This window comes from Roseateles sp. YR242 (genome assembly GCF_900109745.1).
Classification (GTDB): Bacteria; Pseudomonadota; Gammaproteobacteria; order Burkholderiales; family Burkholderiaceae_C; genus Roseateles.
On record NZ_FOAV01000002.1, the window covers coordinates 172,594 to 230,264 of the forward strand.

General features: G+C 66.6%; 44 protein-coding genes (1 of these 44 running past the window's edge). 18 read left to right on the top strand and 26 right to left on the bottom strand.

Annotated elements, in window-relative coordinates; genetic code table 11:
• The 3 genes from BMY53_RS04435 to BMY53_RS04445 form a co-directional block, all read right to left on the bottom strand.
• Positions 1-2,633: the 5' portion of a TonB-dependent receptor gene (locus tag BMY53_RS04435; protein ID WP_092944086.1), read on the bottom strand. Its footprint begins 67 nt before the window's first position; only the first 2,633 of its 2,700 coding nucleotides appear in the window; its start codon is at positions 2,631-2,633; its stop codon lies off the left edge, out of view.
• Positions 2,634-2,966: 333 nt separating this feature from the next.
• The gene (locus BMY53_RS04440) at positions 2,967-3,926 is read right to left on the bottom strand and encodes a helix-turn-helix domain-containing protein (RefSeq protein WP_143073923.1); all 960 of its coding nucleotides are present in this window, start codon (positions 3,924-3,926) and stop codon (positions 2,967-2,969) included.
• 236 nt (positions 3,927-4,162) lie between these two features.
• Positions 4,163-5,047 carry a hypothetical protein gene (locus BMY53_RS04445; RefSeq protein WP_092944090.1) on the bottom strand — a complete coding sequence of 295 codons (885 nt, stop codon included), beginning with the start codon at positions 5,045-5,047 and terminating at the stop codon, positions 4,163-4,165.
• Between the two features lie 193 nt (positions 5,048-5,240).
• Here BMY53_RS04445 and BMY53_RS04450 point away from each other — a divergent pair, with 193 nt between their 5' ends.
• Positions 5,241-6,428 (top strand): acyltransferase family protein, encoded by a 1,188-nt coding sequence (locus BMY53_RS04450; RefSeq protein ID WP_092944092.1) that lies wholly within the window; start codon positions 5,241-5,243, stop codon positions 6,426-6,428.
• A gap of 937 nt (positions 6,429-7,365) precedes the next feature.
• Entirely contained in the window at positions 7,366-9,522 is a 2,157-nt protein-coding gene (locus BMY53_RS04455) for a TonB-dependent receptor plug domain-containing protein (protein WP_177200713.1), read from the top strand.
• Between the two features lie 174 nt (positions 9,523-9,696).
• Here BMY53_RS04455 and BMY53_RS04460 read toward each other — a convergent pair whose 3' ends face one another.
• The 7 genes from BMY53_RS04460 to BMY53_RS04490 form a co-directional block, all read right to left on the bottom strand.
• Positions 9,697-10,095 (bottom strand): cold-shock protein, encoded by a 399-nt coding sequence (locus tag BMY53_RS04460; protein WP_177200714.1) that lies wholly within the window; start codon positions 10,093-10,095, stop codon positions 9,697-9,699.
• A gap of 135 nt (positions 10,096-10,230) precedes the next feature.
• Positions 10,231-11,385: a BMP family ABC transporter substrate-binding protein gene (locus tag BMY53_RS04465; protein WP_092945097.1), complete on the bottom strand. Its 1,155-nt coding sequence runs from the start codon at positions 11,383-11,385 to the stop codon at positions 10,231-10,233.
• Between the two features lie 109 nt (positions 11,386-11,494).
• On the bottom strand, positions 11,495-12,415 hold the full coding sequence (locus BMY53_RS04470) for an ABC transporter permease (protein WP_092944098.1): 921 nt from the start codon (positions 12,413-12,415) through the stop codon (positions 11,495-11,497).
• Positions 12,415-13,530: an ABC transporter permease gene (locus tag BMY53_RS04475; protein WP_092944100.1), complete on the bottom strand. Its 1,116-nt coding sequence runs from the start codon at positions 13,528-13,530 to the stop codon at positions 12,415-12,417. The genes BMY53_RS04470 and BMY53_RS04475 overlap by 1 nt, the downstream gene beginning before the upstream one ends.
• Positions 13,517-15,061: an ABC transporter ATP-binding protein gene (locus tag BMY53_RS04480; protein ID WP_092944102.1), complete on the bottom strand. Its 1,545-nt coding sequence runs from the start codon at positions 15,059-15,061 to the stop codon at positions 13,517-13,519. Before BMY53_RS04480 ends, BMY53_RS04475 begins: the two co-directional genes overlap by 14 nt.
• 15 nt (positions 15,062-15,076) lie before the next feature.
• Positions 15,077-16,390 (bottom strand): guanine deaminase, encoded by a 1,314-nt coding sequence (gene guaD / locus BMY53_RS04485; RefSeq protein WP_092944104.1) that lies wholly within the window; start codon positions 16,388-16,390, stop codon positions 15,077-15,079.
• Between the two features lie 78 nt (positions 16,391-16,468).
• Entirely contained in the window at positions 16,469-17,422 is a 954-nt protein-coding gene (locus tag BMY53_RS04490) for a LysR family transcriptional regulator (RefSeq protein WP_092944106.1), read from the bottom strand.
• Between the two features lie 93 nt (positions 17,423-17,515).
• On the opposite strand from BMY53_RS04490, the gene xdhA reads away from it, so the two are divergent.
• Both xdhA and xdhB read left to right on the top strand, forming a co-directional pair.
• Positions 17,516-19,135 carry a xanthine dehydrogenase small subunit gene (gene xdhA, locus BMY53_RS04495; RefSeq protein WP_092944108.1) on the top strand — a complete coding sequence of 540 codons (1,620 nt, stop codon included), beginning with the start codon at positions 17,516-17,518 and terminating at the stop codon, positions 19,133-19,135.
• Complete coding sequence (xdhB, locus tag BMY53_RS04500; protein WP_092944110.1) at positions 19,132-21,462, top strand: xanthine dehydrogenase molybdopterin binding subunit; 2,331 nt, start codon at positions 19,132-19,134, stop codon at positions 21,460-21,462. Before xdhA ends, xdhB begins: the two co-directional genes overlap by 4 nt.
• Before the next feature lie 183 nt (positions 21,463-21,645).
• Here the strand turns inward: xdhB and BMY53_RS04505 are convergent, their stop codons facing one another.
• From BMY53_RS04505 to BMY53_RS04550, 10 genes are all read right to left on the bottom strand, one after another.
• Positions 21,646-22,482: an HDOD domain-containing protein gene (locus BMY53_RS04505; RefSeq protein ID WP_092944112.1), complete on the bottom strand. Its 837-nt coding sequence runs from the start codon at positions 22,480-22,482 to the stop codon at positions 21,646-21,648.
• Positions 22,483-22,684: 202 nt separating this feature from the next.
• Positions 22,685-23,671 carry a Crp/Fnr family transcriptional regulator gene (locus BMY53_RS04510; protein WP_177200716.1) on the bottom strand — a complete coding sequence of 329 codons (987 nt, stop codon included), beginning with the start codon at positions 23,669-23,671 and terminating at the stop codon, positions 22,685-22,687.
• 247 nt (positions 23,672-23,918) lie between these two features.
• Positions 23,919-25,220, bottom strand: a complete 1,302-nt coding sequence (locus tag BMY53_RS04515) for a glycerate kinase type-2 family protein (protein ID WP_092944116.1) — start codon at positions 25,218-25,220, stop codon at positions 23,919-23,921.
• 445 nt (positions 25,221-25,665) lie between these two features.
• Entirely contained in the window at positions 25,666-26,550 is an 885-nt protein-coding gene (glxR, locus tag BMY53_RS04520; RefSeq protein WP_092944118.1) for a 2-hydroxy-3-oxopropionate reductase, read from the bottom strand.
• A gap of 27 nt (positions 26,551-26,577) precedes the next feature.
• Entirely contained in the window at positions 26,578-27,360 is a 783-nt protein-coding gene (gene garL, locus BMY53_RS04525; RefSeq protein ID WP_092944120.1) for a 2-dehydro-3-deoxyglucarate aldolase, read from the bottom strand.
• A 49-nt stretch (positions 27,361-27,409) separates the two neighbouring features.
• Positions 27,410-28,381 carry a Bug family tripartite tricarboxylate transporter substrate binding protein gene (locus BMY53_RS04530; protein WP_092945098.1) on the bottom strand — a complete coding sequence of 324 codons (972 nt, stop codon included), beginning with the start codon at positions 28,379-28,381 and terminating at the stop codon, positions 27,410-27,412.
• A gap of 132 nt (positions 28,382-28,513) precedes the next feature.
• The gene (locus BMY53_RS04535; protein WP_092944122.1) at positions 28,514-29,848 is read right to left on the bottom strand and encodes an enolase C-terminal domain-like protein; all 1,335 of its coding nucleotides are present in this window, start codon (positions 29,846-29,848) and stop codon (positions 28,514-28,516) included.
• Positions 29,849-29,878: 30 nt separating this feature from the next.
• Positions 29,879-30,886, bottom strand: coding sequence for a Bug family tripartite tricarboxylate transporter substrate binding protein (locus BMY53_RS04540; RefSeq protein WP_092944124.1), 1,008 nt, complete (start codon positions 30,884-30,886; stop codon positions 29,879-29,881).
• A gap of 198 nt (positions 30,887-31,084) precedes the next feature.
• A complete protein-coding gene (locus BMY53_RS04545; protein ID WP_092944126.1) occupies positions 31,085-31,834 on the bottom strand; it encodes a FadR/GntR family transcriptional regulator in 750 nt (249 codons plus the stop codon).
• Between the two features lie 103 nt (positions 31,835-31,937).
• The gene (locus BMY53_RS04550) at positions 31,938-35,861 is read right to left on the bottom strand and encodes a DUF3683 domain-containing protein (RefSeq protein ID WP_177200717.1); all 3,924 of its coding nucleotides are present in this window, start codon (positions 35,859-35,861) and stop codon (positions 31,938-31,940) included.
• A gap of 678 nt (positions 35,862-36,539) precedes the next feature.
• Between BMY53_RS04550 and ugpB the strand changes: the two genes are divergently transcribed.
• From ugpB to ugpQ, 5 genes are read left to right on the top strand one after another with little or no spacing between them, the layout of a single operon-like run.
• A complete protein-coding gene (ugpB, locus tag BMY53_RS04555; protein ID WP_092944127.1) occupies positions 36,540-37,865 on the top strand; it encodes a sn-glycerol-3-phosphate ABC transporter substrate-binding protein UgpB in 1,326 nt (441 codons plus the stop codon).
• A 56-nt stretch (positions 37,866-37,921) separates the two neighbouring features.
• The gene (ugpA, locus tag BMY53_RS04560; protein WP_092944128.1) at positions 37,922-38,809 is read left to right on the top strand and encodes a sn-glycerol-3-phosphate ABC transporter permease UgpA; all 888 of its coding nucleotides are present in this window, start codon (positions 37,922-37,924) and stop codon (positions 38,807-38,809) included.
• 33 nt (positions 38,810-38,842) lie between these two features.
• Complete coding sequence (gene ugpE / locus BMY53_RS04565) at positions 38,843-39,694, top strand: sn-glycerol-3-phosphate ABC transporter permease UgpE (protein WP_092944130.1); 852 nt, start codon at positions 38,843-38,845, stop codon at positions 39,692-39,694.
• Positions 39,695-39,696: 2 nt separating this feature from the next.
• Positions 39,697-40,836 (top strand): sn-glycerol-3-phosphate import ATP-binding protein UgpC, encoded by a 1,140-nt coding sequence (locus BMY53_RS04570; RefSeq protein ID WP_092944132.1) that lies wholly within the window; start codon positions 39,697-39,699, stop codon positions 40,834-40,836.
• 3 nt (positions 40,837-40,839) lie between these two features.
• Positions 40,840-41,592, top strand: a complete 753-nt coding sequence (gene ugpQ / locus BMY53_RS04575) for a glycerophosphodiester phosphodiesterase (RefSeq protein ID WP_092944134.1) — start codon at positions 40,840-40,842, stop codon at positions 41,590-41,592.
• A gap of 11 nt (positions 41,593-41,603) precedes the next feature.
• On the opposite strand, the gene BMY53_RS04580 is transcribed toward ugpQ, so the two are convergent.
• From BMY53_RS04580 to BMY53_RS04590, 3 genes are all read right to left on the bottom strand, one after another.
• Positions 41,604-42,242: a GNAT family N-acetyltransferase gene (locus BMY53_RS04580; RefSeq protein WP_092944136.1), complete on the bottom strand. Its 639-nt coding sequence runs from the start codon at positions 42,240-42,242 to the stop codon at positions 41,604-41,606.
• 32 nt (positions 42,243-42,274) lie between these two features.
• Positions 42,275-43,639: an MFS transporter gene (locus BMY53_RS04585; protein ID WP_092944138.1), complete on the bottom strand. Its 1,365-nt coding sequence runs from the start codon at positions 43,637-43,639 to the stop codon at positions 42,275-42,277.
• A 563-nt stretch (positions 43,640-44,202) separates the two neighbouring features.
• The gene (locus tag BMY53_RS04590) at positions 44,203-45,828 is read right to left on the bottom strand and encodes a gamma-glutamyltransferase family protein (RefSeq protein WP_092944140.1); all 1,626 of its coding nucleotides are present in this window, start codon (positions 45,826-45,828) and stop codon (positions 44,203-44,205) included.
• 240 nt (positions 45,829-46,068) lie between these two features.
• Here BMY53_RS04590 and BMY53_RS04595 point away from each other — a divergent pair, with 240 nt between their 5' ends.
• Positions 46,069-46,335, top strand: coding sequence for a hypothetical protein (locus BMY53_RS04595; RefSeq protein WP_092944142.1), 267 nt, complete (start codon positions 46,069-46,071; stop codon positions 46,333-46,335).
• A 347-nt stretch (positions 46,336-46,682) separates the two neighbouring features.
• Here BMY53_RS04595 and BMY53_RS04600 read toward each other — a convergent pair whose 3' ends face one another.
• Together BMY53_RS04600 and bfr are read right to left on the bottom strand one after the other, a co-directional pair.
• Positions 46,683-46,928 carry a (2Fe-2S)-binding protein gene (locus BMY53_RS04600; RefSeq protein ID WP_092944144.1) on the bottom strand — a complete coding sequence of 82 codons (246 nt, stop codon included), beginning with the start codon at positions 46,926-46,928 and terminating at the stop codon, positions 46,683-46,685.
• 255 nt (positions 46,929-47,183) lie between these two features.
• Positions 47,184-47,666, bottom strand: a complete 483-nt coding sequence (gene bfr / locus BMY53_RS04605; RefSeq protein ID WP_092944146.1) for a bacterioferritin — start codon at positions 47,664-47,666, stop codon at positions 47,184-47,186.
• A 296-nt stretch (positions 47,667-47,962) separates the two neighbouring features.
• Between bfr and hemP the strand changes: the two genes are divergently transcribed.
• From hemP to BMY53_RS04645, 8 genes are all read left to right on the top strand, one after another.
• A complete protein-coding gene (gene hemP / locus BMY53_RS04610) occupies positions 47,963-48,196 on the top strand; it encodes a hemin uptake protein HemP (RefSeq protein WP_092944148.1) in 234 nt (77 codons plus the stop codon).
• 136 nt (positions 48,197-48,332) lie between these two features.
• Positions 48,333-50,516 (top strand): TonB-dependent hemoglobin/transferrin/lactoferrin family receptor, encoded by a 2,184-nt coding sequence (locus tag BMY53_RS04615; RefSeq protein WP_092944150.1) that lies wholly within the window; start codon positions 48,333-48,335, stop codon positions 50,514-50,516.
• Positions 50,517-50,548: 32 nt separating this feature from the next.
• Positions 50,549-51,646, top strand: coding sequence for a hemin-degrading factor (locus BMY53_RS04620; protein ID WP_092944152.1), 1,098 nt, complete (start codon positions 50,549-50,551; stop codon positions 51,644-51,646).
• Positions 51,640-52,521 carry a heme/hemin ABC transporter substrate-binding protein gene (locus BMY53_RS04625; RefSeq protein WP_092944154.1) on the top strand — a complete coding sequence of 294 codons (882 nt, stop codon included), beginning with the start codon at positions 51,640-51,642 and terminating at the stop codon, positions 52,519-52,521. Before BMY53_RS04620 ends, BMY53_RS04625 begins: the two co-directional genes overlap by 7 nt.
• 22 nt (positions 52,522-52,543) lie before the next feature.
• Positions 52,544-53,611 (top strand): FecCD family ABC transporter permease, encoded by a 1,068-nt coding sequence (locus BMY53_RS04630; protein ID WP_255370032.1) that lies wholly within the window; start codon positions 52,544-52,546, stop codon positions 53,609-53,611.
• A complete protein-coding gene (locus BMY53_RS04635) occupies positions 53,611-54,390 on the top strand; it encodes an ATP-binding cassette domain-containing protein (RefSeq protein WP_092944158.1) in 780 nt (259 codons plus the stop codon). Before BMY53_RS04630 ends, BMY53_RS04635 begins: the two co-directional genes overlap by 1 nt.
• A complete protein-coding gene (locus tag BMY53_RS04640) occupies positions 54,387-55,121 on the top strand; it encodes an energy transducer TonB (protein ID WP_092944160.1) in 735 nt (244 codons plus the stop codon). Before BMY53_RS04635 ends, BMY53_RS04640 begins: the two co-directional genes overlap by 4 nt.
• Positions 55,122-55,171: 50 nt before the next feature.
• Positions 55,172-56,530: a DUF2325 domain-containing protein gene (locus tag BMY53_RS04645; protein WP_092944162.1), complete on the top strand. Its 1,359-nt coding sequence runs from the start codon at positions 55,172-55,174 to the stop codon at positions 56,528-56,530.
• A gap of 220 nt (positions 56,531-56,750) precedes the next feature.
• Here BMY53_RS04645 and BMY53_RS04650 read toward each other — a convergent pair whose 3' ends face one another.
• Positions 56,751-57,539 carry a hypothetical protein gene (locus BMY53_RS04650; protein WP_092944164.1) on the bottom strand — a complete coding sequence of 263 codons (789 nt, stop codon included), beginning with the start codon at positions 57,537-57,539 and terminating at the stop codon, positions 56,751-56,753.
• Positions 57,540-57,671 lie beyond the last annotated feature (132 nt).

The following is a 57,671-nucleotide window of genomic DNA, read 5'->3' on the forward strand; positions in this document are numbered from 1 at the left end:
CCCACCGAGTAATACGACGAGGAATACACGTCGGTCGGCGGTGCCTTGTCGAACAGGTTGGTGATGATGCCGGTCAGCTTCCAGCCCGCGAAGCCGCTATAGCTGCCGCTCAGATTCACCGTGGTGAAGGCGCTCAGTTGGCACAGGTCATAACGGCCAGCGGTGGTCGCCGTGACGCTGCAGGTGCCGCCTGCGTCATAACTCTTCATCTTGCCGGTGTAGTTCACGCGCAGATTGGCATTCCAGGGTCCGTGCGCCCAGTTCACGCTGGTGGTCATGCGCAGCAGCGGCACGCCGTAGTAGCCCTTCTTCTCGACGTCCTCACCACCGGCCTCGGTCTGCTCCTTCTGGCTCAGCACGCGGGTGCCTGTAAAGGTGAAGCGAAGGTCATGGCCTTCCGCCACGCGCCAGCGGAGGTTGCTGTCCCATTCCACACCGGTGGCGGAGTTGCGCGACATATTGCGGTACTGGCGGATCACCTGCGTGATCTGGCCATCCGCATTGCGGATCACGGCGCCGGGGAACTCGCTTTCACGGTCCACCACTTCCTGGGCGCTCAAACGGTCCACGACATTGCGGCGTGTAATGGAATAGCCGTCCAGTGTCATGTCCAGCCAGGACGTGGGGTTGAAGATCAACCCGGCGGTCAGGGAATTGGATTGTTCCGGCTTCAGATCCGAATTGGCCGAAATGACGCTGGAGATCGACTCCGTGCAATGCGTATTGGAGCTGCTCACCACCGGACACAGCGAGGGGTCCTGCACGGTCGTGAACGCAAACACCTTGGACGGCGAGATTTGCGACAGCGACGGCGCACGGAAGCCGTTGGAGTAGGTCGCACGCACCGCCAGCGATTGCGCCACCTTGTACTTGGCGCCGACCTTGCCGGTCAGCGCAGAGCCAAAGTCGTTGTAGTTTTCAATGCGCACGCCGGTCTGCGTTTCCAGGTCCTTCAACAGCGGCGCCTGCAGTTCGGCAAAGGCCGCTGCTGCGGTGCGCGAGCCATTGGCCTGCGAAATACCCAGCCCGATGATGTCGCCAGAGCCGATGCGATCATCGGCGCCGACCTTGAAGCTCTCATAACGCAGCTCCGTGCCCACACCCAGCATCACGGCGCCGCCGGACAGCGTCCCCACCTGGCGGGAACCCCGCAGATCCACCGAGGTGGTGGTGGCGGTGCCGGTGTTCTGCAGCTTGGGCGACACGGACGCAATCACGGATGCGCTGTTGGTGCCTCCAAAGCGGTAGCTCTGGTCAGCGATTGCGGCGGTCAGGCCGGAGACGCTGATGAAGCCATAACGGTCTTCGGTCTTGTCCTGCCAGTGGTGCAGGAAACCGGCATCCCAGTCCCAGCCACCCCATTCAAACTGGGCGCCCACGACCAGGCGCAGATTGTCCGTGGTGTTGACGGTGTAGCGAGGAATGTCGGTGAAGCGATAACGCAGGCCCAGGGCCGTTGGCGCGGTGTACCCGAACACCGGGTTGGCGGCGGTCGCCACCGAGGTCGGGTTGTCCGGGTGGTCCGCCGGCAGCACCAGCCCGCTGTAGCTCACGGAGTTGCCCGCAGCATCGCCCCAGGTGGTGGTGGCTTCGCTGATGGTGGCCGACGCGCTGTTGTAGCGGCTCTCGGTGCGCGAGGCCAGCAGCTCCGCCGTGATCTGCGCGCCATTGTCCAGGTTCATGCTGCCGCGCAGCAGGCCGGAGGCACGCTTCTGGCCGTTCACGTAGTACAGGTCCTTGCCATAGGACGCATAACGGCAATAGGTGGAGGTGCCGGAGGTGTACTGGCTGTCCGTCGGGCAGTCATTGCCCATGCCCTTGAACGTACCGGCCAGGCCATTGCGGTAGGTGTAGAAGTTGCCCGGGCTGGAGTAGTTGCTGTTGAGCGTGTTGCGGGTGAAGAGAGAACCCAGGGTGTCCTGGTCCACAAGGTCCAGCTTCTCGGTGATGGCCACGGCGTCGCGCTGGTACAGGTCCAGCACGCCGAAGATGTTGAAGCCGTCCTTCGCCAGGTCACCACGGCCCCAGGCCACGTTGCCGCTGGTCGTCTTGAACAGGCCGTCTCCGCGCTGGCTGGCGGACACTTCCACGGCCTGGCCGGTGTAGTCGCGGCGCAGGATGATGTTGATCACCCCGGCCAGTGCGTCAGAGCCGTACAGTGAAGAGGCACCGTCCTTCAGGATTTCGACCCGCTCGATCGCCGACAGCGGAATGGAGCTGACGTTGAACATGGTGCCCTGACCCGTGTTCGGGTCAATGGCGGCCGCTGGGGCCATGCGCCGTCCATTGAGCAGGGTCAGCGTGGCTGCGGAGCCCATGCCGCGCAGCGAGATGGACGAGGTGCCCGAGGCCCAGCCATTGCCTGAACTCAGATCCTGCTGGCCATCGCCGGTCACCGAGGTATTCATGCGCAGCAGTTGCTCGACCGAGGTCGCGCCGCTTCGCTCGATGTCCTGACGGGTGATGATGGCGACGGGGGCTGGCGTTTCCTTGTCCGTGCGCTTGATCATCGAGCCGGTGATCTCGACTCGCTCCAGCTTCTGACTATCCGCCTCGGTGCTGGCAGTCTGGGCATAGAGGGGAACCATGGGCACCAGCATGGCAAGTGCGGTCGCTCGACGACGAAGTCGCATGAAAACTCCTGGACGGGAAAAAGAGGGGATGGAGGAAACAGACAGATGGCTGGATCACAGCCGCCTGTAAAAATTCTGTAATCCACCCCTCTTTTGCGCCCGGAGAAAACTGCGGGGTTTGTAGAAAGCCGCTTTGACCCCAGGCGTTTGCAGGGAAACCACCAAGCGCCACGGACACAAGCTGTTGGTTGTTGGCTGCACTCTGCCCCGTCGATGTACTGATTTCCGCGCCGCCAGCAGGCGTGACAACGCGCCGGCGCTCGCCGGTCCATTCGCTGATCTATGCGCCGGTCCGCTCGCCGGTCTTCCCGCCGAGGAGGTGGATCTGCGCGCTTATTCGCTGAGTGCGGAGGCGCCGGTGTGGCGGTGGTGTCGGCGGAATCGGGTCGGTGTCACACCGAAGCGATTCGAGAACAGGCGCGAGAAATGGCTCGCGTCGGTGAAGCCGAGATTGAAGGCGATGTCACCGATACGTTCGTCCGTCCCGCTCAGGGCCCGGCGCGCCTCGTCCAGCCGATGGGTCAGCAGGTATTGATGCGGCGGCATACCGACGGCACGCTTGAACTCCCGCGAGAAGTGGGATTCGCTCATGCCCGTCATGGCCGCAAGTTCGGTGACATAGAGATCCCGGCCCGCCTGCCGATGGATGTGGGCCAGCACTTGGCGCAGTGGCTGGCCGCGCAAGGCGCTGACCGGCCGTGCATCCTCGGTCTCGCCGTAATGCTCCAGCAAATAGGCCAGCAAGGCGGTCATGAGGCCGTCGCAGTAGTGCAGCGCCAGATCCCCACGCATGGCGGTGGCGTCCAGCATCTGCAGCGTCAGGTCGGCCACGCGGCGGTCCTGCGTGTATTGCTGCACCTGTGGCCAGTGCGCCCCGTTCTCAGCGCCACTGCGCCCCTGTGCGCGGCCGGCCAGCGCCACATATCGGCGCACCGTGTCCAGGGGAATGAACACGTTGGCGATGTTGCAGCGGCTCAACTGCGTCCAGCGGCCCCGCTCGTCTGGCCCACACACGCGGAAGTGATGGGCACCGATGATGCCGCCCCACACCGGCTGATCGTTCTTCCAGACCTGGGACTCCAGCGGCTCCAGCATCACCGCCACCCGCAGGAAGTTGGGGTGCGGCAGGATCTCCCGCGGCTGCTCATCGAACTCGTGGCTGGACCACTGCGCCACATAGGCGCCGGTAGACGGCAGCGGGCCGATGCAGGCACGCAACTGCGGCACCTCCACACCGTTGTGGAGATACCAGGACTTCAAACATGCAGAAGAGCGGATTTCGATCGCGGACACGAATGCTGGGCTCTGAATGCAAAAGGGGACAGACGGCCCGAAAGCCACCTGTCCCCTTCTGTTGTTGTGCGGTCTTCGTCGTCATGAAGCCCGTGACAACTCAGGATAACGTAACGTGAACACCATCCTCACTTTGTGTCGGCGACTTTTACGCATTGTTTTCCTGCTTTCATACATTAGCGATCGGGAATTTTCAGTTGCGTGTTGGCCGACATATTCCGCCACTCATTTCGTCGTCATTCGGAAGGGCGTAGCTCCGCCGTATAAGGCAGCAATGCCTTCGCCGCATCGATCCGCAGCGGCAGCGCCACGCGCTCGTCGTTCATGACCTGCAGCAGGAAGCTGCGCGGGTCCTGCAGGAGATTGGTGCTCGCCGACGTTTCGAGCGGTGCCAGCACGCCCGACACCGCGGGCAGTGGCGCCCCGGCGGGTACCACCGCCGCCTCATTCAACCCGTGCACCGCAGGCCAGACAGCCGCATGGCCGCTGGCCGCCACGCTCAGTCGCTTGTTGGCATCGAGCCAGGCGGCTTCCGGAACACTCTCCAGACCCCGCAGCAGATCCGCCTGCCCTTCTTCGTTGGGCGGGAAGTCCAGCCACGGCGTTTGCGCAAAGACGGGTGCCAGCCCAGGCGCTACGAAGGCGGACCACTGGTCTGCGCTCACCAGCGACGGCACTGCAGGGGCATGCAGCCAGGCCGCACCGCGCTCTGTCCCGGCACCTGCATCTGTGCCTGCACCGGCACCGGCCGGCGCGTCCTCGCCGGGGTGCGGGAAGACCCACACGCGCGCCGCTGCCAGCTCAGACAGATAGCGGCGACGCAGCGCCTCCAGGAAGGTGTGGCCCTCCCGCGCCGACACCGCCTTTGCCAGCGAGAACCACAACTGAAAACCCTGCGTCCCGGAAATGGCGATGGCCGGTGCCGGCCACGCAAGATCCTCCTGTACCGCGCGCCAAACCGGGCCGACCAGTTCCCAGTTCACAGGCCGGCCAATGTCCAGCACCAGCGCCCGAACCTCGCCACCGGGTCCCACCAGGTTCAAAGCCTGGCCGGTGGCGCCAGGACGCTCTGCCACCAGCGGTGCATAAAGACGGTCGAACTCGGCTTGCAGACGGGTCATGGCGGATCTATGGGGATGAAGCAGCCCTCACTCTACTGGACACCGCCCACCGCCACCGCCGTCCCCGCCTGTCAATCCTGCACATCCCATCCCACTCACCTGAGGGTCCGTACCCGCCCAAAGATGTCGGGTTTGTGTACTGTCGCAGGTCCGTGACCAACACAAATGCCGAGGCGGCGGCGGGGAGCGAGAGATGAACCCAACCGACGGTTGGCCGGCGCTGGTCGCGCTGGCGCTGGCGCTGCTGACTTCGCATCTGGTCGCCGGCCGGGGCCATCTGCATGAGGAAGCCTCACGCTTTCGCAGCATTGACGGGCTGCGCGGCTACCTCGCTTTCGGGGTCTTCCTTCACCATGCAGCGATCTGGCAGGGATACCGCACCACCGGCCAATGGGCCCCCTTGAATTCAGCGTTCTACATGAACGCGGGCAAGGGCAGCGTGGCGCTGTTTTTCATGATCACCGCCTTCTTGTTCTACAGCCGGCTGCTGGATGCGCGGCACAAGCCGATGGACTGGACACGGTTGTTTGCCGGCCGTTTATTCCGCCTCACGCCGGCCTACCTGGTGATGCTGGCCCTGCTGCTCGCCGTGGTGACGGTGGAAACCGGCGGCCGCTTGCAGGTGGCGTTTCCAGCGCTGCTGCGCCAGTTGGCAGACTGGCTGCTGTTCACCTTTCCCGGCAAGTCCGACATCAACGGCCTGCTCGAGACCCAGGTGATCGTGTCGGGGGTCACCTGGTCCCTGCCCTTTGAATGGATGTTCTACGCGGCACTTCCCGTGCTGGTGCTGCTCACGGGGCGACGACCTTCCCTGGGCGCCCTGGCCGTCACCGCGAGCTTCTGCCTGATGTTCCTCTGCTGGAAGCCCAGCCTGAACAACTTCCTGCCGTTTGGCGTGGGCATGGTGGCCGCCTATTCTTCCCGCTGGCAGTGGCTCCGGAACTGGGCCCATGGCCCGGTTGCATCGGCCCTCGTCCTGCTGTGCCTGCTCGGCGGCTACGGGTTGGCCATGAAAACCTATTCGCCGCTGCCGCAGCTGCTGCAGGCGGGGGCATTCGTGTTGATTGCCGCCGGCAACGACCTGTTCGGCGTGCTGTCCTGCCGCGTGTCCCGCACCTTCGGCGAACCCACCTACAGCCTCTACCTGCTGCACGGCCTGGTGCTGTACATCGGCTTCAAATGGCTGATCGGGCCCGCTGCCGTGCAGATGACCAGCACGCAGCACTGGCTGGCCGTGTGGGCCATGACGCCGGTGATCGTGCTGTTCAGCCACCTGTGCCACCGCTATGTGGAGATGCCGGGCATGGCACTGACGGGGTTGACCTTGCGGCGGCTGCGAGTGGGCCGCGCCGCGGCGCCGGCAGCGATGTCGGGCGCCTGATCGGCCGTCACCCACCTCTTTTTGTCATTCGAGGTCTGACCAACCAGAACCCTGCTTTTCGTCAAATCAGCGTCACAGACGCCGGGCACAATGCAAGGCATCCGAGACAAATAACCGGCTGCAACATTGGGCAGAGAGCTGGAACCCGTCACCAGCGTCCGGATACCTATTCCGAATCAAGCCATCGCATCGCCAGATGCGGTGGCTTTTTCATTTCTGTGTTGCTTGTTCATTGCTCGGTGAGCAAGCGCTTCCTGTCGTGCGTGTACGTTAAGGGCGCCGTCGCGCGAAGCCATCAGCGCGTGTAAAGAACCATGAAACCCCAATGGCGGGAATGGGCGCCCACCGTACGCCGTGCGATCCTTCGGCCTCATTTCCACTTTGACACGAAGTACGCCGCGTCCCGCGTCCCAGCCATCGCCAAGTCCGGACCACGTTGCATCGCCGTTGCTCGCTTGCCTGCCCGATGACACGCACCTGCCCCGCCTTGCACCCGCTCGCCCTTGGCCTCCTGATCGGCTTTGGCGCAATGCCCTCCACGCCCTTGTGGGCACAGACCTCGGACAACCGGATCGATAACCGGACCGATAACCGGACTGATCCCCGGACAGACACCCGGGCGGCCCCTCGAACGGATTCCGGAACTGGTGCCACCAGTCCTAACGCCGGGACCTCCACCAGCACCTCCGCTGGCACCTCCGCTGGCAACTCGACCGCGGCGGCTGCAGCACCGGCCACCGCCGCCAGTGCACCGGAACGCCGCGGCCCGCCAGAGCGCCCCTCGGGCCGCCCCACACCCCCGCCCGGGGGCGACAAGGCCGGCCCCAGATCCGCAGGCCGGCCAGACGCAAAGCCCGACGCCAGTCCTGATCGTCGCTCACCGTCCGACACGGCGCGGCCACCAGCGGGTGATCCCCAGCAGCTCAACCGCGTTGAAGTGCAGGGCACCTCCACAGACGAGGCCCAACGTCGGTCCTCCACCGCCTCCAAGATCATCATCGGCCGCGAGGAGATCGAACGGTATGGCGACAGCACCATCGGCGAGGTGCTCAAGCGCCTGCCGGGCGTGACCACGGGCGGACGGCCTGGCCGTGGGGGTGAGGTCCGCATGCGTGGCATGGGCAGTGGCTACACGCAGATCCTGGTCAACGGCGAGCGCATGCCGCCGGGCTTCTCGCTGGATGAGCTGCCACCCGACCAGATCGAGCGCATCGAGGTCATGCGCGCACCCACGGCGGAATACGGCGCGCGCGCCGTGGCGGGCACCATCAACGTCGTGCTGCGCGAGGCCCTGCAGCGGCGTCTCAATGAAGTCCGCGTGGCACTCGCCTCCGAGAACGACCAGGTCCGACCGCATCTCAGCTGGACCCGCAACGACAAGCTGGACGACAAGGGCAGCGCCTACAACTTCACCGTCAATGCCATGCAGAACCGGCAGCAGGACGACGTGAACAGCCGCTCCGTGACGCTGGTGCCGGACACGGGGGCGCAGACCGTTCTGCAGACGCTGGGCCACACCAGCAACAGCCGCAAGTCCCTCAACATGACGGGCCGGTTGCAGTTCCGTCTCGAGGATGGCGACACGCTGGCGTTGCAGCCGTTTGTGGTGGTCAACAGCGGCCGCAGCTTCAACCAGTTCGACCAGACGCAGACCCCCGAGGTGGAAGAAGGGCCGGACCACTTCAACTTCAACCACGTGGACACCAACGGCGACAACCACTCGGTGATGGCCCGCCTGAATGCCCAGTGGACCAAGCGTCTCAGCGATGTGAGCCGGCTGGAGGTGCGCGCAGGGGTGGGCCGCATGTCCATGACCACCAATGCCCATCGCGACGAATACGAGGATGCGGCCCTCACCCGCACCCAGGACGACCAAACCAAGAGCCGGGACACCTCCTGGAGCTTCAACGGCAAATACACCCATCAGCTGGAGAACGAGCACAACCTCGTGGCGGGCCTGGAAGGTGAAGGCACCGGCCGCCAGCAGACGCGGGACTGCCTGCAGAACGGCAGCCGCTGCGACTACCTGCTGGACTTCGGCGACGACGTGGACGCCTCCACCCGCCGGGTGGCTGCCTATGCGCAGGACGAGTGGAGTGTTGGCAAGCTGTGGGGCTTTTATGCCGGGCTGCGCTGGGAAGGCATCCAGACCGACAGCACGGCCACCAACTACAACGTCAGCAACAGTTCAAGCGTCTGGACACCTTTGCTGCATGCGGTCTACAAGCTTGACGACAAGAACCGCGAGCAGATCCGGGCCAGCCTGACCCGCAGCTACCGTTCTCCGCAGCTCAACGACCTCATTGCCAAGCCCAGCGTGAATTCACAGTACCCCTGTCTCACGGTGGACTGCGGCACCAACGCGATCAACTACCCGGACCGCATGGGCAACCCGGCGCTCAGGCCGGAAATGGCCACGGGCGTGGAGCTGGGCTGGGAGAAGTACCTCACCAAGGGGGGGCTGCTCAGCGCCAATCTCTTCTACCGCCACATCAGCGACCTGATCCGCACCGTCACTGCGCTGGAAGATGTGAGCTGGTCCAGCGACCAGCGCTGGGTCTCCAAGCCCCGCAACATCGGCTCGGCGCAGACCTATGGGGTAGAGCTGGAGGCCAAGTTCCGGCTGGACGAGTACCTGGAGCAGGCGCTGCCGGTGAACATCCGCAGCAACCTGTCACTCTTCCACTCCGAGGTGCAGGACATTCAGGGGCCCAACAACAAGCTGGACCAGCAGCCGCGCTACACCGCCAACCTGGGGGCGGACTATCGGCTGCGCAGCCTGCCGCTGACCTTGGGGGGCTCCATGAACTACACGCCGTCCAACACCATCCAGCAGACCACACTCACCCAGGTCAGCAGCGACAAGAAGCGCGTCTTCGACCTCTTCGCGATGTGGAGCTTCTCGCCCAACACGGCGATGCGTGTCTCCGCCACCAATCTGGCGCCGCTCAGTTATGGCACGGGCAGTGTCTCGGTGGTTCCGGCCCGCTACGGCACGGATGGCGCCTTGCTCAGCCCGGCCAAGATCATCACCGGCGAAAGCACCGGCCGCAGCTTCACGCTCTGGCAGGTGCGCCTGGAAATGAAGATCTGAACGCACCGCGTCGCTCCCGCGAGGCGGCCACAAAAAAGGCCACCCAAGGGGTGGCCTGAAAGACGGATGCCGAGGGCGGCGCCCGCCTGGGCGACGGGACCAACAGCGTTGGTCCCCCACGAGAATCGTCACGGGGCGGCGGGGCGGGGCAACCATCCCCGGCCGCGAATCGCTTTATCGGTTGACGGCGGTGGTGCGCTGCTTGGCCATGGCAGTGCCAGCAGGCGCCCACAGCGTGGCGCTCAGGCCCAGCACCATCACGCCCATCACCATCCACATCAGTGGGGTGACACGACGGCGGCGACCGATCGGCCGAGGGCGCGAAGATGTGCGAGCTGCGCGCAATTGGACGGGTACCTTGAACGGCGACAGGCGTTGCAAGCGGACGGCTTGTTTGCTGCCGTCACTTCTGGACACAACCTCGAAGCTCACGCGCTCACCTTCCTGAGGCGCCTGGCCATCCAACGGGAAGGCAGAGACATGCACGAACAGGGATTCACCCCCTTGTTCAGGCACGACCAGGCCGTGGCCTCGCTCCCCATACCAACTGTTCAAAGTACCTTCAAATCGCATGATCACGTTCCCCCTCACAAGGACAAGACAGCCCGGGTGTCTCACGTCCGGGTTCACGGAACGCATACTGCCCAGACTGCAAGGACCCGGCGCAACAGGCTGTAAGCGCTGCAACGTCGGGCCACGTCCCCTTCCCTACTTCCCGGTCGGTACCTGACCCTCCACGCCCTGGACATAAAACTTCACCCCCTGCAGAAACCGGTCGTCCGCCACCTGGTCCTTCGCCAGGACCTCTTTTCCGTCCTGCCCCAGCAAAGGCCCCTTCCAGATCACGAAGCTTCCGTCCTTCAGCCCGGCCTTCACCTTCTCCACCCTCGCCCGCACTTCCGCGGGCACCACCGTATTGATCGAGACCAGGTCAATGGCCCCCTCCTTCACGCCCCACCAGCTGTGCTTGCCCGTGCCGGCCGCCCAGGTGCCGTCCAGCGCGGCCTTGATGCTCGCGCTGTAATACGGCGCCCAGTTCACCACCGCCGAGGCCAGATGCGCCTTCGGCCCGTAGCTGCTCATATCCGAATCCCAGCCGAACGCGTACTTGCCGTTCTTCTCTGCGGTCTGCAGCACCGCGCTCGAATCCGTGTTCTGCATCAACACATCCGCGCCTGCATTGATCAGCGTCTGCGCGGCATTGGTCTCCTGCGGGGGGTTGAACCACTCGTTCACCCACACCACCTTCACCGTCACCTTCGGGTTCATCGATCGGGCGCCGAGGGTGAAGCTGTTGATGTTGCGGATCACCTCCGGGATGGGGATGGACCCCACCACGCCCAGCGCGTTCGTCTTGGTCATGGCCCCTGCCAGCACGCCAGCCAGGTAAGCGCCTTCATACGTCCTTGAGTCGTAGGTCCGCATGTTGGCCGCCTGCTTGTAGCCGGTAGCGTGCTCGAACTTGACGGTCGGGCTGTCTGCGGCCACTTTCAGCATCGACTCCATGTAGCCGAAGGTCGTGCCGAACACCAGCGTGTTGCCCTGCTGCACCAGGTCGCGGAACACCCGTTCCGCATCCGCGCCTTCAGGCACCTTTTCCACGAAGCTCGTCTTGATGCGGTCTCCGAATTCCTTCTCCACCGCCTTGCGCGCGTTGTCGTGCGCAAATGTCCAACCCCCATCCCCCACCGGGCCGACATAGGCAAAAGCCACCTGCAGCGGCGCACTCGCGCCCGCCGCCGGGCCGGACGCAGCGCCGGGGCTGCTGGCGGCAGCCGGTGTCTCTTCCTTCTTGCCGCACGCGGCCAGCATCACCACGGCCGCAGCAGCCACCAGCAGCGGGCGTCGCTGCAACGAACGCATGGCGCAAGGCTGCCGTTTGGCGCCACGCTCCGCAAGGATCGGGATCAGGGAAGACAGGGACATGGAGGCTCCACGGTGAACCGGACAAGGACCGGATGAAGGCCGGGGACTACGACCCCGGATGGAAGGGTTTGCCCAGCGCGGCAGGCATGTTGGCGCGAATGAAGCTCTCGTTGCGCGAGATCAGCACCAGCACCAGGATGGTTGCCAGGTAGGGCAGCATGCTCAGGAATTGACTCGCCACTTGCACCCCCTGCCCTTGCAGGTGGAACTGCAGCATGGTCACGCCGCCGAACAGGTAGGCACCGAGCAAGACCCGTGCCGGCCGCCAGGTGGCGAAGCTCGTCAGCGCCAGGGCAATCCACCCCTTGCCGGCAATCATGCCCTCTACCCATAGCGGCGTGTAGACGACCGAGCAGTAGGCGCCCGCCAGCCCGCACAGCGCGCCACCGGCCATCACCGCCAGCAGCCGGATGCGGCGCACCGGGTAGCCCAGCGCGTGCGCCGCCTCGGGCGACTCGCCCACGGCACGCAGCACCAACCCGGCGCGTGAGCGCGCCAGCCACCAGGCCAGCACGGCGGCCAGGGCGGCCGTCCCGAGCACCAACGGATGCTGGCGGAACAGCGCCGGGCCGATCCAGGGCAGGTCGGCAAGACCTGGCACCGCAAAGGACGGCCGAGGCGCCAGCGTGGCCTGGGTGTAGCCCTGGCCCACAAAGGCGGAGCACCCCGCACCAAACAGGCTGAGCGCCAGACCGGTGGCGTACTGGTTGGTATTGAGCATCACCACCAGCAAGCCAAACGCCAGCGCCATCACGGCCCCCGCGCCCATGCCGGCGAGCAGGCCCACCACATCGCTGCCGCTGTGCACGGTCGCGGCAAAACCGGCGATGGCGGCCATCAGCATCATGCCTTCGGCACCCAGATTCACCACGCCCGCGCGCTCGTTGATCAACAGGCCCAGCGCGGCGAGGGCCACGAGGGTGCCCGCGTTCAGCGTGGCGGCGATCAGCAAGGCCCAGGCTTCCATCAGCGGACCTCCTCAGGGGGCGTGCCGACCGGCCGTGAGTTCGGCGCCAAGGGCGCTTGCGAACGCACCCGTCTCACGCGGTAATGGATGAAGGTGTCGCAGGCCAGCAGGCAAAACAGCAGCAGGCCCTGGAACACGCCGGTGATGGCCTTGGGCAGACCCAGGCGCGACTGTGCCAGCTCGCCGCCGATGTAGAACATGCTCATCAAGATGCCGGACAGCACGATGCCCACCGGATGCAGCCGCCCGACAAAGGCCACGATGATGGCGGCGAAGCCGTAGCCCATCGGCACATACGGCGTCAGCTGGCCCAGCGGCCCCGCCACCTCCAGCCCACCGGCCAGGCCCGCCAGGCCGCCCGACAGGGCCAGCACGCCCCACAAGGCGCCGCGCGACGAGAACCCCGCGTATCGCGCCGCCGCAGGCGCCAGCCCCCCCACCTGCCAGGCGAACCCGGCCATCGACCGGAACAACAGCCACCAGACGCCCACCACCGATGCCAACGCGATCCACACGCCCACATGCAGCCGCGTGCCGGGGAACAGGCGGGGCACCTGGGTTACCGGCAAGAAGGTGATGCTCTGGGGAAAGTTGTAGCCCGCCGGGTCCTTCCAGGGGCCATAAACCAGGTACTGCAGCAGCAGCTCCGCCACATAGACCAGCATCAGGCTCACCAGGATCTCATTGGCATGGAAGCGGTCACGCAGCCAGGCCGTGAGCCCTGCCCAGGCCAACCCGCCCAGCGTGCCCGCCAGCAGGATCGGCACCACGATCCACCGGCTGCTCTCCGGCCCGGCCTGCATGGCCACCCAGCCGGCGGCCAGCGCGCCCACCACGAACTGCCCTTCCGCACCGATGTTCCAGACGTTGGCACGGAAAGCCACCGCCAACCCCAGGGCAATCAGCACCATGGGCGTGGCCTTGAGCCCCAGTTCGCCCCATGCGTAGGCGTTGCGCAGGGGCTCCCAGAAAAACATGCGCAGGCCCTGCATCGGGTCCTTGCCCAGGCTGACGAACAGCACCACGCCGATCAAGGTGGTGAGTGCCAGCGCCAGCAGCGGCGAGGCCAGCGACATCCATCTCGACGCTTGGGGACGGGGCTCAAGCCGGAACATGCGCCGCCTCCACCATCGCCTCGCCCCACAGGCCGCTCATCCAGAGCCCGATCCGCTCAAGGCTGGCCTGCGCCACCGGCAGCACCGGGGAGAGCCGCCCCCGGGCCATCACCACCAGCCGGTCGCTCAGTTCCATCAATTCGTCCAGTTCCTCGCTCACCACCAACAGGGCACAGCCCTGGTCTCGCAGGGCCAGCAGCTCGGCCCGGATCTGTGCCGCCGCGCCCACGTCCACGCCCCAGGTGGGCTGGGCCACGATCAGCACCTGGGGGCCGGCGGCGATCTCGCGCCCCATGATGAATTTCTGCAGATTGCCACCGGAGAGGCTGCGGGCAGCGGCATGCGGGCCGGCGGCCTTCACGCCAAAACGTTCGATCAGCCGCGCCGCCAAGGCGGACGCACGCGCGGGCGACCAATGGCCCAAGCGGCCCACCGGATCACGCCGGGTCAACAGCGTGTTCTGCGCCAGCGACATCACCGGCACAGCCCCGCGCCCGAGCCGCTCTTCCGGCACATGGTGCAGACCCAGCGACCGGCGCCGGCGCGGGCCCATCCGGCCCAGGTCTCGCGTCGTGCCATCCTCGGCCGACCAGACCAGGGTGCCTGGCGGGGCACGCCGGTCCTCCCCGGACAGCAGCCGCAGCAACTCCTGCTGCCCATTGCCGGACACGCCGGCCAGGCCCAGGATCTCACCCGCTCGCAGCGCCAGCTGCAGATCGCTGAGCGCCACGCCATGGGGCGTGTCCGGTTCGGCGCTGAGGCCGCGCACGGCCAGCCGGACCGGTGTGTCCGCCCGCGAGGCTCGCGCGGGCGGATGCGGGGGCTCCGCCCCGATCATCAGACGCGAGAGCCCGGCCGTGGTCTCCTGCCGGGGATCGACCTCGCCGGTCACCCGGCCACCGCGCATCACCGTGCAGCGTTCGCACAGGGCGCGGATCTCGTCGAGCTTGTGGCTGATGTAGAGAATGGAGCAACCTTGCGCCGCCAGCTGGCGCAGCGTAATGAAGAGCTTCTCCACCGCCGGCGGCGTCAGCACCGAGGTGGGCTCGTCCAGGATGAGCAGACGCGGCTCCGTCATCAAGGCGCGCAGTATCTCCACCCGCTGGCGCTCCCCCACCGAGAGCGAATGCACCGGCCGCTCCGGGTCCAGTGGCAGACCGTATTGAGCCGCCAGTTGCCGGACACGCGCCCGCACGGTGTCCAACGAGACCGAACGGTCCAGGCCCAGCCAGATGTTCTGTGCCGCGCTGAGGGAATCAAACAGCGAGAAGTGCTGGTAGACCATGCTGACGCCCAGCGCCCGGGCTTGCGCCGGGTGGCGGATCTGGCGGGCCTGACCGTCCCATAGCAGCTCGCCGGCATCGGCCTGCACGGCGCCGACGATGATCTTCATCAGGGTGGACTTGCCCGCGCCGTTTTCGCCCAGCACGGCATGGATCTCACCCGGCGCCACCTGCAGGGAGACGTCATCGTTGGCCTTGACGCCTGGGTAGGACTTGCTGATGCGGCGGAGTTCCAGGCGTGGCGTCATCGTGATGGGCGAAGCTTATCGGCTGCGGCGATGGCGCTCCCGCCCCGCCACATAGCTGGCGACGAGGTTGCGCTCGTCGGACAGTGTGACCCAGGCGAAGACCTTCTCGTGCAGGTCGCGCGCCAACGCCATGCGGGTGTCGGCCACCGCGCCCTGGGCCCAGTCCCAGATGCACACGTCGGCCAGTGTATCCACCCCGAAATGCCCCAGCTCCTCCGACAAACCCAGGGCTTCTGCCGCGCCACGGGTGGCGGCGTGCAGGCCGGCCCAGGCTGTCAGGCGCTGGCCGTTGAGGGCCTGGACCTTGTAGCCATCGGCGAGCGTGCGTTGGGTGGAGAGCGAGGTGCCGCCACCCACGTCGCTGGCCGCGCTGATACGGACGCCGGCGGCCTGGGCCTTGGGCCAGTTGAACAAGCCGCTGCCCAGGAACAGGTTGGAGGACGGGCAATGCGCAATGTGGGCGCCGGTGCGCGCCAGTACCGCATGGTCCTCGTCGTCCAGCCAGATGCCGTGCGCCAGGACCGAGCGGGGATGCAGCAGGCCGACGCGGTCGTAGACGTCCAGGTAGCTGCGCGCCTGCGGGAACAGCCGGGCCACCCAGTCCACCTCGCTGCGGTTCTCCGCAACGTGGGTCTGCATGTAGAGCGAGGGGTCCTGCTGGCACAGGCGGCCCGCCATGGCGAGCTGCTCCGGCGTGCTGGTCGGGGCGAAACGCACCGTGACGGCGTAGGCCAGGCGCTCACGGCGATGATGGCGTTCGATCAGTTCCCGGCAGTCACGCTCCGCCTGCACCACGTCGTCCCGCAGGCCGTCCGGCGCATGGCGGTCCATCAGCACCTTGCCGGTGATCAGGCGCATGCCCCGGGCGGCGGCGGCATCAAACAGCGCCTCGGCTGAGATCTTGTGGACGGTCGGGTAGACCACGGCGGCCGTGGTGCCATGGGCCAGCAAGGCGTCCAGGAAACGCGCGGCACCGGCGCGCGCCACCGCCTCATCGGCATAACGCTGCTCGGCCGGGAAGGTGTAGGTGTTGAGCCAGTCCAGCAGCTCGGTGCCGTAGGAGGCGATCACGTCCAGCTGGGGGCTGTGGACGTGGGTATCGATGAATCCCGGCAGGATGAGCTTGCCGCTGTGATCCACCCGCTGCCAGCCATCACCGGGGTCGTCGGCCTGCGCTCCCACGATGCGGCCGCCTTCCACCAGGAGCCAGTGATCAGGCCGGAAGCGGACCGCGGGGTCGTCCACCCGGCCCCAGGCCGGCTGGGCGGTGAAATCGAGCAGATCGCCCTTGAGGGCGAGGCGGTCGGCGGAAGGCGTGGAGACAGTCATGGGCAACAGGCGGAGCGGTCAGGCTGGCGTTCTGGATGAGGGGGACGAATGGTGGAGCAACAGGCGCGGGCACGCGCTTCAACCGGGGCGGACCAGGTCCTTGGCCACCTCCCTGACCTGCTCCCGCAGCCAGCGCAGCGGGGCGCTGTGGTGGCTGAGGTCATGCCAGAGCTGGTAGTAGGTCATGGGCGGAAAGGCTACCGGGCAGCGCAGAATCGTCACAGGCAAATGATCCACAAAACGGCGGCAGAACAGCCGCCCGGTGGTGAGCACCAGCAGGCTGCGTGCCACCATCGGCGGCAGCTGGCTGAAATGGGCGCCTCGCACGGCAATGCGCCGCTGCAGGCCCAGCGAGAGCAAATGCTGTTCGATCACCCCCGGCTGGCCCGGGCTCAACGGCATGGGAGCGAGATGCTGGCAGTCCAGGTAACGCTCCTGCGTCCAGGCCCGCGCGCTCATGCGGGCAGCAGGGTGCTGCTGGCTGACCAGACAGACCACCTCGTCCGTCAGCAGCCGCCCCATGTGCAGCTCACCGGGCGGCTCCAGCCAGTTGCCAATGACCAGGTCCACATCCCCCCGGGCCAGGGCGGCGCGGTAGTCGTAGTCCGCCGTCAACGGGTGCAGGTCCAGCTGCACACCAGGGGCCAGGCGCTGGAGATGGGCGACGAGTTGGGGCAGGAACAGGGGGTCCAGGTAATCACTGGCCGCGATCCGATAGCGAACCTGCGCTGTCGCCGGATCGAAGCCGGTGCGGCGCAGGCGGCTGCCGAACAGTTCATCGGCCTCCCGCAGCAGGCGCTCCGCCGGCGCCAGCAATTCCAGGGCGACCGTGGTGGGCGTCATGCCGGCGCCGCTGCGCACCAGCAGTTGATCCCCGGTGAGCGCACGCAGGCGCCGCAGCTTCTCGCTTATCGCGGGCTGCGTGCTACCGAGCCGCATCGCGGCCTTGGACACACTTCGTTCCAGGATCAAGGTCTGCAACACCCGCACCAATTGGAGCTCGATCTTGTCGAAGTCCAGCGCCTGATTCATTTCAAATCCAATATACCGACCATACGGAATATCCTATAACCATTCGCCAGGCACAGGAGTACCGTTGAGCCTGTTGAAGTGCATCCTCCGTCCATGACCGCGCCCCGCCCCATCCGCTTTGTCCACCGTGGAGAGATCCAGACGGTGACCGATCTGCCGCCCACCACGACAGTGCTGCAATACCTGCGCGAACACGCGCACTGCAACGGCACCAAGGAAGGCTGCGCGGAGGGGGACTGCGGCGCCTGCACGGTGCTGGTGGGTGAATTGCAGGCGGATGGCGAGTCCATGGAGATGCGCAACGTGAACGCCTGCATCCAGTTCCTGCCCATGCTGGACGGCAAGGCGCTGCTGACGGTGGAGGACCTGGGCCGCAGCGATCAACTCAATCCGGTGCAGGAATCGCTGGTCGCTTGCCACGGCTCCCAGTGCGGCTTCTGCACGCCAGGCTTTGCGATGACGCTGCAGGCGCTGTATGAGCGCCACCAGGCGTCGGGCACACGCCCTTCGCGCCAGCAACTTGCGGACGACCTGTCCGGCAACCTGTGCCGTTGCACCGGCTACCGGCCGCTGCTGGACGCCGGCGAGCGCATGTTCGATGCGCCGGCCCGCTGCCTGGACCGCGCACCGCTGGTGCAGGCGCTGCAGACATTGCAGCAGGACACCCCGCTCATCTACGAATCAGCCTCCCGCAGCGGTACGCCGCAACGGGTCTTCGCCCCGCAGACCATCGAGGCCCTGGCGGACCTGCGCGAGCAATGGCCGGCAGCCCGCCTCGTGGCAGGCGCCACCGATGTGGGCTTGTGGGTCAACAAGCAGCACCGCGAGCTGGGCGACATCATTCTCACCGGCCGGGTCATTGCCCTGCGGGCCATCCGCACCACGGACGGTGTGTTGCGCATTGGCGCCGCAGCCTCACTGGAGGATGCCTGGCGAGCCCTGACGGCCGCCTTCGGTGCCCTGCGAGAGCTGTGGCTGCGCTTTGCCTCACCGCCCGTGCGCCATGCCGGCACGCTGGGTGGCAACATCGCCAACGGCTCGCCCATCGGTGATGGCGCGCCGGCATTGATTGCCCTGGGCGCCACTGTGGTGCTGCGCCGGGGTGCCAACCAGCGCCGGCTGCCGCTGGAAGCCTTCTATCTGGACTACATGAAGAATGCGCTGGCGCCCGGCGAGTTCGTCGAAGCGCTGGAGGTGCCATTGCAGGCCCATGACGGCCCCTGCGCCGAAGGGCCGGACCAACAGGCGGCACAGGCGGCACAGGCGGCACAGGCTTCGATCCTGTCGGTCCAGCCATCCACACACCACCGCGTACGCCACCTGCGGGCCTACAAGATCTCCAAGCGCTACGACAGCGACATCTCGGCCCTGTGCGCCGTCTTCGCCATCGTGGTGGACCAGGGTGTGGTCCGCGAGGCGCGATTCGTGTTCGGGGGGATGGCCGGTATCGTCAAGCGCGCCGCGGCCGCTGAGGCGGCCGTGATCGGCCGCCCTTGGGATGAAACAGCCCAGGCCGACGCCGCGCAGGCGCTGCGGCAGGACTTCCAACCGCTGACCGACCTGCGCGCAAGCGCGGACTATCGCCTGCGCGTGGCCGGCAACCTGCTCCGCCGCTTCTGGCTGGAGACCCGGGCGGAATCGCCACTGCCCGCCAGCGCCGTCAGCATCTGGCCCTCCGTCACCGGCCTGCCGGCCCTGGAGGCTCAGCCATGAACAAGCCGATGGACCTGCCATTGCCCACGCTGGCACCGCAGCCCCAGGTGGGCGTGAGCCGCGTGCATGAGGCCGCGCATCTGCATGTCAGCGGGGAGGCGATCTATACCGATGACATCGCAGAGGCGCGTGGCACCCTGCATGCCGCCCTGGGGCTCTCCCCGGTTGCGCACGGCCGGCTGCTTTCGATCGATGTGGACCTGCTGCGCCGCCAGCCTGGTGTGGTGGATGTGCTCACCGCCGCCGACCTGCCCGGAGACAACAACTGCGGCCCGCTGATCCACGACGACCCATTGCTGGCCGCCACCGAGCTGCGTTACCTCGGCCAGCCCGTCTTTGCGGTCATCGCCACCAACCGGGAACTGGCCCGCCGCGCGGCCGCCATGGCGCGGCAGGCGCTGCAGGTGGAGACGCTTCCCCCGGTGCTGACCGCACGCGAAGCCCATGCGCTGGGCCAGTATGTCGTCCCACCCATGCACCTGAACCGGGGGGATGCCGCCAGCGCGTTGGCGCAGGCGCCGCACCGCCTGGAAGGTGAATGGTCGGTGGGTGGGCAGGAGCAGTTCTATCTGGAAGGCCAGATCAGCTACGCCCTGCCGCAGGAGAACAACGGCCTGCTGGTTCACTGCTCCACCCAGCACCCTTCGGAGATGCAGCAACTGTTGGCGCACGCCCTGGGCTGGGCGGCGCACCAGGTGACCGTTCAGTGCCGCCGCATGGGCGGCGGCTTCGGCGGCAAGGAATCGCAGTCGGCGCTGTTCGCCTGCATCGCCGGCATTGCGGCCACCCGGCTGCGCATGCCGGTCAAGCTGCGTGTGGACCGGGACGACGACTTTCTCGTCACCGGCCGCCGGCACGGCTTTGATTACCGCTGGACCGTGGGCTTCGATGATGACGGCCACGTGCTGGGCGCCGAGATCGACCTCATCTCCAACTGCGGCCACAGTGCAGACCTCTCCGCGCCGGTGATGACCCGCGCGCTCTGCCATTTCGACAACGCCTACTGGCTGCCGCACGTGGCCATGCATGGCTACTGCGCGCGCACCAACACCCAGAGCAATACCGCGTTCCGCGGCTTCGGCGGCCCGCAAGGCGCGCTCGCCATCGAGATGATCATGGACGGCATTGCCCGCCGTTTGGGGCTGGATGCCCTGCTGGTACGGCAGCGCAACTTCTACCGCGACGGCCAGGACATGACGCCTTACGGCCAGCAGGTCGAGGACAACCTGCTGCAGCCGCTGACGGACCGCCTGGTCGATACCTCCAGCTATCACGCCCGGCGTGCCGAGATCGACGCCTTCAACGCCACCAGCCCGGTGCTCAAGCGCGGGCTGGCGCTGACGCCCCTGAAATTCGGCATCTCCTTCAATGTCGTCCACCTCAACCAGGCTGGCGCGCTGGTGCATGTCTACACCGATGGATCCGTGCTGGTGAACCACGGCGGGACCGAGATGGGGCAAGGCCTCAATACCAAGGTGTCGCAGGTGGTGGCCCAGGAACTCGGCATTCCCGCCGAACGGGTGCGCGCCAGCGCCACCGATACGAGCAAGGTGGCCAACACATCGGCCACGGCCGCTTCCACGGGGTCGGACCTGAACGGAAAGGCTGCCCAGGACGCTGCACGCAAGATCCGCCAGCGTCTGCAGCCACTGGCGGCGCAACTGCTGGACTGCGAGGAAGACACGCTGGTCTTCCAGGGCGGGCGGGTGAGCAGCGGTGCGCGCAGCCTGAGCTTCGCTGAACTGGTGGCCAAGGCCTACCTGGCGCGCATCCAGCTCTGGAGCGACGGCTTCTATGCCACGCCCGGCCTGCACTGGGACCGCGCCCGCCTGCAGGGCAAGCCCTTCTTCTACTTCGCCTACGGTGCCGCCGTGGCCGAGGTGGTGGTGGACACGCTCACCGGCGAATCCCGCGTGTTGCGGGCGGACGTGCTGCATGACGTGGGCCAGTCACTCAACCCGGCGCTGGACATTGGCCAGGTGGAGGGTGCCTTTGCGCAGGGCCAAGGCTGGCTGACGACAGAGGAGCTGGTCTGGCATCCCCAATCGGGCCTGCTGCTCACGCATGCGCCCAGCACCTACAAGATCCCGACTGCCAACGACATGCCACGCGATTTCCGGGTGGCGCTGTTTGATGCCCCCAACCGCGCGGACAGCATCCACCGTTCCAAGGCGGTGGGTGAACCACCCCTGCTGCTGCCGTTCTCGGTGCTGCTGGCCATCAAGGATGCGGTCGCCGCCTGCGGGCCGCAACGGTGTGACCCGCCGCTTCGTGCACCAGCCACCGCCGAAGCGGTGCTCGATGCCGTGGAGGCGGTGCGGGCGTAGGGACTGGAGCGGAGCTTCGCCAGGGGCTGCCTGCATCACTCCCACAAGCCGAGGTGGCGCTGATTCGGGGCGGGGCAAAAGCCGCAAATCACAGCGATAGCGGGTGCCATGGCGAGGATTTGCAACGCCGCAGACCACCCGACGCGGGGTTGCCTCGGCCGCGAGGCGCTATGCGGAGGTTCCCTAGCTCAGCATCAGGTCCACATCGGTCCCGGGATCGCCGGCACCTTCCAACCTCAGACGCAGGAAGTCCAGGTCCATGTGCAGGTGCTCCACCAGCTCCGGCACAGCCGCCTGCAGCGCCTTCACCGGGTCTTGCTGGTGGTCGGCCGCGTCGGCCAGGACTTCGGCCAGGTGCAGCACGGCCGCCAGCAGAGAAAACGGCCGGATCTCCAGCGGTGCGTTGGCATCCTTGAACGCCTCCACCAGCCCCTTGGGGAAATGCCAGTGCGCCGCCAGCGCGGCGGTGACGTCCGCATGCGTGCAGGCAAACCGGCTCATTTCCAGCGAATAACGGCTGCCCGGCTCCTTGGCGTTGGCTTCCACCTCGGCCACCTGCGCGGGTTCGCGCATGGCCATCAATAGCTGGCCGGTGCGCAGCATCAGCCCGGCCAGGTAGGCGGTGTCGGCATCCCCCTGCAGCAACTTGCACAGCAGCCGCGCATAACCCGCCGTGCGCACGCTGTGGCGCCAAAAGCGTTGACGGTCCAGGCCCTGCACCTGCGGGAAGCTGCCGGAGATGCTGGCGGCCATGGCCAGGTTGCGCAGCGTTTCCAGGCCGAGCGCCATGGCGGCGTCCTGCAAGGTGGAGATGGTGTGGGACGGGCTGTAACGCGCCGAATTGGCCAGGCGCAAGACCTTGGCGGAGAGCGTGGAATCCTTGCTGATCAATTCGGCAATCTGGGTGAGGGTGACGTTGTCGTCATCCAGACTCAGCAGCAAGCGCCTGCCCACCTCCGGCATGACCGGCAGGCTGCCGTGGCCACTGAAGAAACGTTCCGCGCTCGTATTCATCGCCATGGCTCCCCATTCAAGGCCAATGATTCGTGGGAGTCTATGCCTGTCTTTTGGCGGCGGCTAGAGCCACTCTTGGGGTCATGACGTGACGCCGCGGTGCAGGGGGTCAGACATCACGAAGCGGCGGTCATGGGGGTGTCACATGCGGGTGTCACAAGCCTGGGGGCCGGGCCCGCCAGCGCGGGATCAGGCACGGGCGCGCGGGTCAATGATCACGCGCGAGCCGGATCAGGGCGATGCGGTCCAGCAACAGGATGTCGTAACCGTCCACCTGCACCAGCCCACGTTGCTCCAGCTGGCGCATCATGCGGGAGAAGGTTTCCGCAGAGACGGCGAGCTGGGCGGCCACGTCCCGCTTGCGCTCGTCCATCTGGAAGCGCGTGTGCGGGCCGGCCCGGCGCATCAACCAGCCCGCCACGCGACACAGGGCGTTCTTGGAGAGCAAGTCGTGCAGGTCGGTATTGAAGATGTGCACCTGAGCAGCCATCTCGCGCATCAACGCCATCACCACGTCCGGCTGCGCCGTGAGCCATGGTCGCGCCAAATGGATCGGCCATTCCATGATGAGGGTGGGGGTGGTCAGCGCGCAGGCATCCAGCTCATGGGTACAACCCAGCCACGCGGTGTGCAGGTCGAGCCAGTGGCCTTCCTGGACGGTGCGACGGAGCTGGAAGCTTTGCATCAGCACATCCGCACGGCCGCGCCGGTTTCGACCCAATCCGGCCGCACCCTGACAGACCGCATAGAGATGGGTGGGCGCCTGGCCATGGCGATAGATGGCCGCGCCCTGGCGCAGGGAACGCAGGCCCACCATGCTGTTGAGCAGTTGGCGCGAGGCCTCGGGCAAGGCCAGCCCGCCCAGCAGCAGCGGCCAGTCGATCAGCCGCTGCGCCAGTGGGGTGGACACGATGGCGTCTCCCAGCGGCATGGGCTGGTGAGGCGGCATTGAAGACGGCAATGGCGTAGGCAACGGCAACGGCGTAGGCAGCGTCGACGGCAAAGCCCCTTGCTCCTTCCGGCTCGGATGAAAGACCGGTGCGTTGGCACTGACCATCCGCTCCGCCTGTTCCTGTGGCCCCGCGGGTGCCGGCCCTTCAGGCACCTGCGCCTGCGCCTGCTCCTGCACTTTCACCTGCACCTGCCCATGCACCTGCTCTGGCCCGGTCCGAAGCCTGACAGCCAGCGATGGCAAGCCAGAAGGATCCGCCGGCAAGGTCGGATCGTGGAGGCGTGGATCGGAGTCAGGCACGGTGCAGTCGCTGAGCGGGTATGCCGCACTGTCGCGGCTATGCGCGGGACCTGCTTTGCGGCAGGTCAACAACCGGCCCTCCCGGGCCGAGTTGTTGCATGTTGATACGACCATGCCGCGACCAGTGTCGCCACGGCAAGCCACTGCGCCCAGGCATAAAGCCTGCGGGCTGGCGGGCCGGCGCTTGGTCTCAGCGCACCAGCAGCGCGCGGAAGTCGTTCACGTTGGTCTGCGTGGGCCCGGTGATGAGCAGGTCGCCCAGGGCCTCGAAGAAGGCATAGCCGTTGTTGGCGGCCAGCAGTTCGGCCGGCTTGAGGCCCAGGGCTTCGGCACGGGCCAGGCTGTCCGGCGTGATGAAGCCGCCGGCGTTGTCCTCCACGCCATCGATCCCATCGGTGTCTCCCGCCAGCCCCCAGATGGTGGGCTCTGCGCCCAGCGCCAGCACACAGCCCAGCAGGAATTCACCGGCGCGGCCACCGCGGCCGGGGTTGGGTTTGAGCGTGACGGTGGTCTCGCCGCCGGAGAGGATCACGCACGGCCTCTGGAACGGTTGGCCATGGCGCGCGACTTCACGCGCCAGCGCGGCATGCACGCGGCCCACATCGCGCGATTCGCCTTCGATCTCGTCGGACAGCACATAGGCTGGCAGGCCCATGGTGCGGGCCGCTTCGGCCGCGGCTTCCAGGCTTTGGCGAGGCGCCGCGATGATGTAGTGCTCATGCCCCTGGAAACGCGGGTCGCCCGGCTTGGGCGTTTCCCACTCGCCACGCTCGAGTGCCTGGCGCGCCACGGCGGGCAGGTCGATCTTGTAGCGGCGGCAGATGTCCAGGGCATCGGCACAGGTGGTGGCGTCCGGCACGGTGGGGCCGGAGGCAATGATGGCGGGGTCGTCGCCCGGCACATCGGAGATCATCAGCGTCAGCACACGGGCTGGCGCACAGGCGGCTGCCAGGCGGCCGCCCTTGATGGCGGACAGGTGCTTGCGCACGCAGTTCATGTCCTGGATGGCGGCACCACTGGCCAGCAGCGCGCGGTTGACCGCCTGCTTGTCGGCCAGGCTCAGGCCGGGCGCCGGCAGGCTCAGCAGTGCCGAGCCACCGCCGGAGATCAGGCAGATGACCAGATCGTCCTCGGTCAGCTTGAAGTCCTGCACCAGCGCCAGCATGCGGGCAGCGGCCCGCTCGCCGGCGGCATCCGGTACGGGATGGGAGGCTTCCACCATCTCCAGGCGCTGCGGCTGGTAGTCCGGCGGCAGGTGGCCATACCGGGTGATCACCAGGCCTGACAGCGGCGCTTCGGCCGGCCATGCCGCCTCCAGCGCCTGCGCCATGGAGCCGCCCGCCTTGCCGGCACCCAGCACCAGGGTGCGGCCCTTGGGCGGCGGCGGCAGGTGGCCGGCCAGGATCTTGCCGGGCATGGCGCGTTCGACGGCCACCTGATAGAGGTGACGCAGCAACGCGCGGGGATCGTCGAGGGCAGGTGCAGCGGTCATGCGGGTGTTGCCAAAAAAAACCGGCCGAAGCCGTACAGCCTCAAATGCTGGAGTATCCAGCCATGTTCAACCAGATGCAGGAGATTCCAGGGCCGTCAGATGCGGGGAGATTTCATGACTAGGGACGCACGAGATTCCATTCCCCACAGATGCACAAAATTCCATGGCTGGCGCGGCGTCGAGTCGGGATGCAGTGCTAGGGGACCTCTGCATAGCCGCGCGAGCCGAGGTGGCCCTGATTCGGGATGGGTCGCAAGGCGCAAACCACAGCCATAGCAGGTGCTATGGCGAGGATTTGCAACGCCGCGGACCGCCCGAAGCGGGGTCACCTCGGCTCGCGGGGCTATGCAGAGGTCCCCAGGCGCAAACCGCAGACATAGCTTTGCTATGGCGAGGATTTGCAACACCGCGGTGCGCCCGAATCGACGCCGCGACGGCCATGGAATCAGTTGAGTTCGTGGTGGGCGAGGAGCTCCACGGCGCGGACCAGCGCGGAATGGTCCAACTGATCCCAACCCTGAGCCGCACAAGCCTGCATCAGCTGGGCGGTGTTGGCGGTGTTGGGCAGGGACAGGTTCAGCGCCTTGGCGCTCTGCAGGGCCAGGTTCAGGTCCTTCTGGTGCAGCCCGATGCGGAAGCCCGGGTTGAACGTGCGCTTGATCATCCGCTCCCCATGCACCTCCAGGATGCGGCTGGAAGCAAAACCACCCATCAGCGCTTCACGCACCTTGGCCGGATCGGCGCCCGCCTTGGAGGCGAAGACCAGCGCTTCGCTCACGGCGGCGATGTTCAGGGCCACGATGATCTGGTTGGCCACCTTGGTGGTCTGGCCGGCACCGGCGCCGCCCACCAGGGTGATGTTCTTGCCCATCAGCGCGAACAGCGGCTGGACACGTTCGAAGGTCTCCGGCTTGCCGCCGACCATGATGCTCAGTGTGCCGGCCTTGGCGCCAACCTCGCCACCGGAGACGGGCGCATCCAGCCACTCGGCGCCCAGCGCCTCGATCTTGGCGGCGAAGTCCTTGGTGGCCATCGGCGAGATGGAGCTCATGTCCACCACCGTCTTGCCCTTGCTCAGGCCTTCGGCCACGCCACCGGCACCGAACAGCACCAGCTCCACGTCCGGGGTGTCCGGCACCATGGTGATGATGATGTCAGCCTGGCGGGCCACGTCCGCCGCGCTCTTGCACACGGTGGCGCCCGCGGCGACGAGTTCCGCATTCACCTCGCCGCGTGTATTCACAAACAGCTGGTGGCCGCCCTGGGACAGACGCAATGCCATGGGCGCACCCATGATGCCCAGGCCGATGAAACCGATTTTGGTGGTCATGACTACTTCTCCTTCAGATCGTCAGGTTCAAAGATACTTGTCGCGCAAGGCTTGGGTGGCGGAGCGGAACACGCCCAGGTCGCTGCCCACGGCCACAAAGGTGGCGCCCATTTCGATATAGCGGCGGGCGTCGGCCTCGACCGGGGCCAGGATGCCCACGGCCTTGCCCAGACCCTTCACCGTCTTGAAGATGGTGGCCATGGCGGCCTGCACATCCGGATGGCCCGGGTTGCCCAGGTGGCCGTAGCCGGCCGCCAGGTCGGACGGGCCGATGAAGATGGCATCAACACCTTCGATCGCGGCGATGTCCGCCACCGCGTCCACACCGGCCGGGCTTTCGATCTGCAGGCTCACGCTGATCTGCTCATTCACGCCCTGAAAGTAACCGGGGATGGTGCCGTAGCGGTTGTTGCGCTGCGCCACCGACACGCCACGGATCCCCTGCGGCGGGTAACGCGTGGCGGCCACGGCCAGCCGGGCCTGGTCGGCGGTCTCGACAAAGGGAATCAGGAAATTGGAGAAGCCGGCGTCCAGCAGCCGCTTGATCTCGACAGCGTTGTTGCTGGACGGGCGCACCACCGGCGCGCTGACGCTGTCCTTGAGTGCCATGAGCTGCGGCACGAAGCTGACGACGTCGTTGGGTGAATGCTCGCCGTCCAGCAGCAGCCAGTCGAACCCGGCCACCCCCAGCACCTCGGTGGAGATGGGATTGGCCAACGAGCACCAGCAGCCGATCAGGCGCTCGCCCGCGATGAGGCGCTGGCGCAAGGTATTGGGAAAACTGCTGTACGGCGTGGTGGGTGTTGGCATAAGAGGGTCCTTACTGGCGCAGGGGAAAACGCGACGGCGCCTTCGTCAATCAATCAAGCTTGATGCCGCTCTTGGCGACGACACCGGCCCAGTTCTGGCGTTCCTTCGCGAAGAAGGTGTTGAACTCGGTCGGGTTCATGGTGCTGACTTCCGCGCCTTGTGCCGCCAGGCGGGCACGCAGGTCCGGCGAGCGGATGATGCGGATGAGCTCGGCCGAGAGCTTGTTCACGGCCGCCGGCGGCAGGCTGGCCGGGGCCAGGATGCCTTGCCAGGTGCCAGACTCGAAGCCGGGTGCGCCCTGCTCCGCGATGGTGGGCACATTGGGCAGCAGCGGCACGCGCGTGGCCTTGCTCACGCCCAGCACCTTGAGCTTGCCGCTCTGCACAAAGGGCAGCGTGGCCAGCATGCCGTTCATCAGCACCTGCGTCTGGCCGGCGATGGTGTCGGTCACGGCCTGCGAGCCGCCCTTGTAGGGGATGTATTCCCACTTGGCGCCGGTGGCGGCCGCCACGGCAAAGCCGGCCAGGTGAGGTGCACTGCCCATGGCGGTGACAGCGAAGTCGATCTTGGTGGTCTTGGACAAGGCCACCAATTCCTTCAGGTTGTTGGCCGGCACCGACGGGTGGACCACCAGCATGTGCGGGCTGTAGGCCAACATGGCCACGCCCTTGAGGTCCTTGGACGGATTGAAGGAAAGCTTGGTGTACAGCGACGGGCTGATGGCCAGTGCGGTGACATCGCACATCAGCAGGGTGTGGTCGTCGTTGGACTTGGCCACCGCGTCGGCACCGAGGTTGCCACTGGCGCCGGGCTTGTTGTCGATGATGATGGGCTGCTTGAGCGCTTCGGACAGCATCGGCTGGATGGCGCGGGCAATGATGTCGGACGAACCGCCGGGGGTGTACGGCACGATGATGCGCACGGGCTTGGTCGGCCAGGCCGCCTGGGCCCAGGCGCTGCCGGCACCCAGGGTCAGGGCGGTGACGGTGACCGTTGCCGCAACCCGAGCGGTACGGACCATCGATGTCTGGATCTTCATATGTCTCTCTCCAAGGGGGTGGGGGGAATCAACCAGGCCGGCGGGATCGTGGGATCTCTTGAGGGACTCTCGGGTGGAGCGTGCCGGTCCTGGTGAATGGGCGGTGCACTGGGGTCAGCGCACGAGGCAGGGGCGCTTCGGGTCGAAGCGCCAGCCGGGGATGAGGAACTGCATGGCAATGGCGTCGTCGCGCGCGCCCAGGCCGTGCTGCAGATAAAGCTGGTGAGCCGCCTCGACGGCCGCCATGTCCAGCGTCACGCCCAGGCCGGGCACTTTCGGCACCGCCACCTCGCCGCCGACGATGCGCAGCGGGTTCTTGGTGAGGAACTGGCCGTCCTGCCAGATCCAGTGGGTGTCGATGGCAGTGAGGCGTCCCGGCGCGGCGGCGGCGGCATGGGTGAACATGGCCAGCGACACATCGAAGTGGTTATTGGAATGCGAGCCCCAGGTCAGCCCGAAGTCCCGGCAGGTCTGGGCCACCCGCACGGCGCCGGACAGGGTCCAGAAGTGCGGGTCGGCCAGCGGAATGTCCACCGACTGCAGGGTCAGTGCGTGGGTGAACTGGCGCCAGTCGGTCGCCACCATGTTGGTGGCCGTGGGCAAGCCGGTGGCGCGGCGGAACTCCGCCATCACCTCACGCCCGGAGAAGCCCTCTTCGGCCCCGCACGGGTCTTCCGCATAGGCCAGCACCGGGCCGAGGTCACGCAGCAGGCGGATGGCGTCCTTGAGCAGCCAGCCACCGTTGGGATCCAGCGTGATGCGGGCGTCGGGGAAACGCGCCTTGAGCGCGCGGATGGCCTCGACCTCCGCCTCGCCAGCCAACACGCCGCCCTTGAGCTTGAAGTCCTTGAAGCCGTAGCGCGCCTGGGCGGCTTCGGCCTGGGCCACGATCGTCTCGGGCGTCAGCGCGGTGCGGTGGCGCTGGGCCAGCCAGGCGTCGCCTTCGGGTTCGTCCTCGGGCTTGACGTAGGCCAGGTTGGTGCGGGAGGTGTCGCCGATGTAGAACAGGTAGCCCAGCATGGCGACGCTGTCGCGCTGGCGGCCTTCACCGAGCAGCTCGCACACGGGCACCCCCAGGTGCTGGCCCAGCAGGTCCAGCAGCGCGCATTCCACGGCGGTGAGCACGTGGATGGTGGTGCGCAGGTCAAAGGTCTGCAGGCCGCGGCCGCCGGCGTCCAGGCCCTGGAAGCGCTCTTTCACCAGGGTGAGCAGCGCATTCCACTTGGCCACCGGCTGGCCGACCAGCATCTCGCCGGCCTGCTCCAGCGTCTTGCGGATCTGCTCGCCGCCGGGGATCTCGGCGACGCCGACATGGCCGGCGTTGTCTTCCAGGATCAGCAGGTTGCGGGTGAAGAACGGCGCATGGGCGCCGCTCAGGTTCATCAGCATCCCGTCTCGTCCCGCCACCGGAATGGCGCGGACGGACTTCACAACAGGACTTGCACTCATGACTGACTTCTCCGTGTCCTGGGGGCCTGATCAGTCGGCCGTGATCTTGCGGGCGTCGATCAGTTGCTTCCAGCGTGCGAATTCGGTCTTCTGGAAGGCCTGGGCCTGGTCCGGCGTGCTGGCGACGATTTCGAAGCCGAGGTCATGGAACTGCTTCTGGATGCCGGGATCCTGCAGCACGGTCACCATGTCCTTGACCAGTTGGGTGCGCAGCGCCGGGGCCATGCCGCGCGGCACGGCCACGCCCTGCCAGGAGTAGGCATCCACGCCCTTCACGCCCAGCTCACCCAGGGTGGCGACGTCGGGCAACACGGGCGAGCGCTTGTCGCCGGTGACGGCCAGCGCTCGCAGCTTGCCGGCCTGGATATGGGAGAGCACCGAGTTGATGTTCTGGAAGGAGGCGTCGATCTGGGCGCCCAGCAGGTCGCTGATGGCGGGGCCGCCGCCCTTGTAGGGCACGTGCAGGCCGGAGGTGCCGGTCTGCAGCCAGAAGAGTTCGGCGGTGAGGTGGTCCGAGGAGCCGTTGCCCGACGAGCAGAAGCTCACCTGGCCCGGGCGCTTCTTCAGCTCGTCGATGACGTCCTTCATGGACTTCAGCGGCGACGCGGCCGGCACGACCAGCACGTTGGGCGCCTGGACGGCGACCGTGAGCAGGTCCAGGTCCTTGAGGGCGTCGTACTGCACTGCCTTGAGGAGGTGGGGGGCGATGACGAAGGGGCCGAGCGAGGAGACCAGGATGTTGTAGCCGTCTGGCGCGGCGCGCTTGATTTGCGCGGTGCCCAGGGTGCCGGTGGCGCCAGGGCGGTTGTCCACGATCACCGTCTGGCCCCACTTCTGCTGCAGCTTGGCGCCCATGGCGCGAGCCAGGAAGTCACTGGTGCCGCCCGGGGGGAAAGGCACCAGCAGGGTGACGGGTTTGTCCGGGAAGCCGGCGGCCAGCGCGGGGCTGACGGCGAGTGTGGCCACGCTGGTGGCCAGGCCGAGGGTGGCAAGGGTGGTGGCCAGGCCCGAGCCCAGGCGGCGGATCAATCGGTTCATCTGTTGTCTCCAGTTACCGGACCTGCCCTGCCGGGCTTGGACCGAATCAGAACGGGCCGCTCTATCAACAACGGGTGGCAGCCTTGTTGTCAGTCATCATACAAGTGGTCCTGAAATCCTGACAACGGGGCTGATCCGATGTTTGGATCAGGAATTACACGTAGCGACCGCCAGATGAACGTGGTGGCCGGCCGGACGTCAGGCCGCGGTCTGGTCCTGGAGGGTCAACGCAGCGCGGCGGCGGCGCTCCCGGCTGTTGCCCAGGTGGGTGCGCATGGCCGCACGGGCGGCTTCGCTATCCCGGGCGGCGATGGCGTTGAGGATGCTTTCGTGCTCGGCGTTGACCCGGTGCAGGTATTCCCGCTGGGCCGCAGGGTCCTGCTGGTCGGCCGCGAGGCTGGCCAGGCGCGCGCGCGGGATGCTGGGCGCGCCGAGTGTGGTCATCAACTGCTCGAAATGCGGATTGCCGGTGGCGCGGGCGATTTCCAGGTGGAACAGGAAATCCGCGCCTACCGCGTCGCGGCCGGCCTCTGCGGCGGCGGCGAAGGCGGCGAGCGCTTCGCGCATGACGATCAACTGGGTCTCGGAGCGCCGTTGCGCGGCCAGGGCGGCTGCTTCGGTTTCGAGGCCGATGCGCAGTTCCAGCACGGCCACCACATCGTTGAGCGTGGCCATCTGGTCCGGCGAAATCCGGAAGGTGCCGCCCTCGCCCATGCCCAGCACAAAGGTGCCGATGCCATGGCGGGTCTCGACCTGGCCTGCGGCCTGCAGTTTGGAGATCGCCTCCCGCACGACGGTCCGGCTCACCGAGAACTCGGCCATGATGGCCGCCTCGGTCGGCAGCTTGTCGCCGGATGCCAGCAGGCCGGTACGGATGCGCTCACCCAGCGTATCGACCAGGCCATGAGCCAGGCTGCGGGGGCGGCGAAGGGACGGACGGGCGTTCATTGGGGGAGGTTGTACGACAACTTGACCGAATTCGCCAGCGAGCTTTCACCAGCAGAAATGAAAAGGCCGGCCTCGCAGGGCCGGCCTATACAGAGCCTCGCGACTAGACGAGGACGCGCTCGATGCCGCCGTTGTTCGCCAAAGAAACGTAATCCGGCATCCATTGCTCACCAAGAATCTGGCGAGCCATCTCGACCACGATGTAATCCGCCTCCAGCAGGCCGTTCTGCAGGTCATCGCCATAGCGGCTCAAGCCCTGCAGACAGCTCGGGCAGCTGGTCAGGATCTTCAGGTTCTCCTGCTCCCCCACCTTGCCCGCGCCGCGCAACTGCGCCTCGGACTTGCGAAGCTCCTCTTCCTTGCGGAAGCGTACCTGCGTCGAGATGTCCGGCCGGGTCACGCCCAGGGTGCCGCTTTCGCCGCAGCAACGCTCGCTCTTCACCACCTCGGGGCCGATCAGCGCCTTCACCGTCTTCATCGGGTCTTGCAGCTTCATCGGCGAATGGCAGGGGTCGTGATACAGGTAGGCCTGCTTGCCCGCCAGGGTCACGCCCTTCTCCAGCAGATATTCGTGGATGTCCACGATGCGGCAGCCCGGGAAGATCTCTTCGAACTTGTAGCCCTGCAACTGGTCATAGCAGGTGCCACAGGACACCACCACGGTTTTGATGTCCAGATAGTTCAGCGTGTTGGCCACGCGGTGGAAGAGCACCCGGTTGTCCGTGATGATCTTTTCCGCCTTGTCGAACTGGCCGGACCCGCGCTGCGGATATCCGCAGCACAGGTAGCCCGGGGGCAACACCGTCTGCACACCCGCATGCCAGAGCATGGCCTGGGTAGCCAGGCCCACTTGGCTGAACAAGCGCTCGGAACCACAGCCCGGGAAATAGAACACGGCCTCCGCATCCGACTTGGTCGTGACCGGGTTGCGGATGATGGGGACGTAGTTCTTGTCCTCGATGTCCAGCAGCGCACGCGCCGTCTTCTTGGGCAGGTTGCCTGGCAGCTTCTTGTTGATGAAGTGGATGACCTGCTCTTTCACCGGCCCGTTGCCCACGGTGGCGGGTGGCGCGCTGGTCTGCTTGCGCGCCAGGCCACCGAGCAGGCGGTTGGCCGTGCGCTGCACCTTGAAACCCACGCCCACCATGGCGGCACGTGCCACCTTGATGGTCTCCGGGTTGGTGGCATTGAGCATGAACATGGCCGCTGCATTGCCAGGACGGAAGCTCTTCTTGCCCATCTTGCGCAACAGGTTGCGCATGTTCATGGTGACGTCGCCAAAGTCGATCTTCACCGGACAGGGGTTCAGGCACTTGTGGCAGACGGTGCAGTGGTCCGCCACGTCCTCGAATTCCTCCCAGTGCTTGATGGAGACACCCCGACGGGTCTGCTCCTCATACAGGAAGGCTTCCACCAGCAGCGAGGTGGCCAGGATCTTGTTGCGCGGGCTGTAGAGCAGGTTGGCGCGCGGGACATGGGTGGCGCACACCGGCTTGCACTTGCCGCAGCGCAGGCAGTCCTTGATGGACTCGCTGATGGCGCCGATGTCGCTCTGCTGCATGATCAGCGACTCATGCCCCATCAGGCCGAAGCTGGGCGTGTAGGCGTTGGTCAGGTCGGCAAAGGTGGTCTGCGACCCCGCCGATGGACGCACCGGGCGCAGCAGCTTGCCCTTGTTGAAGCGGCCTTCCGGATCCACACGGGCCTTGTAGCTGGCGAAATTGGCCAGCTCATCGTCCGTCAGGAACTCCAGCTTGGTGATGCCAATGCCGTGCTCACCCGAGATGACCCCATCCAGCGAGCGGGCCAGCGTCATGATGCGGCCCACCGCCTCATGCGCGGTCTGCAGCATTTCGTAGTTGTCCGAGTTCACCGGGATGTTGGTGTGCACATTGCCGTCGCCGGCATGCATGTGCAGGGCCACCCACACCCGGCCGCGCAACACCTCCTTGTGGATGCGCTTGCACTCGTCCAGGATGGGCGCAAAGGCCGCGCCGGCAAACACGTCCTGCAGCGGCTTGAGGATCTGGGTGCGCCAGCTGGCGCGCAGCGTGTAGTCCTGCAGCTGCTCAAAGAAGCTGCGGCCTTCCGGCTGGACCAGGTCCAGCTGCTGCATCCAGGTCTGCCAGAGGCTGCCCACGTCGTTGAGCAGGCCCAGGGCCTGCTGCACGCGGTCTTCCAGCAGCTCGGCGCTCGGGATCTCGCCAGCATCGTCGCCCTTGCCCAACGGCAACTGGCCGTGGGAGAAGAACTCCTTCAGCGCCTCCACCAACTTCAGCTTGTTGCGCAGCGAGAGCTCGATGTTGATGCGCTCGATGCCCAGCGTGTATTCACCCATGCGCGGCAGCGGGATGACCACATCCTCGTTCACCTTGAAGGCATTGGTGTGCTTGGAGATGGCGGCGGTGCGCTTGCGATCGAGCCAGAACTTCTTGCGGGCGTCGGCGCTGACGGCAATGAAGCCTTCACCCGAACGGCCATTGGCCAGGCGCACGACCTCGCTGGTGGCGCGGGCGACTTCGTCCGCATCATCACCGACGATGTCGCCGATCAGCACCATCTTGGGCAGGCCACCGCGCTTGCTCTTGGTGGCGTAACCCACGGCCTTGAGGTAGCGGTCGTCCAGATGCTCCAGGCCGGCGAGGATGGCGCCGTCAGGCTTCTTCATCTCGGCGAACATGAAGTCCTTGATGTCCACGATGGACGGCACGCAGTCCTTCGGGTTGCCGAAGAACTCCAGGCAGACGGTGCGCACATGGGCCGGCATGCGGTGCACCACCCAGCGGCAGCTGGTGATGAGGCCGTCGCAGCCTTCCTTCTGGATACCGGGCAGGCCGGCGAGGAACTTGTCGGTGACGTCCTTGCCCAGGCCTTCCTTGCGGAAGGTGCGGCCGGGGATGTCCAGGCGTTCGGTGCGTTCCAGTTTCTTGCCGGTGGCGTCGAAGTAGCGCAGCTCGAAGCTGGCGACGTCCACATCATGGATCTTGCCCATGTTGTGGCCGATGCGGTGCACCTCCAGCCACTTGGCCTCGGGTGTCACCATGCGCCAGGACGCCAGGTTGTCCAGCGCCGTGCCCCACAGCACCGCCTTCTTGCCGCCGGCATTCATGGCCACGTTGCCGCCAACGCACGATGCTTCTGCCGAAGTGGGATCCACGGCAAAGACAAACCCATGCAGCTCGGCCAGGTCGGCGACGCGTTGGGTGACCACTCCGGCTTCGGTGAAGATGGTGGCAATTTCCCGGTCCATGCCGGGCAGCACCATCATCTCCACGCCGCGCATGGCTTCGAGCTTTTCGGTGTTGATCACCGCCGTGTTCCACACCAGCGGTACGGCGCCACCGGTGTAGCCGGTGCCGCCCCCACGCGGGATGACGGTCAGGCCCAGCTCGAAGCAGCCGGCCACCAGGGCGGCCATTTCGGCTTCGGTGTCCGGGGTGAGCACCACGAAGGGATATTCCACCCGCCAGTCGGTGGCGTCGGTGACGTGGGCGACGCGGGAGAGACCGTCGAATTTGACGTTGTCCTTGGCGGTGCTTCGGGCAAACACCTTGACGGCGCGCTTGCGCAGTTCGGCCACCTGCTCGAACTGATGCGAGAAGGCGGCGACGGCGGCCTCGGCCGCGGTCAGCAGCTCACCCACCCAGGCGTCTCGCTGGGTGTCGTCTTCCGGGTGGCGGCGGCGCTGCACCTCGGTCAGGCGGTGGCGCAGGGCGCCGATCAGGGCTTCCCGGCGCTTGGGGTTGTCCAGCAGGTCGTCCTGCAGATAGGGGTTGCGTTGCACCACCCAGATATCGCCCAGCACCTCATACAGCATGCGCGCGGAGCGGCCGGTCTGGCGTTCGACCCGCAGTTGGTCCAGCAGTTCCCAGGCGCGCGCGCCCAGCAGGCGCAGGACGATTTCCCGGTCGGAGAAGGAGGTGTAGTTGTACGGAATCTCGCGCAGCCGGGGGGCGGGCGCGTGGGGCTGGATCAGATCGCCGGCCATCGCGGGGTCGGCGGGCATCAGCAGATGCGGTGCATTCATGGCGGCCAGGTGCGTGAGCACCCTGGGTTGCGGCCCGGCACGCGAAAGCGGCAGGGCCAGGCTGGGACACTGGAAATCGGACGGCAAACCGTGGCCCCGGTGCGGGCAGCGCCCGGACTTTTGGTCCGCCAGACCCTGACACGTGTCGGGGGCCGGAAAGGCGTTCGCGAATGGCCGGGATGTCGGCCGGGCCCGGGCGGGGCAATGTCCGGAATCCTACCCTAGCGCCAGAGAGCCCCCCTGGTCCAGGGCCTCTAAGCCCCCACCATGTTTGGGCAGCCCAACGACGCTCGCCCCCCACGGCCGCTGCGGCCTCGATTCGGGATGCCCGCCTAGGGGACCTCTGCATAACTCCCGCGAGCCGAGGTGGCCCTGATTCGGGATGGGGCGCAAGGCACGAACCGGAGCCATAGCAGCGCTATGGCGAGGATTCGCAACGACGGCGGGCGCCCGAAGCTTGGGCAGCCCAACCAACGACGCTCGCCCCCCACGGCCGCCGCGGCCTCGATTCGGGATGCCCGCCTAGGCGCGAACCGGAGCCATAGCAGCGCTATGGCGAGGATTCGCAACGACGGCGGGCGCCCGAAGCGAGGCTGCGGCGGCCGTGGGGGTGTCACAATCTGGGCAAAGCTCTCTCGGCGTGACGCCGGAACAACACCTCAGGAGCATCGGAGACACATGAAGACTTCACTGCTTGGCGCAGCCCCGGCTGCCCTGCTCGCGGCCGCGCTGGCCGCTGGCCCCACCGCCGTCTACGCCCAGACCGAAATCCAATGGTGGCATTCCATGGGTGGCGGCCTGGGAGACTGGGTCAACGACCTGGCCAAGGATTTCAACGCCAGCCAGAAGGACTACAAGGTGGTCCCGGTCTACAAGGGCGCCTACGACGAATCCATGGCCGGCGCCATCGCCGCCTTCCGTGCGGGGAACGCCCCCCACATCCTGCAGGTGTTTGAAGTGGGCACCGCCACCATGATGGCCAGCAAGGGCGCCGTGGTGCCGGTGGGCCAGGTGATGCAGCAGGCCGGTGTCAAGTTCGACGGCGCGGCCTATGTGCCGGCGGTGGCCGGCTACTACACGGCCGCCAACGGCCAGATGCTGAGCTTCCCCTTCAACAGCTCCACCACGGTCCTGCACTACAACAAGGACGCGTTCAAGGCGGCCGGCCTCGACCCGAACAAGCCCCCCGCCTCATGGCCGGAAGTGGCCTCGGCGGCGGCCAAGCTGAAGGCCTCTGGCCACAAGTGCCCGTTCACCACCAGCTGGGTGGGCTGGACGCAGCTGGAGAGCTTCTCGGCCTGGCACAACGTGGAGTACGCCACCAAGAACAATGGCTTCGGCGGCCTGGACGCCCGGCTGGTCTTCAACTCCCCGCTGCATGTGCGCCACATCGAGAACCTGGCCAACATGGCCAAGCAGGGGCTGTTTGTCTACAAGGGCCGTGGCAACACGGCCGACGCCACCTTCGTCTCCGGCGAGTGCGCCATGCAGACCGGTTCCTCCGGTCTTTACGCGAACATCAAGAAGAGCGCCAAGTTCTCGTCCGGGATTGCGCCCCTGCCCTACTACCCGGATGTGCCCGGAGCGCCGCAGAACACCGTGATCGGTGGCGCCAGCCTGTGGGTGATGGCGGGCAAGAAGCCGCAGGAATACAAGGGCGTCGCCGCCTTCCTGCAATACCTCGCCCGCCCGGAAGTGGCGGCCGAGAGCCACAAGCGCACCGGCTACCTGCCGGTGACCAAGGCGGCTTATGAGCTGACCGAGAAGAGTGGCTTCTACCAGGCCAACCCCGGCACCGATGTGGCGGTGACGCAGATGATCCGCAAGACCACGGACAAGAGCCGTGGGGTGCGCCTGGGCAACCTGCCGCAGATCCGCACCATCGTGGACGAAGAACTGGAACAGGTCTGGGCCGGCCGCAAGGCGCCCAAGCAGGGCCTGGATGACGCGGTGCGCCGCGGCAACGAGCTGCTGGAACGTTTCCAGAAGTCGGCCAAGCTTTGACCACGGCGCCGCCCCGGCCTGGCCCGGGGCTTTTCTGACTGGCTCCCCTCCTTTCGATGTCGCAACAAAAACGCGTGGTCTTCCGATCCCGATGGCTGCCCTGGGTCCTGCTGGCCCCACAGGCGGCCGTGATCGCCGTGTTCTTCTTCTGGCCGGCCAGCCAGGCGCTGCTGCAGAGCCTGCAGCAGCAGGACCCGTTCGGGCTGGCGGTGGACTGGGTCGGGCTGGACAACTTCCGCGCGCTGTTCAATGACCCCGGTTATCTGGCTTCGTTCCGCACCACGGCCGTGTTCTCACTGCTGGTGGCGGTGCTGGGTCTGGGCATTTCGCTGCTGCTGGCCACCATGGCCAACCGGGTGGTGCGCGGCGCCACGGTCTACCGCACCTTGCTGATCTGGCCCTACGCGGTGGCGCCGGCCATCGCGGGGGTGTTGTGGCTGTTCATGTTCGCGCCGTCCATCGGCGTCGTGTCTTTCGGGCTGGAGCGGCTGGGCGTGCACTGGAACCACCTGCTCAACCCCGACCACGCCATGACGCTGGTGGTGGCCGCCGCCGTCTGGAAGCAGATTTCCTACAACTTCCTCTTCTTCCTGGCGGGCTTGCAGTCCATCCCGAAGTCGCTGCTGGAAGCCGCCGCCATCGACGGCGCCGGCCCCTGGAAGCGCTTCTGGACCATCACCTTCCCGATGCTGTCGCCCACCAGCTTCTTCCTGCTGGTGATCAACGTGGTCTACGCCTTCTTCGACACCTTCGGCATCATCGACGCGGCCACCCAGGGTGGCCCCGGCAAGGACACCGCCATTCTGGTCTACAAGGTGTATTACGACGGCTTCAAGGCCATGGACCTAGGCGGCTCGGCCGCCCAGAGCGTGGTGCTGATGGCCCTGGTTATCGTGCTCACGGTCATCCAGTTCCGCTTTGTAGAGCGCAAGGTCAATTACTGAACCGGCACTGAACGGACAGAACAGGTTTCCCCCATGGTTGAACGCCGTCCCGCGCTCACGATGCTCGCCCACCTGGTCCTGGTGCTGGGCGTGCTGATCGTGGCCTTCCCCTTGTATATCGCCTTCGTGGCGTCCACCCAGACGGCGGACGCCATCGTGCAGTCCCCCATGCCGATGCTGCCGGGCGCGCATCTGCTGGAGAACTACCAGACCGCGCTGACCGGCACCGGCACCGGTGCGGGATCCAACGCCCCGGTCTCCCGCATGATGTGGGTGAGCCTGGTGTGTGCCGTGTTGATCGCCGTCGGCAAGATCACCATCTCGCTGCTGTCGGCCTTTGCCATCGTGTACTTCCAGTTCCGGTTTCGACAGCTGTTCTTCTGGGCCATCTTCGTCACCTTGATGCTGCCGGTGGAGGTGCGCATCGGCCCCACCTACCAGGTGGTGGCGGACCTGCACCTGCTGAACAGCTATGCGGGCCTGGCGGTGCCGCTGATCGCCTCCGCCACCGCCACCTTCCTCTTCCGCCAGTTCTTTCTGACCGTGCCGGACGAGCTGGTGGAGGCCGCCCGCATCGACGGCGCGGGGCCCATGCGTTTCTTCCGTGACGTGCTGCTGCCGCTGTCTTCCACCAGCATCGCCGCCCTCTTTGTCATCCAGTTCATCTACGGCTGGAACCAATACCTGTGGCCCCTGCTGGTGACCACCGATGAGCAGATGTACCCCGTGGTCATCGGCATCAAACGCATGATCAGCGGGGGCGACGCCGCCAACGACTGGAACATCATCATGGCCACCGCCGTGCTGGCGATGATCCCGCCCGCACTCGTGGTGATGCTGATGCAACGCTGGTTCGTCAAGGGCCTGGTGGATACCGAAAAATAATCATGGCAAGCATTTCCCTGCGCACAGTCGTCAAGCAATACGGCCACGGAGCCAAGGCCAACCCGGTGATCCACGGCGTCAGTGCCGAGATCCATGACGGTGAATTCGTCGTGATCGTCGGGCCGTCCGGCTGCGGAAAATCCACCTTGCTGCGCATGGTGGCCGGGCTGGAGGAGATCAGCGGCGGCGAAATCGCCATCGGCGGCCGAGTGGTCAACGATGTTGAGCCCGCCGACCGGGACATTGCCATGGTGTTCCAGAACTACGCGCTCTACCCGCACATGAGCGTGTTCGACAACATGGCCTATGGCCTGAAGATCCGCCGGCTGCCGGCCGACGAGATCCAGGCCCGGGTGGACAAGGCCGCCCGCATCCTGGAGCTGGGGCATTTGCTACAGCGCAAGCCCCGTGAGCTCTCTGGCGGCCAGCGCCAGCGCGTGGCCATGGGCCGCGCCATCGTGCGGGACCCGCAGGTCTTCCTGTTCGACGAACCCCTGTCCAACCTGGACGCCAAGCTGCGGGTGCAGACCCGCCTGGAGATCCAGGGTCTGCATCGGGAGCTGGGGGTCACCGCCCTGTTCGTGACCCACGATCAGGTGGAGGCCATGACGCTGGCCCAACGCATCATCGTGATGAACGGCGGGCACATGGAGCAGTTCGGCACGCCGGAAGAGGTGTACGGCCGGCCGGCCACCACTTTCGTGGCCAGCTTCATCGGCTCCCCGGCCATGAACCTGCTGCGCGGCCGCGTGGAGGGCGACCGCTTCCGCGTGGGCGACACCACGCTGGCACTGCCCGCACCCGCGCCCCGGCAGGGCGATCTGGTGCTAGGCCTGCGGCCGGAACATGCCATGCCGGTGGGCCGGGGTGCGGGCGAGCCCGGCACCGACGCCTGGCCGCTGCAGGTGGAGTTTGTGGAGATGCTGGGCGCCGAGCGCCTGGTGTATGGCTACGTGGGGGGCGCCGCCCCGCAGGGCCAGCACCCCGTGGGGCACCGTTCGGCGGACGAGCCCACGGCGTTCACGCTGCGCATTGCCGGCACCGACCACCCACCCCAACCCGGTGATACCGTCTGGATGCAGGCGCCTGCCGCGCGGCTGCACTGGTTCGACGCCACAAGCGGCCAACGCGTGGAGGAGTGAATCATGGATGCCCATCCCTGGCCTTGGTCCCTGCCCTTCTGGATTGCCCACCGTGGCGCCGGCAAGCTGGCGCCGGAAAACACGCTGGCTGCGTTCCGCGAGGGCGCACGCCACGGCTACCGGGCCTTTGAGTGCGACGTGAAGCTGGCAGCGGACGGCGTGCCCTTCCTGCTGCACGACGCCACGCTGGACCGCACCACCACCGCACGGGGCCGCGCGGCGGACCGGCCCTGGGCCGAGCTGTCGCGGCTCGATGCGGGCCGCTGGCACAGCCGCGCCTATGCCGGCGAACCGCCCGCCAGCCTGGAGGCCATTGCCGCCTTCGTCCGCGTCAATCAGCACGCGCTGAACATCGAGATTAAACCCACGCCGGGGGATGAGTTCCGGACCGGCGAGGTGGTCGGGCGGGAAGTGATGCGTCTATGGAAGGAGACCGGGCCTGTGTCGCTGCTGTTCAGCAGTTTCGACCCGGAAGCCCTGCGCGGCGCCCGTGAAACGGCGCCGCAGGTTCCCCGCGCGCTGCTGCTGGACAAGCTGCCGCCCGACTGGCTGAGTACCGTGCAGGCGCTGGAATGCCGCGCCGTGGTGACGCATTACGCGCTGATGGATCAGCCACTGGTGGAGCAGTTGCACCATCTGGGCCTGAAGGCGCTGGTCTATACGGTCAATGACGCGGCCACCGCGCAGTGGCTGATCTCCAACGGGGTGGACGGCATCATCACGGATGCGGTGGACCGGTTCAGCCCGACGGCCTGAAGAGCCGCCGGTTACCTGGGCTGGCCGCAGTGCCCCAGCGCCAGGGCCAGCGCCGGGCTGCGCAGCTCATCCAGCGACACCATGCCGTAGACGCAGGTGTCGCGCGGATCTGCACCGACGCCCAGCATGTCGTTGCGCAGCGTGCCTTCCAGCGTGAAGCCACAGCGTTCGGCCACGGCACGGCTGGCCAGGTTGAGGGCATCCACACGGATCTCCACGCGCATGGCCCGGAACTGGGTGAAAGCCATGCGCGCCAGCGCCGTCACGGCTTCGCTGGCCAGGCCGCGGCCGGTGGCGTCCGGGGCCAGCCAATAGCCGATCTCGAAACGCCGGGCCGCCCAGTCCACCCGCATCAGACCCGCACCGCCCGACAGGCGCCCCGGCGCGCCGTCCGCCGCGCGTTCATACAGAAAGTAGGCCAGATGCTGGCGGGTGAGGAACTCGGCCAGCATGCGTCGCACTACCGCCTCGGACTCCTCCACACTGGGCATCTCCTGCGCCCACGGCATCCAGGGCCGCAGGTGCGCCAGGGAGCGCTGGATAGCCAGGTTCAGCACAGGGCCGTCTCCCACGCGGGGAATGGTGAGCAGGACATGGTCCGTGCTCAGCAGTTCCGCCACCTGGATGAGGACGGGATCGTTGTTTTTCATGATGGTCGGAGAGTTCGCGAGGGGAAACCTCGTCAGTTGCCGTTCACCGACTGCAGGTTCAGGCCGCCCGGCTGGGTCTCCACGCCCAGCATTTGATGCTCGTCCGCCACGCTGGGCAATGTTTTCACTGAACGGATGGCGCGCAACTGCCAGGCCACCAGGGTCAGCACCAGTGCGCCAATGCCGGAGAACAGCAGGGCCGCCCGCAGGCTCACATGCTCACCCAGCCAGCCGCCCAGCAAGGCGCCCGGACCAGCGGGGAGCAGCGTGAGCCAGCGCATGGTGCTGGTCATGCGGCCCAGCAGCGGGGCGGGCGTGACGGCCTGGCGCAAGGACAGGAAGTTGATGAAGATCAGCACCGCGCCGACCCCGAAGGCAAACAGCGCAAAGCCGAAGGCCGCGACGCCCCACGCGTTGACCGGTGCCACGGCCAGCACGATCCAGCCCAGGCTGCTGATGCCGAAACCCGTGACCAGGCAAGGGCCAGGCCCCAGCCAGCGGCTGATGCGGTGGCCGAAGATGCTGGCCAGGACGGTGCCGGCCCCGAGCGCCACGTAGGACAAGCCCACGCTCTGCGCGGACAGGCCCAGCACCCGGGTGGCAAACAGGATCTGCACGACCTGGGCGGCCTGGTTGCACATCTGCCAGCCGCCCACGGCCACGGCCAGACTCAGCAGCAGGCGATGGCGGCAGACAAAGCCGACCCCAGCGGTCAGGTCCCGCCAGAAGTGCGAGCGCTTGGGGCGATGCAGTTGCTCGCGCACATGGACGCCGCGCAGGATCAGGGCCGAACTGAGCAGCAGCAGGGCATCCACGGCCAGGGCCAGGGGCGCACCCAACAGCTTGATCAGCGCACCCGCCACGCCCGGGCCGGCGACTTCAGCGCCAGAGGAGGCCAGGGCGTTCTTGGCGTGCGCCTCCACCAGGCGATCCGGGCTGACCACCTGGGTCAGCACGATCTGCGCGGCACTGCCGGCCACGGTGTAGACCGTGCCCAGAAGAAAGGCCACGAAGTACAGCCACGGCATGCCCAGCCAGCCGGCCCAGGCGGCCACCGGTACGCTGCCCACGGCGAAGGCCAGCGTGATCTCGCCCACCACGTAGACCGGCAGCTTGCGCACCCGGTCCAGCCACACGCCGCTGGGCAGCGAGAACAGCACAAACGGGACGATCTCCATGGCGGTGAGCCAACCCATCTGGGTGGGCGAGGCATGCAGCAGCACGGCCGCCGTCAGGGGCAGCGCCAGCATGGTGATCTGCCCGCCCAGCGAGCTGATCAGGATGGAGGACCAGAGGCGGCGGTAGACGAGGTCTCGCAGCAGATCACCGCTGGGGAGACGACACAGGTCGAGGAAACGATCGACGAGTGAGGAGGAAACGAACTGCCTGGCGGGCATGGTGAAACTCCGGGTGGATTCCGGTGGGGACCTGGGACTGACGAAACGGGCACGTCGGGCGGGCGTGCGGTGCGACAGGAGGTGGCTGGGGCGTGGGCGCCGGTGGTGGACGCTGGTGGTGGGCGCTGGGGTGGGCGGTGTGCTTGAGCCGAGGCGGCCGGACGTCCGTGAGGGAGACTTGCCCCCGACGCTCGTCCAACCCTACGGACTACAAGCACTACACGCCCTGCACGGGCTTCACGAGCCACGCGGGTGACCTGGACTCCACGACCCTCAGCGCACGCCTGCGTTCAGGGAGGGTCGGCATCGAAGACGATGCCGATGACGCGTGGTCAGGGTCGTCGCAGCATGGGCGCCCCGCCCTGCGCATGCACGGGCGCTACCACCGACGTCGTGGCGTCAGGTCGGGTGCGGTCGAGCAGCTTGGTCATGGGCAGCATCCGGGTAAGGCAGGAGAGTCTGGATGCTAGCAGGGGCGGGTTCTCCCCTACAAGTGAAGAACGGCACGGTGGCTGTGGTGTTCGTGCACATCTGCGGCACCTCCGCACCCGGGCCGCCGCGCACTACCAGCCGGCAGCGGCGCCATCCCGGCGCGGGTCGCTGGCGGCGACATAGCCGTCCACGGCTGGGTCACCCAGGCGCCAGATGAATTGGCCGGCGCCGAAGTCCTGGTAGCTGTCGTGGATGTCGCCGACCTGGTGGCCCAGTTGGCGCAGGCCTTCGACGGTGGCGGGGTCCATGCTGGGCTCCACGTTGATCGACAGGCCTTCGTTGAAGCGCCAGCGGGGCGCGTCGCAGGCCGCCTGGGGATGCTGGTGATAGTCGAGCATGCGCACCAGCGTCTGCATGTGGCCCTGCGGCTGCATGTTGCCGCCCATCACGCCGTAGCTCATCTGGGGCTGGCCGTCCTTCATCAGGAAGGCGGGGATGATGGTGTGGAAGGGGCGTTTGCCCGGCGCCACCTGATTGGGGTGGCCCGCCTCGCGCGTGAAGCCGAACCCACGGTTCTGCAGCGACAGGCCGTAGCCCGGCACCACGACGCCAGAACCAAAGCCCATGTAATTGCTCTGGATGAAGCTGACCATCATGCCGGACTCGTCGGCGGTCGTCAGGTAGATGGTGCCGCCCTTGACCGGGTTGCCGGCCTTGAAGTCCTGGGCGCGGTTCGGGTCGATCAGGCGGGCGCGGGTGGCGAGGTAGCCGGGGTCCAGCATCTCGTCGGCCTGCACGCGCATGGCGCGCGAATCAGCGACATGGCGGTAGACATCGGCAAAGGCGAGCTTCATGGCCTCGATCTGCAGGTGCTGGGAGGCGACGCTGTCGACCGGCAGCGCGGCCAGGTCGAACTGCTTGAGGATGCCCAGGGCCATCAATGCGGCAATGCCCTGGCCGTTGGGCGGGATCTCATGCAGGGTGTGGCCGGCGTAATCCATGGAGAGGGTCTGCACCCACTCCGGCCGGTAGGCGGCGAAGTCGGCCGCCGTCATGGCGGCGCCGCTCTCCTTGGCAAATGCCTCCACGGCGGCAGCGATCTCGCCACGGTAGAAGGCCTCGCCGCGGGTCTCGGCGATCAGGCGCAGGCTGCGGGCGGCATCAGGGAAGCAGAAACGCTCGCCCACCTGTGGCGCACGCCCCCGAGGCAGGAAGGCCTGTGCGAAGCCCGGCTGGCTGACCAGGTCCGCCACCTCAGCAGCCATGGCCCATTTGCTCTGCACCACCAGAGGCACCGCGTAACCACGCTCCGCAATCTCGATGGCAGGCGCCAGCAGATCGGCAAAGGGCAGCTTGCCGTAGCGCTCACTCAATGCCGCCCAGGCGCCGACTGCACCGGGCACGGTGACTGCGTCCCAGCCTCGGCGGGGCAGCGACAGGCCTTCCCCATGACGGCGGTCGAAATACGCCGGCGACCAGGCCTGCGGTGCCTGCCCGGAAGCATTGAGCCCCTGCAGCGACTGGCCATCCCAGACGATGGCAAACGCGTCGGAGCCCAGGCCATTGCTGCACGGCTCCACCAGGGTCATGCAGGCGGCGGCGGCGATGGCGGCGTCCACCGCATTGCCGCCCTGGCCCAGGATGCGCAGACCCGCCTGCGCGGCCAGCGGATGGGAGGTGGACACGATATTGCGTGCGAATACCGGGGTGCGGACGCTGGGGTAGCCACGGGTCCAGTCGAAGGCGTGCGAAGGCATGAGGTCTCCAAAGACACAGAGGCGGCCGCTCGATCATCACCAGGGTAGAGCGCTCGGCCGATCTTTGTGAGCAATCTTGGCCCGATCCCTCACGACGCACCAGCGGGCAACACCTGCCCCGGCCTTCGACGTTGCTGAACCGTGAAGGTAACGCAATGCAAAGCGGCCAGATTCATGTCAACACCGTGTCATCAGGTGGCGTTGTTTGCTCACCTTGTTCAACAGCCCTGGAGCACCCAGATGCAAGCCCTGAAGACCGTGAAGACCCTGTCCCTGATCCCCGCACTGCTGATCGCCGGTGCAGTCATGGCGCAGACGCCTGCCGCTCCCGCCGCCGCTCCCGCGCCGGCCAAGACCGAAGCCAAGGCAGAGGTCAAGCCCGCCCCCAAGACGGAAGCCAAGGCCGAAGGCGCTACTGAAAAGAAGGTTGCCACCAAGCACAAGAGCGGCACCAAGCATCACAAGGCCGAGAAGACCGCTGACAAGGCTTCCGAAGCCGCCAAGTAAGAGTTCAAGGTTGGTGGCGCCGCCTCGAGCGCGGCGCCATCTCCGGACAGCCGCTCTTCGGGGCGGCTGTGGTCGTTGTGCGAGAGGAATCGAACAAGGTGAAGACGCCTCTCGCACAGCACCACGCCCCATAAAAAACCGCAGCCACCGTTGCCGGTGCTGCGGTATGGGATGGATGCTTCTCTGATCGGGCTTGAAGGATGGACGATCGGCCTGCCCGCCGAAGGTCCTCAAGCATCCGTTGGAAGCTCTCGGAGTGTTGGATGGTGGTGGCCAAGCCGGCGCTGCCACAGCGCCTGACTGGCACGCACCGGAATATTGATCAGTTTTGAGTGCCTGGTAGGCAATCAGGCTGCCTGGGCCACACGCGCGATCGGGATGACGCGCGATGAGGAAGTTGCGCAGCTCACGCCGTGAGCGGCCGCGCAGGCTTGCAACGCTTCGTCGAACACCTGACGCGCGCAATCGTGGCAACTGCCGCAGGCGGACGCCACATGGGTTTCGTCCTGCAGCAGGTCGAAGTTGTGAACGCCCTCGGCCACGCTACGGCGGATGTCGCGGTCGGAAACTCGATGGCAGAGGCAGAGGATCATGGGTGGCATTCGCAGCCGTTCATGGGATGCCGCAGATGCTAACGCAAACAAGAACTCCTCTCAATTGGAAGCCAAAATCCTTTGGTTTTGTCGGACAAGTGGCGAACCTTGCGATGCCAAGTGCGCCTAAAAACAGCACCGCCCGGCTCATTCTTCTGCGGCAGGAGCGCGCTGCGAGCCCCTGATGACGCCCAGCGGCCATAAAAAAACCCCGCCAAGGCGGGGCTTCGAGAGGGGCGCTGTACCGCTGCGAGCTCAGTCCGCCGGGCCGTCGCCGACCTGGCTCTGCAGCCAATTTTGCTCGCCGATCTGGGCCACCAGCTCGATCTGCGTTTCCAGGTGGTCAATGTGGTCCTCGGTGTCCTTCAGGATCTCTTCCAGGACTTCCCGCGACACATAGTCACGCACCGATTCGCAGTGGGCGATGGCTTCTTTCAGCAGCGGGTGGGAACCCGTTTCGATCTTCAGGTCGCAGTGCAGCACTTCCACCGCGTTCTCGCCGATGAAGAGCTTGCCCAGGTCCTGCAGGTTCGGCAGGCCTTCGAGCATCAGGATGCGATCCATCAGCTTGTCGGCATGCTTCATTTCTTCGATGGATTCCTCGTACTCGTGCTTGGCCAGGCGCTCGAAGCCCCAGCTCTTGAGCATGCGGTAGTGCAGGAAATATTGGTTGATGGCTGTCAGCTCGTTCTTGAGCTGGAGATTCAGGTACTCGATGACCTTGGCGTCGCCCTTCATGTTCTTCTCCTCAAAGGAAATCCGAAATCCGACAAAAACCGATAAAGCCGGGCGCGAGGAACCTCTGCATCACTCCCGCGCGACGAGGGAGTGATGCAGAGGTTCCCTGGACCCGCAATGCGCGGATTCTCGTTCAGTCCCTATCGCCTGTGGGGACAAGACCCGGCACTGCCGCTCTTTTTGCGAAGCGTTCGCAGCCGCAGTCGCACCCATCGACGCCAGGCGTCAGCAGCGCCAGAACATCAATTCTCAGATTTCTGTTGATATTGCGAATCGTTCTCATCTAAGATGCACTCATGACTGCTTATCACACCACCCACACCGAGGCCCTGCAGGCCGCCGCGCTGGACATCAGCGCGCGCGTGGCCGCGTCAGGATCGTCGCGCCCGGATGCGACTCCCCTGCCCCAGCGGCGGCGCGTCAACAGCCAGGCACTGTTGGGCAACGAGCGGGAGGTGGAGATCGAGCACGCCGGTCAGTTGTACCGGCTGCGCCTGACCTCGCTCGGCAAGCTCATCCTCACCAAATAACGCTGTCATCCATACGGGCTCCCGCGTTCTCGCGGGAGCCTTCCTTTTCCTAGACCTTCAGGTCCGTCTCACCGACGGCCACCGCACCAGCCCGCGTTCTGCCAGCCCGTGCGAGATCCATTAGGACCTCTGCACCATGTTTCTGCGCCAGACGCCCGTCGCGCTCGCTCTCGCCGCCGCATTCCCGCTTGCTTTTGCGCAGGCCGCTTCTACCGCTTCCACGCCCTCGTCCGACACCACGGCCCAGACCGTGGGCGACGTGACCGTCAGCGCCACCCGCACTGAACGGGCCACGGCCTCCGTGCCCAACACGGTGACCGTGATCACCCGCAAGGATCTGGACCGCCGCGACGCCCGCGACCTCAAGGACCTGCTCAGCGATGAGGTCGACCTCTCCGTCAAGTCCGTGACCCCGCGCTTCAGCGCCGCAGGCGCCTCCACCGGCCGTGCCGGCAACGAAGGCATCAACATCCGCGGCCTGGAAGGCAACCAGGTGCTCATGATGGTGGACGGCATCCGCATCCCCCAGAGCTTCTCCTTCGGCCCCTTCGCCAGCGGCCGTGCGGACTTTGTTGACCTGGACAGCCTCTCCTCCGCCGAAGTGCTGCGCGGCCCTGCCTCCACCAGCTACGGCAGCGATGGCCTGGCCGGCGCCCTGGTGATGCGCACGCTCTCCCCGGAAGACCTGCTCAAGGACGGCAAGACCTTCGCCGGCTACGCCAAGCTCGGCATCCAGACGGTGGACAGCTCCAAGACCGCCAGCGCGGCGGTGGCCTTCAGCAGCGGCGACTGGTCCAGCCTGATCCAGGCCTCGGTGCGCCGCGGCCATGAGACCAAGAATCAGGGCGACAACGACGCGGCCAACCTCAACCGCACCAAGCCCAACCCCACGGACATCGACACCAACAGCGTGATGGCCAAGCTGGGTTACCGCATCAACGCCCAGAACCGCCTCACCGGCACGGTCGAGTACCGCGAGCGCAAGATCGACACGGACGTGCTGACCGGCGTGGCCGCCGCCGCCACCGCGTCCACCTCCGTCATCGGCCTGACCGCCAACGACCGGATGGACCGCAAGCGCGTGTCGCTGGAGCACCGCTACGAAGATCTGAACGCCACCTGGATCCAGCAGGCCACCACCCACGTCTATGTGCAGGACAGCGAGACCGATCAGTTCTCCTATGAGGACCGCTACACCTCCACGGACCGCACCCGTTCCAGCAACTACAAGGAACACCTGATCGGCCTGAGCTCCCAGGCACAGACACAGCTGCAGGGCCAGCGCCTGAGCTACGGGGTGGACATCAGCCGCAACACGATTGAAGGCACCCGTGATGGCACAGTGCCGCCCGCGGGTGAAACCTTCCCCAGCCGCCCCTTCCCCAAGACCAACTACACCCTGGCCGGCGCTTTCCTGCAAGACGAAATCGAGCTGGGCGACGTCTCGCTGATCCCGGCCCTGCGCCTGGAGCACTACAAGCTCTCGCCCGAGACCGAGGGGTACACCGGCGATGCGGTGAACCTGTCCGACCATGCGGTCACGCCGCGCCTGGGCGCCATCTGGCGTGCCACCAGCTGGCTGCAGCCGTACGTGCAATGGGCCCAGGGCTTCCGCGCCCCGACGCCGGACCAGGTCAACAACTCCTTCGCCAACCCGCTGTATGGCTATTCCAGCGAAGGCAACCCCAACCTCAAGGCCGAACACGCCAACAGCTGGGAACTGGGCGTGCGCGGCCAGTTTGGCCCGGCCGTTCGCTGGCAGCTGAGCGCCTACGACAACCGTTACCGCGACTTCATCAGCCAGGAAGTCGTCAGCGGCTCGCTGGCCACGCAGGATCTGGTCTATCAGTACATCAACCTCAGCCAGGCCCGCATCAAGGGCGTGGAAGCCCGCGCGGTCTGGGACGTCACGCCCGGCCTGACGCTGCAGGCCGCCGTGGCCCACGCCGAAGGCCACAGCACCGTGGACGGCGTGGACACCCCGCTCAACACCATCCAGCCCACCCGCGCCACCCTGCGCGCCCGTTATGAGCAGGGCGACTGGTCCGGCTGGGCCAGCCTCCAGCACAACGCGGCCAAGAAGGCCTCCGACATGAGCAGCAGCACCTACTTCGCCACGCCCAAGTACGACGTGGTGGACGTGGGGGGTGCCTACCGCTTCACCAAGAACCTGAGCCTGTCGGCGGCCATCACCAATCTGTTTGACCGCAAGTACTGGCGCTGGGGCGACGTGTCCGGCGTGGCTGCCACCAGCACGGTGCTGGACAGCTACACCGCACCGGGTCGCGCCATGCAGGTCTCGCTGCGCGCCACGTTCTGATCGCCACCATGGCCTTGAAGAGGAGCGACTCCATGCAAGAAGCCCGCTACACCGTGCTGCGCCAGGCCTTCGCCACGGCTCGGCAGGAACGTCGTGCTCGCCATCGCGACATCGCCTCCGCCCTGCACATCTCCGAGGGCGAACTGCTGGCCGCCCACCTCGGCGCCTTCTCCGAGGCGGAGTCGCCGCTGAAAGCGCGTCGCCTGCGCGCCCAGTGGCAAGACCTGATCGCAGCGCTGGAGCCTCTGGGCACGGTCATGGCACTGACGCGCAACGAGTCCTGCGTGCATGAGAAGGTCGGCGTCTACAGCCAGGTCAGCGCCATGGGCCCCCAACGCCAGATGGGCCTGGTGCTGGGTGGCGCCATCGACCTGCGGGTGTTCTACAGCCATTGGCAGCACGGCTTTGCCGTGACCGAACACCTGGCCGACGGCGCGCTGCAGCACAGCCTGCAGTTCTTCGATGCTGCCGGCGGCGCCATTCACAAGGTCTTCCTCAAGCCCGAGAGCGATCTGGCGGCCTACGAGGCCCTGGTGGCGCGCTTCCTCGCCGAGGACCAGCACCCCGGCCTGTCGTTGGGCGAAGCCTGGCAAGACCCAGCCGAACAGCCGGACCATGCGATCAACGTCGAGGCCTTCCACGCCGAATGGGCCGGCCTGCGGGACACGCACGACTTCTTCGGCCTGCTCAAGCGGCACGGCCTGAGCCGCGTCCAGGCGCTGCGCCTGGCGGAGGCGCGTTTCGTGCAGCCGCTGCCGCTGTCCAGCGTGCAGGCGCTGTTCAGCCGTGCGGCCCGGCAGGGCGTGTCCATCATGGTGTTTGTCGGCAATCCCGGGATGATCCAGATCCACAGCGGCCCCATCCACAAGGTCGCGATGATGGGCCCCTGGATCAATGTGCTGGATCCGGGCTTCAACCTGCATCTACGGGAAGACCACATCACCAGCGCCTGGCTGGTGCGCAAGCCCACGGTCGATGGCCTGGTGTGCTCCATGGAGCTGTTTGATGCGCAAGGCCGCACCATCGCCATGATGTTTGGCGAGCGCAAGCCCGGCCAAGCCGAGCGCGCCGACTGGCGCGAACTGCTGGAGAGCATGGCCGAAGGCCAGACGGAGACCGTGCCATGCTGAACCGCCGCCACCTGCTGGCCGCAGCGCCCGCATTGGCTGCGGGCTCGCTGACCGGCCTGCCGTTGATGGCGGGCGCCGCCGCCAAGCCCCGGGTGATCAGCGTGGGCGGCGCCCTCACCGAGCTGATCTACGCCATGGGCGCGCAGGGCGACCTGGTGGGCGTGGACACCTCCTCGCTCTATCCGGTCGCCGCTACTCGCCTGCCCAACGTCGGTTATGCGCGTACGCTGGCGGCCGAAGGCCTGCTGTCGCTCTCGCCGACGATGATCCTGGCCACGGAGGAAGCCGGGCCACCGGCGGTTCTGGCCCAGTTGCAGTCGGCCCGCATACCGCTGCATGTGCTGCGCGCCGACCACCGCTTCGAAGGCGTGCTCGACCGCACCCGCCAGTTGGGCGACCTGCTCGACAAGGCCAGGCAGGCGCAGGCACTCATCGACACGCTTCAGAAGTCCTGGGCGCAGACACAGCAGACGGTGGCCCGCACGGCCGCCGGCCATCGCCCACCCCGTGTGCTGTTCATCCTCTCCAACGCGGGCAACCAGGCACGTATCTCCGGTAGCGGCACGGCCGCTGACGCGATGATTTCCTACGCGGGTGCCATCAACGCGCTGGGCGACGTGCAGGGCTACAAGCTGCTGTCGCCCGAGGCGGCCATTGCGGCGGCGCCGGACGTGATCCTGGCGACGACCCAGGGTCTCGAGTCCACCGGCGGCATCGACGGCCTGCTGCGCATGCCAGGGCTGGCGCAGACGCCGGCCGGCCAGCGCAAGCGGGTGGTGGCCATGGAGACCATGGAGATGCTGGGTTTTGGGCCGCGCCTGCCGCAGGCCCTGGCCACGCTGGCCACGGCACTGCACAACGGCGCGGCCGGCTGAAGCGCCTGCATCGGGACGCCCCATGAGCACCTCTGGTTCCGCCCTGCCCCACCCGATGGCGCCGCTGCGGCGCCCGTGGCCGCGATCGGCCTCCCTGGCGGCGGCCTTGTGCCTGGCGGTGGTCCTGGGTGTCCACCTGGGCGCCGTGCCGATCGCCGCATCGGACTGGCTGCAGGGGCCCTGGCAGGACCACGCCACCACCGCTGGCGCCCATGTGCTGTGGCAACTGCGTCTGCCACGCATCGTGCTGACCCTGGCCGTCGGCGCGGCACTCGGGCTCGCCGGCACCTTGTGCCAGGCACTCTTCCGCAACCCGATGGCCGAGCCCGGCCTGCTGGGCGTCACCAGCGGCGCCGCCGCAGCGGTGGCCCTGGCGCTCACCCTGTTCTCCAGCCTGCATCAGGCCCTGCCGCCAGATGCACGGCTCTGGATCACGCCCGTGGTGGGTTTTGCCGGCGCGCTGGCGGTCTGCCTCACGCTGCAACGGCTCTCGCGCTGGCTGGCGCCCGGCTCCATCGCCGCGCTGCTGCTGTGCGGGCTGGCGCTGCAGGCCATGACCTTCGCGCTGGTGGGCCTGTGCAGCTTCATGGCCAGTGACGACCAACTGCGCGCCATCAACTTCTGGACCCTGGGTTCCCTGGCCGGCGCCACCTGGACGATGGCCCTGGTGATGCTGGTGGCCCTGGGCCTGCTGGGCCTGGGCGCCCGCGCCCTGGCGCCTCAACTGAATGCGCTGGCACTTGGCGAGGCGGCCGCCGCACATGTGGGCATCGACGTCGAACGCCTTCGCCGTGCCGCCATCGCCATCGTGGCGCTGCTCGCGGCACTGGCGGTGGCCTGGTGCGGCAGCATCGGCTTCATCGGGCTGATGGCCCCCCATCTGGCGCGTCAGCTGGTGGGTGCCGATCTGCGCCGCGTGCTGCCCAACGCCATGCTCGCCGGTGCCCTGCTGCTGCTGGTGGCGGACACACTGGCCCGCACGCTGGCCGTGCCGGCCGAAATCCCGGTCGGTATCTTCAGCGCGCTGATCGGCGCGCCCTGGTTCCTGGTGCTGCTGCGCGGCGCGGTGCGCCGCATGGGGAGTGCGTGATGCTAGTGCTGCAGAACGTCCGTCTTCAACTCGGCGCCCTGCGCCTGGGCCCGATCAACCTGCGGCTGCCGGCCGGGGAGCGTGTGGCCATCCTCGGCCCGAGCGGCGCGGGCAAGTCCACGTTGCTGCGCCTCATCGCGCGCGAGCTCAAGTCCGCCAGCGGAGAGCTGCTGCTGGACCGGCGCCCCCTGCACGAGTGGTCATCGCAGGCGCTGTCACGGCGGCGGGCGGTGCTGCCGCAGCAGCATGGGATGGCCTTCGGGCTGCCCGTGGAGCTGGTGGTGGCACTGGGCCGCGTTGCGCGCCAGGGTGATGGCCGCCAGGAAGACATCGTGCGCGCGGCCCTGGCTCAGGCCCAGGCCGACCACCTGTTCGGGCGGCGCTTCGACACCCTCTCCGGCGGCGAGCAGGCCCGGGTGCAATTGGCACGTGTCTTTGCCCAGGCCTGGGACGACCGCGACGGCCTGCTGCTGGTGGATGAACCGCTGGCCGCGCTGGACCCGGGCCTGACGCTCGCGCTGATGAATGCCATCAGCCGCTTTGCCGCCCAGCGCGGCCATGCGCTGGTGGCGGTGCTGCACGACCTCAACCTGGCCCTGAACCACTTCGACCGGCTGTGGATGCTGAAGGACGGGCAGTTGATCGCCGACTGCGATGCCTTGCCCGCCACCCTGCCCCTGCTGGAACAGCTCTACAGCACCCGCTTGCGGCTGCTGGAGGATGACCACGGCATCGCCATCCTGCCCGTGATGCCCCCCGCGCTGGAGACGGTGAAATGAACACCCGCTGGAGCGGAGGATTGGCCACGGTCGGTATCCACGGCCTGCTGATCCTGGCGTTGATCGGTGTCATGCACCGCGCCCCGGTGGTGCCGGCGGTGCCGCCGGCCCTGTTGCTGGTCAGCGCGCGCCCGGTCGTCGCGCCCGCTGCGCCAATGCCCGCACGCGTGGTGCCTGCCATGCCGGATGCGATGCGGGCATTGCCGGACCTTCCCACCGTTGCCATTCCCAACATCGTGATGACCTCGCTGGTCGAGACCAGCGCACCGCCGGAGCGCCCCCCTGCCAGCACCGATGCACAGGCGCCCATGACGGTGGCGATGGCAACAGGCGTGGCGCCCGGGGCCCGATCCATTCCTACGGCCGAGCCCACCGGCGCCGGAACCGCCCCCCGCCCGGACGTCCCGCCCCCGCAGGAACAACCCGCCGCGCTGCCGGCCAACCACCGCGAGTGCAGCGACCAGCAGACCGCCCGCCACTACCCCGCCATGCTGCGTGAGCGTGGTGTTCAAGGCCTGGTGCGCCTGCGGGTGAAGGTGGATGAAAACGGCCGTGCGGCTGAGGTCGTGGTGGCCAACGGCAGCGGCTTCCGTTTGCTGGACGAAGCCGCGCGCCGGGTTGCCGAGTCCTGCCCTTATGTGCCTGCCCGGCGCGGAGATCAACGCCTGGCGAGCTGGATCGAATATGCGGTCCGCTTCGCCTTGCAGCCCGCATCGAGCGCCTCGCTCTAACACCTCATCGCGTCAGCGCCCCCGCCAGCCCGATCCCGAAGGAGTCCGCCATGTGCGACAAGCCCACCCTGTTCAGCCGCCTGCCCCTTGCCGACACCACGCCCGGCCCGGGTACGACGGATCTTTCCGCCATTGCCGTGGGCGGCCTGGCCACCCCGGGCGGGCTGCCGCCGGCTGACGGCGGTGCCGACGAATCGCCGGCCGCACGCGGCTCCCGCCGCCGTCGCCTGTGGGAACTGCCCACGCAGGCGCTGTGCCCGGTGATCGGCGTCTGCCTGCCCATGCAGGTGCTACGGCGCCGGTTGGGCAAGGTGCTGGGAGGGCAGGCGCAGGGCAACGACTACGAGCTGCATTGCGGCGCCATCAACGAGTGCAATCACCGCAGCTCGGTCTCCGAGGCCCTGCAGAAGGAACTGGACCAACGCTACACCGTGGCCTTGCGCCAATCCGCGCAACACAAGACGCCTGAGGCACTGGCGCGCTGGTGGGAGGCCGCCCAGTCGGGCAACGATGTGGCCGGTGCACTCTGGGGCGCCCTCACCCATGCCCGTTGCGATGCCGCGCTGCAGGAGCGGGTGCTGCGCGACATTCATATGCTGCAGCACCAGGTGGGCGCGGCCAACCGTGCGGACCTGCAACGCATGGACGAACTGGAAGACGAAAACGCCGTGCTCGGCCGTGAGCTGGCGCAGGCCCAGTCGCGCAGCACCCGGCTGCTGGCGGAACGCGCGCAGCAGCTGGAGAGCAGCCAGGCGGAATGCCTGCGGCTGCGGGGCGAGCTCATGGGGCGTGACACGCTGGTGGCCGGCCTGCGGGAGGAGTTGCAGCAGCTGGAGGAGAGCATCCCCGGGCTGCGCCATCGCCACGAGCAGGCCCGGCAACTGCAGCATCAACAGGACCGCATCCATCAACTGGAGCGCACGCTGCTGGCCGCTCAACAGATGGCGGAGCGTGAGCAGCGCCGCGCGGTCGACGTGCAGCGCCAGCTGGATGCCGCCGAGGCGCAGTTGGCACAACAACAGGCTGCCGCCGTGCCCGAGCCCGAGCCCGCGCTGCCTTCGCTCGATGAGCGCTCGGTGCTGTGCGTGGGTGGCCGGCCGGCGGTGGTTCCCATCTATCGCCAGTTGATCGAGCGCACGGGCGGCCGTTTCCTCCATCACGATGGCGGCGAAGAGGACGCCGTGGCCAAGCTCGACGCCAGCCTGGCCGCCGCCGACCTGGTCATCTGCCAGACCGGCTGCATCAGCCATGACGCCTACTGGCGGGTGAAGGATCACTGCAAGCGGCATGGCAAGAAGTGCGTCTACATCGAGTCGCCGAGCGCGAGCGGCATGCGGCGGGCGCTGGGGTCGCTGAGTACGGAAGAGCGCGCGGAAGCAGCGCCTCTGCAAGCCGGGCAGCAAGACTAAAAATACTTGGTCGGCTGGCAACTATCTGCCCGGGTTGACTGCCGTTTCAGGCTGATTGCGGTCCTCCGCACGGCGGCTGTCGGCTAACCGCAATCGACCCATTGCGGACTCTCGAAGTCATAGCACTTATGGCGACAACGAGGACGCCTGACATTCTCTTGTGTTTCGATTTAGTGTTGTTTGCGAATCGCTTGCAATGCAAATCTCGATTTCAACGTTGTTAGTGAGCGTCGCGATCGGTGCGTTTTTCACGCTCTTCATCTGCAAGCTCTTCAGCCATCGCCAACCTCATGCGTTCAAATTTCACCTTCAGCTCACTCACCATCTGGAACGGCGAAAGTGCTACGGTCTTCAGTTCATTATTTGCGGGGTTAATTGAGCCGAGAAGTAGAAGCCCCTTATCGTTTTCATAGAAATTGATGTGTGAATACATGCACGACACGTATTGTTCAAGATCGGCCACGGGAATTCCTAGGCCTCTTTTGAACAACCATGGCGGTCTTTCTCCATAAAGAGTTAGGTCGCTTTCGTGCAACGCGTCGTACAGTTTGTTAAAATTGAACGTCCACGCCCGGTAATCTAATTCGGACCAGGGCTGAGTGCCATTTAAGATTTCATTGACAATATCCATTTTGGGCCGCAGAGGGGCAATGCTGTGAGCGTAGGGCTCGAAGGCGAGTACACCAGAATCTTCCTGGTACGCGGCGAAATGGCCGACCCGTGCGATCTTCCTACAAGACTCATCGCTACGCAGATGCTGATACAGAGCTGTTCTGTCAGGTTTCTTTGAGCCTGGTTTTGCCTCTTCAGCGAAGCCGTCTCGAGTTTGTTTGAACTCGATCAGGAAATAGCGATGTCGGACCTCCCCGCAAATATCGCCAAACCAGTGATCAAACGGGTTTTGAGCATTATTCAGTATTGTTGCAGGCATAGATTCGACGCCTTCGCGCCTCCCCCACAGCTGCAGGAATTGACCAACCAAGTGGCTTTCGTATTTCTCAAGGGACATGTATGCTCTCCTTGGCAGTTGCCTTTACATCCAGCACCGAGACCTCCCCTCAATAATTGAGGGCGTTTCAATAGGAAATTACCAGTTTTAGAGGGGTAATGCCAGCGGTTTAACCTCCTGCATCCAGCCCAA

Coding starts and splice junctions, on each gene's coding strand:
- BMY53_RS04595 (WP_092944142.1), top strand. CDS start 46,069: ATGCAAGCCCTGAAGACCGTGAAGACCCTGTCCCTGATCCCCGCACTG.
- BMY53_RS04615 (WP_092944150.1), top strand. CDS start 48,333: ATGTTTCTGCGCCAGACGCCCGTCGCGCTCGCTCTCGCCGCCGCATTC.
- BMY53_RS04465 (WP_092945097.1), bottom strand. CDS start 11,385: ATGCGTTCGTTGCAGCGACGCCCGCTGCTGGTGGCTGCTGCGGCCGTG.
- BMY53_RS04570 (WP_092944132.1), top strand. CDS start 39,697: ATGGCAAGCATTTCCCTGCGCACAGTCGTCAAGCAATACGGCCACGGA.
- BMY53_RS04600 (WP_092944144.1), bottom strand. CDS start 46,928: ATGATCCTCTGCCTCTGCCATCGAGTTTCCGACCGCGACATCCGCCGT.
- BMY53_RS04590 (WP_092944140.1), bottom strand. CDS start 45,828: ATGCCTTCGCACGCCTTCGACTGGACCCGTGGCTACCCCAGCGTCCGC.
- xdhA (WP_092944108.1), top strand. CDS start 17,516: ATGACCGCGCCCCGCCCCATCCGCTTTGTCCACCGTGGAGAGATCCAG.
- BMY53_RS04505 (WP_092944112.1), bottom strand. CDS start 22,482: ATGGCGATGAATACGAGCGCGGAACGTTTCTTCAGTGGCCACGGCAGC.
- BMY53_RS04535 (WP_092944122.1), bottom strand. CDS start 29,848: ATGAGTGCAAGTCCTGTTGTGAAGTCCGTCCGCGCCATTCCGGTGGCG.
- BMY53_RS04490 (WP_092944106.1), bottom strand. CDS start 17,422: ATGAATCAGGCGCTGGACTTCGACAAGATCGAGCTCCAATTGGTGCGG.
- BMY53_RS04460 (WP_177200714.1), bottom strand. CDS start 10,095: ATGCGATTTGAAGGTACTTTGAACAGTTGGTATGGGGAGCGAGGCCAC.
- BMY53_RS04450 (WP_092944092.1), top strand. CDS start 5,241: ATGAACCCAACCGACGGTTGGCCGGCGCTGGTCGCGCTGGCGCTGGCG.
- BMY53_RS04650 (WP_092944164.1), bottom strand. CDS start 57,539: ATGTCCCTTGAGAAATACGAAAGCCACTTGGTTGGTCAATTCCTGCAG.
- ugpA (WP_092944128.1), top strand. CDS start 37,922: ATGTCGCAACAAAAACGCGTGGTCTTCCGATCCCGATGGCTGCCCTGG.
- BMY53_RS04635 (WP_092944158.1), top strand. CDS start 53,611: ATGCTAGTGCTGCAGAACGTCCGTCTTCAACTCGGCGCCCTGCGCCTG.
- BMY53_RS04550 (WP_177200717.1), bottom strand. CDS start 35,861: ATGAATGCACCGCATCTGCTGATGCCCGCCGACCCCGCGATGGCCGGC.
- xdhB (WP_092944110.1), top strand. CDS start 19,132: ATGAACAAGCCGATGGACCTGCCATTGCCCACGCTGGCACCGCAGCCC.
- BMY53_RS04585 (WP_092944138.1), bottom strand. CDS start 43,639: ATGCCCGCCAGGCAGTTCGTTTCCTCCTCACTCGTCGATCGTTTCCTC.
- bfr (WP_092944146.1), bottom strand. CDS start 47,666: ATGAAGGGCGACGCCAAGGTCATCGAGTACCTGAATCTCCAGCTCAAG.
- ugpQ (WP_092944134.1), top strand. CDS start 40,840: ATGGATGCCCATCCCTGGCCTTGGTCCCTGCCCTTCTGGATTGCCCAC.
- BMY53_RS04470 (WP_092944098.1), bottom strand. CDS start 12,415: ATGGAAGCCTGGGCCTTGCTGATCGCCGCCACGCTGAACGCGGGCACC.
- BMY53_RS04630 (WP_255370032.1), top strand. CDS start 52,544: ATGAGCACCTCTGGTTCCGCCCTGCCCCACCCGATGGCGCCGCTGCGG.
- garL (WP_092944120.1), bottom strand. CDS start 27,360: ATGCCAACACCCACCACGCCGTACAGCAGTTTTCCCAATACCTTGCGC.
- BMY53_RS04645 (WP_092944162.1), top strand. CDS start 55,172: ATGTGCGACAAGCCCACCCTGTTCAGCCGCCTGCCCCTTGCCGACACC.
- BMY53_RS04545 (WP_092944126.1), bottom strand. CDS start 31,834: ATGAACGCCCGTCCGTCCCTTCGCCGCCCCCGCAGCCTGGCTCATGGC.
- BMY53_RS04580 (WP_092944136.1), bottom strand. CDS start 42,242: ATGAAAAACAACGATCCCGTCCTCATCCAGGTGGCGGAACTGCTGAGC.
- ugpB (WP_092944127.1), top strand. CDS start 36,540: ATGAAGACTTCACTGCTTGGCGCAGCCCCGGCTGCCCTGCTCGCGGCC.
- BMY53_RS04515 (WP_092944116.1), bottom strand. CDS start 25,220: ATGACCGCTGCACCTGCCCTCGACGATCCCCGCGCGTTGCTGCGTCAC.
- BMY53_RS04625 (WP_092944154.1), top strand. CDS start 51,640: ATGCTGAACCGCCGCCACCTGCTGGCCGCAGCGCCCGCATTGGCTGCG.
- BMY53_RS04530 (WP_092945098.1), bottom strand. CDS start 28,381: ATGGTCCGTACCGCTCGGGTTGCGGCAACGGTCACCGTCACCGCCCTG.
- guaD (WP_092944104.1), bottom strand. CDS start 16,390: ATGACTGTCTCCACGCCTTCCGCCGACCGCCTCGCCCTCAAGGGCGAT.
- BMY53_RS04640 (WP_092944160.1), top strand. CDS start 54,387: ATGAACACCCGCTGGAGCGGAGGATTGGCCACGGTCGGTATCCACGGC.
- BMY53_RS04540 (WP_092944124.1), bottom strand. CDS start 30,886: ATGAACCGATTGATCCGCCGCCTGGGCTCGGGCCTGGCCACCACCCTT.
- BMY53_RS04475 (WP_092944100.1), bottom strand. CDS start 13,530: ATGTTCCGGCTTGAGCCCCGTCCCCAAGCGTCGAGATGGATGTCGCTG.
- ugpE (WP_092944130.1), top strand. CDS start 38,843: ATGGTTGAACGCCGTCCCGCGCTCACGATGCTCGCCCACCTGGTCCTG.
- hemP (WP_092944148.1), top strand. CDS start 47,963: ATGACTGCTTATCACACCACCCACACCGAGGCCCTGCAGGCCGCCGCG.
- glxR (WP_092944118.1), bottom strand. CDS start 26,550: ATGACCACCAAAATCGGTTTCATCGGCCTGGGCATCATGGGTGCGCCC.
- BMY53_RS04620 (WP_092944152.1), top strand. CDS start 50,549: ATGCAAGAAGCCCGCTACACCGTGCTGCGCCAGGCCTTCGCCACGGCT.
- BMY53_RS04480 (WP_092944102.1), bottom strand. CDS start 15,061: ATGACGCCACGCCTGGAACTCCGCCGCATCAGCAAGTCCTACCCAGGC.
- BMY53_RS04445 (WP_092944090.1), bottom strand. CDS start 5,047: ATGACCCGTCTGCAAGCCGAGTTCGACCGTCTTTATGCACCGCTGGTG.